This window comes from uncultured Victivallis sp. (genome assembly GCF_944391105.1).
Classification (GTDB): domain Bacteria; phylum Verrucomicrobiota; class Lentisphaeria; order Victivallales; family Victivallaceae; genus Victivallis.
Map to the genome: position 1 here is coordinate 1 of NZ_CALXSK010000035.1, position 42,057 is coordinate 42,057.

28 protein-coding genes and 2 pseudogenes are annotated in these 42,057 nt (G+C 60.5%); 9 read left to right on the plus strand and 21 right to left on the minus strand.

All coding sequences use genetic code 11. The features are described 5' to 3' along the window. Positions 1 to 3,545: pseudogene (locus Q0K10_RS10970) on the plus strand (hypothetical protein); the annotation flags it as partial. 32 nt (positions 3,546 to 3,577) lie between these two features. Here the strand turns inward: Q0K10_RS10970 and Q0K10_RS10975 are convergent. The 7 genes from Q0K10_RS10975 to Q0K10_RS11005 form a co-directional block, all read right to left on the minus strand. After that, positions 3,578 to 3,913 (minus strand): metalloregulator ArsR/SmtB family transcription factor, encoded by a 336-nt coding sequence (locus Q0K10_RS10975; RefSeq protein ID WP_294506917.1) that lies wholly within the window; start codon positions 3,911 to 3,913, stop codon positions 3,578 to 3,580. 18 nt (positions 3,914 to 3,931) lie between these two features. Then, positions 3,932 to 6,358 (minus strand): FAD-dependent oxidoreductase, encoded by a 2,427-nt coding sequence (locus tag Q0K10_RS10980; protein WP_294506919.1) that lies wholly within the window; start codon positions 6,356 to 6,358, stop codon positions 3,932 to 3,934. A 130-nt stretch (positions 6,359 to 6,488) separates the two neighbouring features. Beyond that, the gene (locus tag Q0K10_RS10985; protein WP_294506922.1) at positions 6,489 to 8,030 is read right to left on the minus strand and encodes a Mur ligase domain-containing protein; all 1,542 of its coding nucleotides are present in this window, start codon (positions 8,028 to 8,030) and stop codon (positions 6,489 to 6,491) included. After that, entirely contained in the window at positions 8,027 to 9,856 is a 1,830-nt protein-coding gene (locus tag Q0K10_RS10990; RefSeq protein ID WP_294506924.1) for a penicillin-binding protein 2, read from the minus strand. Before Q0K10_RS10990 ends, Q0K10_RS10985 begins: the two co-directional genes overlap by 4 nt. Before the next feature lie 25 nt (positions 9,857 to 9,881). Next, positions 9,882 to 10,307, minus strand: coding sequence for a hypothetical protein (locus tag Q0K10_RS10995; RefSeq protein WP_294506926.1), 426 nt, complete (start codon positions 10,305 to 10,307; stop codon positions 9,882 to 9,884). A 45-nt stretch (positions 10,308 to 10,352) separates the two neighbouring features. Then, positions 10,353 to 11,300 carry a 16S rRNA (cytosine(1402)-N(4))-methyltransferase RsmH gene (rsmH, locus tag Q0K10_RS11000; protein ID WP_294506928.1) on the minus strand — a complete coding sequence of 316 codons (948 nt, stop codon included), beginning with the start codon at positions 11,298 to 11,300 and terminating at the stop codon, positions 10,353 to 10,355. Between the two features lie 6 nt (positions 11,301 to 11,306). Continuing rightward, entirely contained in the window at positions 11,307 to 11,819 is a 513-nt protein-coding gene (locus Q0K10_RS11005; protein ID WP_294506930.1) for a hypothetical protein, read from the minus strand. Positions 11,820 to 11,977: 158 nt separating this feature from the next. On the opposite strand from Q0K10_RS11005, the gene Q0K10_RS11010 reads away from it, so the two are divergent. After that, positions 11,978 to 14,044, plus strand: a complete 2,067-nt coding sequence (locus tag Q0K10_RS11010; RefSeq protein WP_294506932.1) for a glycosyltransferase family 39 protein — start codon at positions 11,978 to 11,980, stop codon at positions 14,042 to 14,044. A 30-nt stretch (positions 14,045 to 14,074) separates the two neighbouring features. On the opposite strand, the gene Q0K10_RS11015 is transcribed toward Q0K10_RS11010, so the two are convergent. Then, on the minus strand, positions 14,075 to 15,433 hold the full coding sequence (locus Q0K10_RS11015; protein WP_294506934.1) for an FAD-dependent oxidoreductase: 1,359 nt from the start codon (positions 15,431 to 15,433) through the stop codon (positions 14,075 to 14,077). A gap of 149 nt (positions 15,434 to 15,582) precedes the next feature. Between Q0K10_RS11015 and Q0K10_RS11020 the strand changes: the two genes are divergently transcribed. Continuing rightward, positions 15,583 to 16,569: a LacI family DNA-binding transcriptional regulator gene (locus Q0K10_RS11020; RefSeq protein WP_294506936.1), complete on the plus strand. Its 987-nt coding sequence runs from the start codon at positions 15,583 to 15,585 to the stop codon at positions 16,567 to 16,569. Here Q0K10_RS11020 and Q0K10_RS11025 read toward each other — a convergent pair. The 4 genes from Q0K10_RS11025 to Q0K10_RS11040 all read right to left on the minus strand — a co-directional run bounded on the left by Q0K10_RS11025 (position 16,548) and on the right by Q0K10_RS11040 (position 22,750). Continuing rightward, positions 16,548 to 19,541, minus strand: a complete 2,994-nt coding sequence (locus tag Q0K10_RS11025) for a sugar-binding protein (RefSeq protein ID WP_294506939.1) — start codon at positions 19,539 to 19,541, stop codon at positions 16,548 to 16,550. The genes Q0K10_RS11020 and Q0K10_RS11025 overlap by 22 nt on opposite strands. 10 nt (positions 19,542 to 19,551) lie before the next feature. Then, positions 19,552 to 20,289, minus strand: a complete 738-nt coding sequence (locus Q0K10_RS11030) for a prepilin-type N-terminal cleavage/methylation domain-containing protein (protein WP_294506941.1) — start codon at positions 20,287 to 20,289, stop codon at positions 19,552 to 19,554. A gap of 93 nt (positions 20,290 to 20,382) precedes the next feature. Next, positions 20,383 to 21,441, minus strand: coding sequence for a substrate-binding domain-containing protein (locus Q0K10_RS11035; protein WP_294506943.1), 1,059 nt, complete (start codon positions 21,439 to 21,441; stop codon positions 20,383 to 20,385). A 169-nt stretch (positions 21,442 to 21,610) separates the two neighbouring features. Continuing rightward, complete coding sequence (locus Q0K10_RS11040) at positions 21,611 to 22,750, minus strand: DUF2264 domain-containing protein (protein ID WP_294506945.1); 1,140 nt, start codon at positions 22,748 to 22,750, stop codon at positions 21,611 to 21,613. 371 nt (positions 22,751 to 23,121) lie between these two features. Here Q0K10_RS11040 and Q0K10_RS11045 point away from each other — a divergent pair, with 371 nt between their 5' ends. Next, a complete protein-coding gene (locus Q0K10_RS11045; protein ID WP_294506947.1) occupies positions 23,122 to 23,982 on the plus strand; it encodes an MBL fold metallo-hydrolase in 861 nt (286 codons plus the stop codon). Here Q0K10_RS11045 and Q0K10_RS11050 read toward each other — a convergent pair. Then, positions 23,931 to 24,455 carry an O-acetyl-ADP-ribose deacetylase gene (locus tag Q0K10_RS11050; protein ID WP_294506949.1) on the minus strand — a complete coding sequence of 175 codons (525 nt, stop codon included), beginning with the start codon at positions 24,453 to 24,455 and terminating at the stop codon, positions 23,931 to 23,933. The two genes, Q0K10_RS11045 and Q0K10_RS11050, sit on opposite strands and share 52 nt — an antisense overlap. A 137-nt stretch (positions 24,456 to 24,592) precedes the next feature. Between Q0K10_RS11050 and Q0K10_RS11055 the strand changes: the two genes are divergently transcribed. Further along, positions 24,593 to 25,804 carry a sugar MFS transporter gene (locus Q0K10_RS11055; RefSeq protein ID WP_294506951.1) on the plus strand — a complete coding sequence of 404 codons (1,212 nt, stop codon included), beginning with the start codon at positions 24,593 to 24,595 and terminating at the stop codon, positions 25,802 to 25,804. 26 nt (positions 25,805 to 25,830) lie between these two features. Here Q0K10_RS11055 and Q0K10_RS11060 read toward each other — a convergent pair whose 3' ends face one another. From Q0K10_RS11060 to Q0K10_RS11075, 4 genes are all read right to left on the minus strand, one after another. Next, positions 25,831 to 29,136, minus strand: coding sequence for an endo-1,3-alpha-glucanase family glycosylhydrolase (locus Q0K10_RS11060; RefSeq protein WP_294506954.1), 3,306 nt, complete (start codon positions 29,134 to 29,136; stop codon positions 25,831 to 25,833). A gap of 20 nt (positions 29,137 to 29,156) precedes the next feature. Then, the gene (locus tag Q0K10_RS11065; protein ID WP_294506956.1) at positions 29,157 to 29,816 is read right to left on the minus strand and encodes a prepilin-type N-terminal cleavage/methylation domain-containing protein; all 660 of its coding nucleotides are present in this window, start codon (positions 29,814 to 29,816) and stop codon (positions 29,157 to 29,159) included. Positions 29,817 to 29,901: 85 nt separating this feature from the next. Then, the gene (locus Q0K10_RS11070) at positions 29,902 to 30,912 is read right to left on the minus strand and encodes a LacI family DNA-binding transcriptional regulator (protein ID WP_294506959.1); all 1,011 of its coding nucleotides are present in this window, start codon (positions 30,910 to 30,912) and stop codon (positions 29,902 to 29,904) included. Between the two features lie 152 nt (positions 30,913 to 31,064). Next, the gene (locus Q0K10_RS11075) at positions 31,065 to 32,465 is read right to left on the minus strand and encodes a glycosyltransferase (protein ID WP_294506961.1); all 1,401 of its coding nucleotides are present in this window, start codon (positions 32,463 to 32,465) and stop codon (positions 31,065 to 31,067) included. A gap of 776 nt (positions 32,466 to 33,241) precedes the next feature. Here Q0K10_RS11075 and Q0K10_RS11080 point away from each other — a divergent pair. Then, a pseudogene (locus Q0K10_RS11080) lies at positions 33,242 to 34,324 on the plus strand (phosphoethanolamine transferase); the annotation flags it as partial. A gap of 125 nt (positions 34,325 to 34,449) precedes the next feature. Here Q0K10_RS11080 and Q0K10_RS11085 read toward each other — a convergent pair. The 3 genes from Q0K10_RS11085 to Q0K10_RS11095 are packed head-to-tail and all read right to left on the minus strand — an operon-like array spanning position 34,450 to position 37,318. Then, complete coding sequence (locus Q0K10_RS11085) at positions 34,450 to 36,216, minus strand: glycoside hydrolase family 36 protein (protein WP_294506963.1); 1,767 nt, start codon at positions 36,214 to 36,216, stop codon at positions 34,450 to 34,452. 38 nt (positions 36,217 to 36,254) lie between these two features. Continuing rightward, positions 36,255 to 36,773 (minus strand): hypothetical protein, encoded by a 519-nt coding sequence (locus Q0K10_RS11090; protein ID WP_294506965.1) that lies wholly within the window; start codon positions 36,771 to 36,773, stop codon positions 36,255 to 36,257. Between the two features lie 2 nt (positions 36,774 to 36,775). Next, the gene (locus Q0K10_RS11095; protein WP_294506967.1) at positions 36,776 to 37,318 is read right to left on the minus strand and encodes a GNAT family N-acetyltransferase; all 543 of its coding nucleotides are present in this window, start codon (positions 37,316 to 37,318) and stop codon (positions 36,776 to 36,778) included. Positions 37,319 to 37,498: 180 nt separating this feature from the next. On the opposite strand from Q0K10_RS11095, the gene Q0K10_RS11100 reads away from it, so the two are divergent. Together Q0K10_RS11100 and Q0K10_RS11105 are read left to right on the plus strand one after the other, a co-directional pair. Continuing rightward, the gene (locus tag Q0K10_RS11100; protein WP_294506969.1) at positions 37,499 to 39,328 is read left to right on the plus strand and encodes an RNB domain-containing ribonuclease; all 1,830 of its coding nucleotides are present in this window, start codon (positions 37,499 to 37,501) and stop codon (positions 39,326 to 39,328) included. Between the two features lie 102 nt (positions 39,329 to 39,430). Beyond that, a complete protein-coding gene (locus Q0K10_RS11105; protein ID WP_294506972.1) occupies positions 39,431 to 40,318 on the plus strand; it encodes a hypothetical protein in 888 nt (295 codons plus the stop codon). 67 nt (positions 40,319 to 40,385) lie between these two features. On the opposite strand, the gene Q0K10_RS11110 is transcribed toward Q0K10_RS11105, so the two are convergent. Next, a complete protein-coding gene (locus Q0K10_RS11110; protein WP_294506974.1) occupies positions 40,386 to 40,895 on the minus strand; it encodes a hypothetical protein in 510 nt (169 codons plus the stop codon). Positions 40,896 to 41,081: 186 nt separating this feature from the next. Here Q0K10_RS11110 and dapA point away from each other — a divergent pair, with 186 nt between their 5' ends. Beyond that, entirely contained in the window at positions 41,082 to 41,954 is an 873-nt protein-coding gene (gene dapA / locus Q0K10_RS11115) for a 4-hydroxy-tetrahydrodipicolinate synthase (protein ID WP_294506976.1), read from the plus strand. Positions 41,955 to 42,057 lie beyond the last annotated feature (103 nt).

Genomic DNA, 42,057 nt, shown 5'->3' on the forward strand with positions numbered 1-42,057 from the left:
CCTTCCGCGACGCCGCGACCGGGGAGACGGTCCACACCGAACGCCGTCCCTTCGCTCCGACAGTCACGCTCGACTACGTCACGCCGAAGCTCTGGAGCGTCGACGAACCGAACCTCTACTACCTCGACTGCCGCCTCACGTCGAACGGGGCCGGCATCGTCGACGCGGCCACGCTGCGCTTCGGATTCCGCGAACTGACCGCCGAAAACGGCCGGTTCCTGCTGAACGGCAAACCGGTCATGGTCAACACCGACTCCTCGTGGCAGGGAATGTGGGCCCCGTTGTGGCACACGATGGAAAACATGACGCGCAAGAGCATCCGGCTGATGAAGCTCTTCGGCATCAACGCGGCCTACACGCAGCGCATGAATGCCGCCTCCTTCTACGACATCGCCGACGAGGAGGGGTTCCTCTGCATCGAGCGGATCGAGCTCACCTACGACGAGTACAACACGCACACCGCCGAAGAGTGCCTCGCCCTGTGGCGTTCGCTCGCGCGGGAGGCTGTCGACTCCGGCCGGTTCGACAATCACCCGTCGGTGGCGGCCGTTCTGATCAACATCTATTATCAGATGTCGGCAAGTGCGAACAATCCGGCCTACACCGCGATGTCGAGAAACGCGAAGGAGCATCTCTACCGCCTGCCGGACGGCACGGAGGAACTCCGCAGCGGCGGCGATCCGAATCTTCCCGGCGATCCGACGATCCGCTCGGAGAAACTCAATCTCGTCGCCGATCACGTGCACGAATATTTCCCGGACGCCGAAGTGCTGACCGGCGCCTCCGGCCATGTGAAAAATGCCTACGGAATCCACCTCTATCACACCTGGGGCGCGCCGTTCGCGGAACTGGCGGCGTTTTTCGAGCGTTACTCGAAAGAGCGCGCCGTAACGGTCTACTGTGGAGAATACGCCATTCCGTACCACGGCTCCTACGCCCATCTGAATCTGTGGGGGCAGATCCGCAACAAGCCGGAGTTCTACTACTGGCTGGAGAACGCCGCGCGCATCCTCGGGCCCGCCGCCTACCGCGAAAAAACCGTCACGGCGACATTCGCCTGGGACGGCGCCCGCAACGACCTGCTCGCCGCCGGCTCCGGACACGACGGGTTTGATCAAAACCTGGAATACGATTTCATTGCCGACTTCTACGCGAAGATTCTGGCCGAATCGGTGAACCGGACGGTCTTTTTCTGGCGGTACGACGGGCTCTCCGGCCTCGCGCCGTTCGAGTATGTTTCGGGCCGCTTTCTCACGGCGGCGCGCTCATGCCCGCCCGCCCCGCGGCTCGACGGCGACCTGACGCGGCCCGGCGTGAAACCGGAATCGCTGATCGGCTCCCATGTGCTGCCGCTCTTCGATCCGTTCGGACCGGATCTCGATTTCCGCCCGAATCTCGTTTCGACCCCGTTCCGGCAGGCGATGAAAAAAACCATCTGCAAAATCGTCGGAGCGGGCAGGGATTACTACGAGGACGACCACGCCTTCTGGAGCGGGGAGACACTCCGCAAGGGATTCGGCGTCATCCACATGGGAGAAAAAACGCTGGACGGCACGGTCGAAATTGTCCTGCTCGACGGTTCCGGCGCGGCGGCGGCGAAAACCGAATTGCCGCTGCGACTCGCCCCGTTCACCCAAAAGATCGTTCCATTCGAGCTGAAGCTGCCGAAAACGGGCGTCCGGCGGGAGTATACTTTGCATGTGCGGTTCCTTTCCGATGCGCCCGATGCGCCGGAACTCGCCGCCGCGCAGAAGATCCAGCTCTTCCCGCAGGTTCTCCCGGCCGTCCGGAAAATAGCGCTCTACGGCGGAAAGCCGGAATTCGTTTCGGCGCTGAAACAGCTCGGCTACGAGATCGTCCCGGTCAATACATTCGACCGGCTCGACCCGGCGCTGCCGCTCGTGGTCGCTCCCGGCGCAATCCGCGACCGGAAGGACCTGCCCGACTTCTCCGCGCTCGCCGACGAACGCGGAATCCGGACACTCGTGATGGAACAGCCCCGGAACGCCTCGCCGGAGCTGATGAAAATCCGCAGCCGTCAGGCGTTCATCAACGCCCCCTCACACCCCGTGCTGGAGGGATTTTCCGACGTGGATTTCTCCTACTGGCGCGGCAGTCACTCGCTGGATCCGGCCTACGGCATCGCCGAACCGGGACACGTCTGGTCGAACGCCTCCTGGACCGACTGGGGCAACCGCGGCATGGTCGCGGCCAACGTCTTCCGCCGCCCGCAGACCGGAAACCTCCTGTCGCTGCTGGTCAGCGGCTTCGACCTCTATCAGACGCCGCTGCTGGAGTACCGCGGCCCGAACGGCGGCTGGATCGGCTCTCAGCTCGAAATCGGCGAACGACTGCTGCTCGACCCGGTTGCGACCACCGTGTTCTGCCGCATGATCGACTATCTCGCCGAACGTCGCCCGGCATATGGGGAGGTCGGGTTCTCCGGAGGAGAAAAAGGCAGAGCGCTGCTCGACAAATTCGGCGTCCGCTATCGCGAAAGCGACCTCGAAAACCTCGCCTCGCTCCGGCTGCTGATCCTCTCCGACCCCGACTGGAAGGAGCTCGAAAAACGGAGTCTCCAACTCTCCGACTACGTCTACAACGGCGGGAAGATTCTCTATCTGCACACTGGCGGGAACTGGCACGGTTCGTGGCTGCCGTTCCCGATGGAAATGAAACGCTCCGCGAAGACGGAAAAAGCAGTTACGCTCACTCCCGGAAACGGAAACTGGATGGAGGGATGGAGCGAATGCGAACTCTACTGGCGCGGCAAACCCGAACTGCCGGAATTTTCCCGGTTTCCGAAGAGTGCGGACGCGACCTCCCCGGCGGTTCTGGTCCGGGTGAACCATGGCTGCGGCAGCTACTTCTTCAGTTCGCTCACGCCGGAGAGCTTCGACACGGGGAAAATGGCCGCTGCGAAATATGCCCGTCTGATCTCCGCAGTGCTGACGTCACACGGCGCGGCTCTGGCGAACAGCGCATCACCCTATCTGCCGGATCGCAGTCTCACGATTCCGCTGCGAAATCTGCGCTGGGAGTTCTCGCTCGACCCGAATGACGAGGGACTCGCCGAAAACCGGCAGTCCGGGTTCGACGGTTCCGGCAAATGGCTCAGCGGTCAGCAGACACTCGGCGGCGAATCGGTCCGGCCCGGAGTCGGTTACGAGGCGTTTCTCGAACGCGACTACGCCGGGGTGAGCTTCTACCGGCTGCGCTTCAAACTGACCGCGGAACAGGCCGCGGCGAAGAACATGCGCGCCGAACTCGGAACCATCAACAGCTCAGACCGCACTTTCCTGAACGGAAAAGAGATCGGCTCCTCCGCCGCGGGCCGCCGCGTCTACCGGATTCCGGACGGATTGCTCAAGCCGGGAGAAAACACGCTCGTCATCCGGGTCGAGAGCCGGAAGAAACCCGGCGGACTCGTCGACGCCGCAATCCAGCTCTCCAACACCGACGGCGTCACGAGCTTCTGGAAACGGCTCTACCCCGGCGGCGACCGCGACTACAACTACAATCCGGACTGGATCCGGCAATACTGAACCGGATGATTCTCTCCGGAGGCGCGTATCTTTTACGTCCGCGCTTCCGGAGAACCGGATTCGCGCAGAGAACGGTATTTGCTGCGCAGACAGTTCAAAATCGTAACCGCATTGACCGCCGCGATCCGGTAGAAGATCTGCCGGCCCTCGCGGCGGCATGCGACGATCCCGGCCAGACGCATCTTGTTCAGATGCTGCGAAACCGCGCTCTGCGGACCGGAGACTCCGGAGATGATCTCGCTGACCGTCGATTCGCCATGCAGATCGAGGTACTCGAGTATCCGCAGCCGCACCGGGTGGCCGATCAGCCGGATCACCTCCGCCATCGACTCCAGAAACTTCTCCGGAAGCAGTTCCGTCTCCGCCATCTCTCTCCCCTCCTCCGGTCAGATGAAAAGCGTGCGGCCGCTCTCGCGCGCCATCTGCGCAAAGCTGGCGACGCCGGCCACTTCGTCAACTTCGATGAGCTCCTCGCGCGCGAGCCCCATCACATCCATCGCCATCTCGCAGGCGACGAACCGCACGCCAAGCGCCCGCGCCTGCCGGATCAGTTCCGGCAGCGACGTGACGTTCCGGCTCTTCATCACATGCTTCATCATCGCCGTACCGAGCCCGGCCATGTTCATCTTCGAGAGCGCGAGCTTCTCCGCACCGCGCGGCAGCATCCATCCGAAGAGCCGCGAAACAAAACTCTTCGAAACCCGCGGACCCGGATTCCGCCGCAGCACGGCGAGCCCCCAGAACGTGAAGAAAATCCCCACCTTCATCCCGGAAGCCGCCATGCCGCACGCGATGATAAACGCCGCCATCGCCTTGTCGAAGTCGTTGCTGAAAAGAACGATCGCCACACCGTCCCCGCCGGATGCCGTCCCGGCGGGAACCGCCGCCGGCAGCGCACCGCCCTTGCGCAGAAGTGCCTCAAGATGCTCCTCCTTTCGTTCGAGCGAGAGGAGTTCATACCCTCCTGCCTTGAGCCACGCTTCGAGATCGGGCGCAAACGAGGTTGCGGCGAGAACCTTCAGCGTCGAACCGGGAGCCAGCTGCTCCATCTCGTTCTTCAGCCGCACGATCGGCCCTGGACATGCGAGAGTACGCACGTCGAGTTCTTTCGCCGCAGGCGCGGAAGGCACGGAAGGCGCGGACGGAGCGGGGGCAGCGGGAGCGGGCTTCTCCCGGCGCGGTGCGGGAAGCCCCTGATGGGTGAATTTCCAGGTCAGGTATCCGCCCGAGAGATTCCGGACGCGGAATCCGTTCTGCTTGAGAATCCGTTCCGCAAGATAACCGCGCAGCCCGACCTGACAGCTCACCACGAGCTCCCGGGAACGATCCAGCTCTCCGAGCCGCCCGCGCAGCTGTCCGAGCGGAATGTTGACCGCGCCCGGAATCGCACCGGCCTGATGCTCCGCGACTTCGCGCACATCAATGATCTGCGCCCCCTCCGGAATCGCATCGGCATACGCGAGTTCCGTCATGCCGTCAAGAACGTTCTGCGCAATCATTCCGAGGAAGTTGACCGGATCCTTCGCCGAGTTGAACGGCGGCGCATACGCCAGTTCGAGCTCCGCCAATTCCGGCGCGGTGCGGCCCGCCTGCATCGCCGTGCCGATCACGTCGATCCGCTTGTCCGCCCCCTTCGCACCGACCGCCTGCGCACCGAGAATCTTCCCGTCGACTCCAAACAGCAGCTTCATGTGCAGCTGCGCTCCGCCCGGATAGTACGAGGCGTTCGAGGCCGGATGCGTGTAGATTTTGTGATAGTCGACTCCAAGTGACTTGAGCCGTGACTCGGTCAACCCCACCGCCGCGGCGGTCAGACTCCCGACCTTGATGACCGACGCCCCCCAGCTGCCGCGGTAGACGCGCTCTTTCCCGGCAATGTTGTCGGCGGCGATCCGTCCCTGCTTGTTGGCCGGACCCGCGAGCGGAATCGCGGTCTTCCGCCCGGAAACGCAGTCGACCACCTCAACCGCGTCTCCCGCGGCGTAGATTTCCGGATCGGAGGTGCGCAAATGTTCATCCACGATAATGTGTCCGCGTGCGCCGAGTTCGAGCCCCGCCGCCGCGGCGAGTTCCGAGTTCGGCTTCACGCCGACGCTCATCACGACCAGATCAGCCGCGAGCTCCGTCCCGTCCTGAAACTGCGCAACAAGCGCTTCTCCATCCTTCCGGAACCCGGTCAGCTCCGCATTCAGCCGCACGTCGACGCCGTCGGCCGCAAGCTCCGCCCCGAGCAGCCACGCCATCTCACGGTCGATCGACGGCAGCACGTGACCCGAGTGCTGGACAATCGTCACATCCAGCCCCCGTTTCCGCAGATTCTCCGCTGTCTCCAGACCGATGAAGCCCCCGCCGACCACGAGCGCGCGGCGCGCGCCCTCCTTCACAAGTTCCCCGAGCGCATCCATATCCGGAATCGTCCAGAGCGAGTGGATGCGCGGATCGTCACTGCCCGGCAGCTCCGGCGCGGCCGGACGCGACCCCGTCGCCAGCAGCAGTTTGTCGTACGACTCCTCGTACTCCGACCCGTCCGCCCGCCGGACACGAACCACCTTCCGCGCCCGGTCGATCGCAACGGCCTCGTTCCGTACCCGCACGTCCACGTTGAACCATGCCCGGAACTTCTTCTCGGGCATCACGAAAAGCGAGTCCCGCTCCGGAATCACACCGCCCAGATGGTACGGCAGCCCGCAGTTCGCATACGAAAGATACTCCCCCCGCTCAAGCAGCACGATCTCCATGAACTCGTCCAGCCGCCGCAACCGCGCCGCCGCACTCGCCCCCGCCGCCACAGCACCGATGATGACCGTCTTCATATCCACGCCTCCTGTTGGTTGTTGTTTTTATATTATCATATCATAATATTTTAATATTTCAAGCGATAATGCGCGAAACCTGGAAAAAAATGGAGACGACGGCGGAAGCCGGGGGGGGAATTCCACCGCCTCAGGGGGCGGCAATTTCCCGGGTCAGGGATTTCGCGTAGTCGGAGAGCGAGTTGTCTCGCGCGCCCATGATGACGATCACATCTCCGGCCCCGGGCTTCAGCGTGAGAAAATCCGCGAGCGTCTCGCGGTCCGGAAAGACCATGAACCGTTCCGGCGAACGGCTTCTGCTCTTCCAGTCGGCCGCAACCTCCTGCGCGGAAGGCGAAAAACTCGACGTTCCGCCCGCGTAAAACGGCTCGAGCAGAATGAACCGGTCGCGCCTCGTCAGAAACCCGTCGAGACGCTCGAACAGCTCATCGCGCATAAAGCCGAACGGTTTGTAGCCGTGCGGCTGAAACACCGCATAAATCCGCCCCGGCGCAAGTTCCCGCATCGCGCTCAGGCAGGAGAGAATTTTCTCCGGATTGTGCGCATAATCATCGTAAACCGGCGTTCCCTTCGGGGTGATCCCCGCAAAATCGTTCCGCCGCCAGACACCGTCGAACCGTTCCAGCGACGCCAGACGCTCCTCGTCCGTGCCGACGCCGAGCAGATCGAGCATCGCGTACACCGCAAGCGCGTTCAGCGCCGTGTGGAATCCCGGCTGCGGCAGAACGAGATGCTTTTCCCCGTTGAACTCGGCGAGAAACTCCGTGCTCGCGATGCGGAAATCCTCCGACCGCAGCCCGTAAATGGAAAGCGCATTGTTCGCTCCGTACAGATCATCGACCGCACGGTCGCCCGTGGGAGCAAGTTCGGAGCGGCGGCCGTGCGTGTAGATCGCCTCCGGACGCTCAACCTTGCGGTAGTCGGTGACCGCATACCGGGAGTCCCGGCGCGGTTTCGCATCGAAAACCCTCACGTCCAGATGCGGCGGGATCTTCTCCCGAACCGCCTCATAGACACCGCGTTCCAGCACCGCCCCCCGCCGCACGCGCCCGAGAAATCCGGCGAACACCCGCGCGAGTTCCTCCCGGTCGTAGTGATCGGTTCCGATGTTCAGCACGAGCGCGTAATCGGGCGAATAGTGCAGCAGGCTCCTGTCGCTCTCGTCGGCCTCGAAAACGAAATACTCCCGGCTGCCGGAACGGTAGTTGCCGGCGAAACGCCCGGAGTGAAAACGATTCGAGAGCGCCCCGTTCAAACAGCACGGATCGAGCCCGAGGTTCGTCAACGCCTCGGCCAGATAGGCGGTAACCGTACTCTTGCCGCAACTGCCCGTAACCGCGATCGTCGTACCGAATCCGCACGTTTCAAGCATGTGTTCCAGCAGTTCCGACCGGTGCAGCCGCGGGATTCCTCCGGCCGCTGTCCAATCGGGATTGTCCTCCTCGATCGCCGTGGAGTAGACGATTGCATCGGGGCGGCCCGCCGCAATGAACGAACCGTCCTGCGGAAAAATCTCAATCTTCTGGTTGCGCAACGCGTCGATGATGCGGGCGTTTTCCGGGCGATCCGCGCCGCGGTCGCTGCCGGTTACCCGCATGCCGTGATCACGGCACATGGCGGCCAGCCCGCTCATTCCGATGCCCCCGATTCCGATGAAATGCAGATGGTTCATGGATTGCTCCGATTGTGTTGATTTTCCGGCAGCAGCGCCGGATCCGGCGGAATGTTCAAATGCCGCAGTACGCGCGTCGCCACCCGCTTGAAAGTCGGCGCCGCCACCGTGGATGCATAGTAGGCCCCATGCGGCTCGTCCACGGTCACGAGCATCACGAAAGCCGGATCGTGCGCCGGAACGAATCCGACGAAACTCGAAAAGTATTTGCCCGACGCATACCCCCGGCCCGGAATGTATTTCCGGCTCGTCCCGGTTTTTCCCGCGACCTCGTACCCGGGCAGAGCCGCCCTCGCCGCGGTTCCGCCTTTCTTTGTGACCAGCGTCATCATGTCGATCAGCTGCCGATGGCATTCAGGATGATCGAAAAGCTGAACCGGTTCCTCGAACGGAATATTCTCCACCACACCGGTCGCGGGATCCTCGACGCGGTCGACGAGCCGCAACTGCGGGAGTTTGCCGTGATTCGCAAGCGCACAGTAGGCGCGCAGCATCTGCAGCGGCGAAACCCGTACCCCGTATCCGATCGGAAACCGCGTGATCGACAGACCGTCCCACTTCGAAACGCGCGGCAGATAACCGCTGGTCTCGGTCCGGAACGGCAGGTTCGTCTTCCGGCCGAAGCCGAACATCCGCAGCGCCTGATAGACCTTCTCCTCGCCGAGCATCATCGCGACCTTCGCTGTGCCGATGTTGCTGGACTTCTGAATCACGCCGGCGACGGTCAGCTTGTCGTAGGGGTGCGAATCGCGCAGCGGTTTGCCGAGATAGATCCAGGTTCCCTTGTCGCAGTCGATCTCGGTCTCGGGCGTGACGTATCCCCAGTCGAGCGCCTTGCCGATCGTGAACGGCTTGATGATCGAACCGGGTTCGATGCCGTCCTCGGCGATCCGGGGCCGCCCCGCCTCGTTCGTGTAGGTCGAACGGTTGTTCGGGTCGAAGGTCGGGCGCTGCGCCATCGCAAGGACATTGCCGGTTTTCGGGTCGACGAGCGCGGCGTACAGCGTCTTCGGCTTCCACTCCTGAAACGTGACGTCGAGCTCCTCCTCCAGAATCGACTGGATCGGTTCGCTGATCGTAAGATAGATATTTCTTCCGTCGCGCGCCTCTTTCGAAATATGCGGTCCGTAGAGCAGCGGGCGACCGCTCCGGTCACGTTCATAGGTCTCCTGACCAAGCTGGGCGGTCATCTGTTCGTCGAAATATTTCTCAAGACCGGTCTGGGCCACATCGCTGTCGTCGACGACATTCGTGAACCCGAGCACGTTCGAAAGCAGAGACCCCTTCGGGTAGATCCGCTTGTAGGAATCCTTGAAAAAAAGACAATTGAATTTGTTGACCTTCGCAAGAGACTTGAGTCTGGCGGCCTTCTCCAGCGAGATGTCGCGGGCGATCATCGCATAGGTGTTCGGAACCGTCTTGAATTCGAACCTCTCCGGCTCCGCCCCTTCGACCGCGACGCGTTTGCGGCGAGTCGGCGCGAGCTTGCGGAAGAACGCCTCATACGAGGTCTCCGGAAACTCCAGCGAAAGCAGATACGCCAGACGCCGGCGTTCCGCAACGGTCTTCATGTGAGAGGGATCGGCCGTGACGTTCACACTCGGGATGTTGCTGACCAGCAGATTCCCGTGCACATCGAAAATCTCGCCCCGTTTGCCGGAAGTCACACGGGTCGTCGTATAGGTGTCGCGCGCCTTGTCCAGATAGTAGTCGTGCGCGACCACCTGGACAAAGTAGAGCCGGACGGCCAGAGCCAGAGCAACAGGAATCAACAGAACCGCCACAAGACGGATCCGCCAACGTATTTTGTCATTCGTGCTCTGCATACCCGCTCACCCGGCCGGCCGCAAATCAGTTGCGATGCCCGCCGCCAGAACTCCGGCGGGCGGAAGCGACCGACTCCAGCGGAACCATCTGCGCCTGCCGCGGCGTAAGCAGCGCCATGCGCCCGACCTGTCCCGGAGCCGGTTCCCGCAATCCGAGATTGAACTGCACGATCTTCCTGCGGATGTGCTCCCAGCGCGAAAGCTGTTCGCGCCGAATGCGCAGCTGGGCGATTTCACGATCGGTGCGCGCAATCTCCTGCTCGGTCTTGCGGATCGCACGATCGGTTTCCGTAATCCGCTGATTCAGATAGATGTAAATATTCAGAACCGCCGCGATGACACCGAGAAACAAGCCGAATTTCACCATCGCCGCAAGCCTGGCTCCGAGAGTGGCTCCCGCAGTCTGCGTACTCTTGCGCTGTCGCTTCAATTTTCCTGGCTGAATGTTCATGGCTACCTCCCGGCATCCTCCTTATCTGTAAAATGTTCTCTTGATTCAATCCATGATTTTTTCCGCGACCCGGAGTTTCGCCGGGGCGCTGCGCCGGTTTTTCCCGAGTTCGTCCGCTCCGGCAGTGACCGCTTTGCGCGTGACGATCTTCAGTGTCGGGACCTTGCCGCAGACGCAGACCGGCAGCCCCGGCGGACAGACACAGCTCGCCGCCTCGTCCCGGAAAAAGTTCTTCACGATCCGGTCTTCCAGCGAATGGAAGCTGATGACCGCAATCCGCCCCCCCCGGCGAAGCAGCTTCACCGCCTCCGGCAGCGCCCGCTCCAGCTCGCCGAGCTCGTCATTCACCGCAATCCGCAGCGCCTGAAACGGCAGCGTCGGCGCCGGCAGCTGCCCCGGACGGCTCTTCCCGAGCACTTCGTCGCACAGAGATGCGAAATCCGAAGTCAGCGCAAACGGCCGAATCACCCGCTGTTTCACGATCGCCGCCGCGAGTTTGCGGGATTTCGCAACCTCGCCGTACTCACGCAGAATCCGTTCAAGCTCCGCCTCCGACGCCGTGTTCAGCAGCCGGCTCGCAGTCAGAATCGAACGACGATCCATCCGCATATCGAGCGGCCCCTCGGCACGCCATGAAAATCCCCGCTCCGGATGATCAAGCTGCGGGGAGGAAACCCCGATGTCGAGCAAGACACCGTCGACTTTCTCCCAGCCCGCTTCAGCCGCCTTCACCGCAAGCTCCGAGTAGTTCCCCCGCACAAGCCGGACGCGCTCACGCGCGAAAGAAAGCCGCTCCTGCGCCTTCGCAAGAGCCGCGTCGTCGCGATCGATCCCGAGCAGTTCCAGATTCGGATACTTCTCCAGCAGCAGCGCACTGTGCCCGCCTCCGCCGACGGTCCCGTCGATCAGCCGTAAAACGCGATTCGGCGGGAAAACAAGATGCGTCAGCACCTCGCCCGCCAGAACCGGAACATGTTCAAACCCTTCGGCCATCTTTTTCTACGCTTCGTCTTTCTTCCTGATCGCCTCCGCCAGCAGCGACGCGATGCCGTCGCCCTCATCGCTCACTTTCTGGATCTCGTCCAGATACATATTCAACGTCCCTTCATCATCCGGAATGCGCCAGTGTTCCGGCGCGCAGATCCGGATATGAGTCACGGCTCCGATGAGCTTCAACTGGTTCTTCACTTCAATCTCATCGAGCATCTTCCGGTCCAGCGCAATACGACCCTGCCTGTCGCAGCGGCACTGGCGCGAACGCGAACCGAGATACGCAAGCGCCATCTGCATTTTCGGATTCGCAATCGCCAGCTTCGTCGCCTTCTTCACGAAATCCAGAAAGGTCTGAATCGGCAGCAGCACCAGCGCCTTTCCTCGCGCAGGAATCATCACCAGCTCCGTCGCGCCTTCCGGATTCCGCCAGTCGCTCGGAAACGTCACGCGGCACTGGGCGTCCAACGCATGATCGTATTCGCCCAGATACAGACCCGTAAACAATCCGCCGCCTGCCATCGTTTCCCTAAATACTCCTAATCAACCCTATTTGCTCCTATTTTACTACATTTTTTTCTTTTTTCAACCTTCGAAGTGATTATTTTTCGATTTTTTTGTCGTAAAAGACGCTGGAGACAAAGTCATTGCGATGGAAAACCGAAGGGGGGAGTGCTATTTTGGAAAAAAAGAAAGATGCGAACATGGAAGCTGCGACATCGGAAAAAGAGAGAATTCGAAAGCTGCGGAAAACCCTGAAACGCGCCGTGCCGCTCGCATTGCTCGGAATGCTGCTGGCCGGTTACACCTGGCTGCAACTCATCTACTTCGTTCCGGTGACGGGCGGGGTGGATCAGAACGGATACCATGCGTCGGGCCGACTTCTGAACCTCACCGGAGTGTCATACCGCACGACCGGCGACCCGCTCGAATATGTCGGAAGCATGTGGGTGGTCAATGAACGCGGAGAATTCTACCCGAAATACCCGCCCTTTTATCCTCTGCTTTCGGCGGGGATGAACCTGCTGCTCGGCGCGGGGGGCGGATTTTACGCAACACTCTGGGGCGCGGTGCTCGCGGTCGCCGGAATGTATGCGCTGTCGCGTTTCTGGCTGGGGAGGTATCACGCGCTGGCGGCGGCGATGCTGCTCGCGCTTTCGCCGGTCATCTTCGCACTGGGGCTGACGAAAAATTCGCACACGCCGAGCCTCGCCTTTTTCCTCTGGGGGATGGCGGCATTCATGCGCGGGGCGACCCGCCGCAAAAGCAATGCGGAACTCCTGTGGGCCCTCCTCGGCGGATTCCTCATCGGATACACGGTCGGAATCCGCTACACGGATTTTCTGCTGATCCTCATTCCGGCGGCCTACGCCCTCGTGCTGGTGCCGAAACACTGGAGATGGAAGCTGCTCGCCGCGCTTGCCGCCGGTGCGGCGACTCCATATGCGGCGCTCGCGTACTTTCACCTGCGGGCCTACGGCGCGCCGTGGCGGAGCGGATATTTTCTGACCTCGGAATCCGGCGCGTTCTCCCCGGGGTTTCTGCTGCAGAATTTCCAGATCTATCTGTCGGAATTCTTCACGCTCGTGGTCGGACCGGCGGGGGTGCTCGCGCTGATTGCGTGGCGGTTCCGGTGGAAGCAGGCGCTCTTCTGGGGAATCTGGCTGCTGCCGACCTTCGGGCTGTACCTGATGTACTACTGGGCGCCGGACGGAGAGTCGACGGGCGCGATGCGCTTTCTCGTGCCGCTCGTGCCGGCGGTGATTCTGCTCGCGATGCTGTCACTGCGGCGGCTGCTGCAGCGGATCGGCAGCCGGAAGGCGGTGATCGTCACACTCGTGCTGCTGTTCGGGATGCAGGGAGTCTGGGCGTGGACGAGGATCACGCGGTTCGGGGAGCAGCGGTACGCTTCGGACATCCAGCGGGCGTTCATCGTCGAAACCGTCAGGCACAGAGTCCCGGAACATGCGATCATCCTCTCCAACACCGCGATGCTCGACGAACTCGACTTCGAACAACGCTGGACGCTCTATCCCTCCTATCTCCTTGCCCCCCGGGAGATTGAACGCATCGTCGAAAATTCGCTCGGGGCGCAGGCCGCGGGCCTCCAGAAACTCCGCGCCGAACGGCTGAAACAGGAGGTCGGCTCTCTCAATCACGGCAAACTTTATGAATATCTGCGCAACTTTTTTGAAAAGAAGCAAAGGGAGGGAAAAACGATCTATTTCCTCGGCAGACCGCAGGAGGTCAACCGGTTCCGGCGTTCGTTCTACCGCCACTTCGAAGTGGAGGATCTCGGGATGCTGACCGGTTCGCGCCCCGCCTGGCTGCTGCGCGACGTGAAGCCGAATGCGAGCCGTTACCGCCCGCACGACGAACCTGTGCCGCTCACGGCATACGAACTTGTGAAACTCGGCCCCCGGCGGGAGAAGGTGCTGCCCGCAGCCGCAAGCGAACCGCTGCTTCTGACCGAGCGCAGCGAAATCATCAGCCGCGTCAATCCGGAAAACGATCAGGAGCTCGCACGTGAACTTGCCCGGCTCGAATCGATCCGCGACGATCTCCTCAATCTCCGCCGCTCGACGGCCGACGCCGCCGCGCGGCAGCGCGAACGCAGTCTCCGCAACCGGATCACCCGGCTCGAAAAGGAGATCGCCCGGCGGAAGCAACGGGAAAAAGCCCCCTCCCCCTCCTCCGGGAAAACCGGAAAACAAACCGCTCCGGCCGGAAACCGCCCCTCCCCGTGACGGCGGACTCCCCCGCCTCCGAATGGGAGCTCAGGGGAGTACAACATTCTCCGCGCGGAGACGGCGGCGCAGTTCCTCGACGTCGATCCGGGCGCACGGGGTCGCCGTTTCGAGCGCAAGCGCTGCGGCATTTCCCGCGGCCTGCCCCATGCCGAAGCAGGGCGGCATCACCCGGATTGCCGAAAGAACCGCCCGGTCGCACGAGACGCACCGTCCCGCAGCCAGCAGATTCTCAACCCCCGGAGCGACAAGCACCCGGTAGGGGATCGTGTAACTTTTCGTCGACGGAATATATTTTCCGATCAATCCGAAGTGGTTGTCTCGCGAATTCGACAGCATCAGGATCGCATCCGGAAACCGCTCTCCATCGATCAGCGACTGTTCCCGGAGGATGAACTCCCCCTTGATTCTCCGCGTCTCGCGCACGCCCGGCACGGCCGCGCTTGCAAGCAGTCGAACCTGTTCGCACCCCTTCACATATTTGCGCAGGAACTTCAGGATCGCCCCGATCTGTTTCCGCCCCTCCACGGCGATGCGGGTCAGGTCGGCGGAACGAGTGCCGTCGACGTCCGGGATGCGGGTGACGTTCGCACGCCAGGAGTCATCATCGGCCTTGTAGAGCCCGAGGCGGCGACGCGGAATCGGGTATTCACCGTTGGCGGCCGCCTCGGCGATCTCCTTTTCGAACCGCATGGACTCCCAGCCGAGCGCCTCTTTCCGCGCCTGCAACCGGGATTCATCGATTCCCGTCAGAGAGAAGAAGAGTCCGGCGGCCTGCATTTCCCCGGTCGTCTCGTCGCCTTTCATCATCGGGCATCCCGCGAAAGCCGCGATGTCTCCGTCGCCCGTGCAGTCAACGACCAGACGCGGATCGACCGCCGCCAGCCCCTCCTTCAGCGCAAGAATCACGCGGCGGATCCGTTCGCCGCCGGGGGAACGGATCACAGCGACCGCCTGCGCACCGTAAAGCAGTTCGACACCGCTCTCCTGACACATCTCCTCGGCAACGCGTTTGAACACCTCCGGATTGAACGGCGTCAGGTTGTGGTGACCGAATTCGTGCCACGACGAATGGGCGTCGCAGTTTTCGAGGCTCATCGGTTCGAGTGCGCCGTCCGCGGCGATGAGCCGGTCGACCAGCTCACGGAAGAATCCACGGATCAACTGTGTTTTCCCCTCCGGATCCGACGAGGTCATGAAAGGGCCGACCAACCCGCCGGTTCCGGTTCCGCCGAGGCAGAATTCGCGCTCGATGAGCAGGACCCTGCGTCCGCGCCGGGCTGCACAGCAGGCGGCCGCGATTCCGGCAGGGCCGCCGCCCGCAACAAGAACTTCCGGATCCCCGATCAACGGGATTTCGCCCGGGAAATCGAATTTGACGTTTTTCATTCTGGAGCTCCTTTCTGTAAAGTACGATGCAATATACCCCGGTTGCAGCCCGTTTCAAGAAACCCGCCCCGGCTCATTGTCGATAAAAATCGATAAGAGCCGCTGCCGGGGTTGACAAACGACCGTTCCGGAGTTATTGTTCCATCACAATGAAAAAGATCACGTCCACAATGGTCGCCCGCGAGGCGGGGGTGGCACAGAGCACGGTTTCCCTGGTGGTGAACAACCGGCCGCGCGTGTCGGAAGTGACCCGGAAACGGGTGCTCGACGCGGCGCGGCGGCTCGGTTACGTACTCGAACCTCGTTCCGGCGGAGTGCTGATCGGCGTCATCATCACAGGCTGCCGTGCGATGAACAGTTACCTTGCGATGACGATCACCGCAGTCAAGGAGGAGGTGCACCGGCGCGGCTTCCGGCTGGAGATCATCAACAGCGACGACATCGAACTGCTGAACGAGCGGGTCGTCGCCGGAGCGATCAGCCTCTCGAACGATCCGGAACTCAACGAACGCTGGAAGGAACTCAAAAATATCCCGCTGGTACGGTTCGTGAGCCGCGGCTCCCACGCGGACAACATCTATACGGTCTATCCCGACTGCCGGGCCGATCTGCGGCTGATTTTCGATTACCTGAACCGGATGGGACACCGGAGAATCGGACTGTTTCTGGAACGCACCGTCGAGCAGGAGCGGCGGTTTCTCGACCGGACCGGGGAACTGTTCCGGGAACTGCTCGAAGCAGACGGCATCGCGGCGGCGGAACGGCTGGTCTCCTTCGCGGGAAGCGGAACGCTGACGGAACGGCTGGATCGCCTTCTTCAGGAAGGCATCACGGCGCTCGTGGTGATGCCCGGCGATGTGGCGCTGCGGATTCAGGGGGAACTTGCGCGGAGGAATCTGCGTGTGCCGGAGGATCTCTCGCTCCTCTCGCGCGAATACAGCAACGTCTCGGAATTCATGACGCCGCCGACGACCACACTTCTGCCGGATTATCCGGCGATGGCGGCACACGCGCTCAATCTCATCGAGATGTTTCTGCAACGGAAACAGCCCCCCGGCGACATCGCCTGTCCCGGGAGGCTGTTGATTCGCGATTCCGTCCGCGACCTGCGGAATCAGAATTTCACGACCGGGTAACGGCTCGGGTCCTTGCTTTCTCCGATGCCGGGGGCGATCGCGATGAAGCTCTCCCGTCCGAATCCGTCGTTGTCGTTCACGAGCAGATTGAACCGGAATCCTTCGCGTCCCGCCTGATCGGTCAGACCGATGGCCTTGAACGGGATGCGCGCCTCATAGCCGGTTGTATGAGAGTTTTCGTCCCGGGAGGTTTCAAGCGTGATTTCCGCAGCCGTCCGAACCGGATCGAACCGGCGGGGAGCCTGCCAGACATGGACCTCGCCGCGCCCGGTTTCGAGCCGGGTCAGGCCGATTTCCCACCGCTCTTTCTGTCCGGGCAGGAGGAGGGCGAACTGGATGTTGTCGCCTTTCCAGACCTCCTCGCCGGAATAGGGCTGCACATGACGGTCGTCCAGAATTTCCACTTTCAGCAGCAGCGCTTCTCCATCGCGCCCCATCCAGACTTTCGCAGAAAGATCCTGCGTTCCTTTCCAGAACAAATGGGCCGTTTCCGGAGAGTTCGGAACCTGCGCATAGACCTGCCCCGCCGCGTCGAGGAGAAAATCCGGCTCCTGGTGATATCCCTGTTTCGGAATCCGGGCGACCGAATCGATCCGGTAACGGAAACTCTCGCCGTCCAGAAAGAGCGTCAGCTCCTTCTGCCGCCCCGGCGCCGAACGGAATCCGGCGTCGGTCTGAACCGGGAGGCGGACGACTTCAGTCTTTCCAGCTGCAAGTTCGAACGTTTTCCGATTCCATTCCGCGGAAATTCCATCCGGAAGCGCGAACCCCAGCTGAAACTTGCGGGGGGCACTCCCCGGGTTGAACACCGCAAACTCCAATGCGGAGCTCTCCCCCGGGACGACCTCCAGAGCGCCGACAGGATGAATCAGCGCGCCGGCAACTTTGAACGCCTCGCTCTGGCCGGAGACGCGCAACGTCGCCGGTTCCGAACCGACTTCAAACGTGACCACTGCGTTCGTCGCCGCAAGCGGTTTGCGATTGCCGTACAGGTCGATTTTTTCCGCGCGTCCGGTGACTCCGGAGATGGCCAGCGGCAGAATCCGGTCGTCGCCGGTGTCGCTCCATGCCGCCAGCAGCATGTTGCCCTCCCGGTCCCGGAACAGATATCCGTGCAGATCTTTGCCGATCCGGCATTCGCGGAGAAACGTCCCGCCCTGAAAGAGATTCGCCAGCGCGTTGTATGCCGCATAGACCGGTTTCGGGTAGAAATCATGCGTCAGCATACCGAAATTGTGCTCATTGTTGGCCGGATCGAACCCGTCGTTGCGCAAATCGTACCAGTTGTAGCCGAGCGCCCCTTTCGCCCACGAATAGATGAGCTTGCGGAACAGCGTCTGCGCCTGTATTTCCTCCCCGCAGACCATCGATGAAACAGCCGTTTCATTCGCGTACCACGGTTTGCGGTTGCCGTAAGAGGGAAGCCGCTCGATCTGATCGCGATACCCTCCGAAAAGTCCGTGACCGTGAAACGCGAAGATGTCGTACTTCCCGGAACGGATCACCGCGGGCATCATCCGGGGATTCCCGGCCCGGCCGGACTGCCCGGGCAGACAGGCGAATCCGCCGCAGAAAACCTGCAGCTCCGGAGCGACCCGTTTGATCTCATCGTAAGCCGTTTCCAGCATCCGGACATACTCGTCCTCGGGGAAGTTCGCAAACATGTACAGATCCGGTTCGTTCCAGATCTCGGCAAAGCGGATTTTGCCCCGGTAGCGGGCGGCAAAGGTTCCGACAAAGGTCCGCCAGCGGTCATAGTCGGGACGGGCGCGATGGAAGAAATCCGGGTTCAACGGTTTCCACCCTTTCGCCACCGCCCAGCCGGCGCAGTAGGAGTAGATCGGCATGAGTTCAATTCCGTACGCGCCGAAGATTTCGACCAGCCGGTCGAAAGAACCGAATTCCCAGCGTCCCTCGGCAGGCTGCACCCGATCCCAGCCGATGTCCTCACGAAGCGCCTTGACGCCGCACCATCCGGCCGCCATCGCCTCTTTCCGCTGGATTTCGGCACTCGTGTTCTGCGGATGCGAACAGACTCCGAACACGAACCCCTCCGTCCGGCCCTGAGTCGGGCCGGCGGGAATCAGATACGCGAACCGCATCTCCTTGCGGAGCGGACGCACTGCGGGATCCTTGTCATTCAGTTCGATATTCAACTTGTAAACCCCGAATGCCGTGGGGCACGGCAGGGCGAAACTCTTCTCCTCTGCCGGAGCGAGGTCAACCGTTTCGGTCGATTCTCCCAGCAATTCACCGCGCACCCCGACGAGGTTCCACTTCAGAGTGCCGGCCATCCGGCGCGGGCGCGGATTGCGGAGAGACAGAGAAAGTTTCTCTTCCTCTCCCGCTTTCAGCACGTGAATCAGAGTGCCGGAGCCGGTCCGCAGCTCCGGAGAGACCGGAGCGTTGCTGTCGAGAACGTCGCAGCGGATTCCGCCGATTCCGAACGTTCCCGTCTTCCCGGCGAAATCCCCGGTCACCCCGCGGAAACGAACCGGCATGGTCAGTTTGCCGTCCGCCTTTGCTCCGCCGCCCCAGTGGCCGGCCTCCGGCCGGGAGGCGTCGACGGCAAACGCAATCTCATGCCATTTGCCATCTCCCTGCGGAGGGGTCGCACTGAACTGGAACACCTCGTCATCGGCATCAATCAGCCGCAGGTTGAACGACCGGACGGGATGACCGGGCGGCAGAAACACCCTGCTCCGGAAAGTCGCCCTCGTGAACTCCGGGACATTCCGCGCCGGATTCGCCTGACAATCGAAATAGGCCGCCTCGGGAGCATCGGCCCGATCAACCGTGATCGGATTCCCGGAGACCGGGAAATTGCGGATCTGCGAATTGTCACGGCGGTGAAACAGCAGCAGCGCATTCTCCTTGCCCGGAGTGAAGACGTCGACACTCTGAATCGGAGCCGCTCCGAGATTCCCCAGAATCCCCGCGGCCAATACGATCATACCGGCAAACATTCTCATCCGGATATCCTCACTGCAGCAGCGAAAGATTCGACGTGACGAAGTAGGTCATCTTCATCGGGGAACTTTTCGCCTCCTCCCCCGAATAGGAAGCGACATGGCCGTCCGCGTGACCGACGTTGGCGCGGTTGTTGTGCTGCGCATACATCCCGCCGCTCTCCATCGCCTCGCGGGTCCGAAACACCGGGCAGGCATATCCCATATTCGAGCCCGTCTGCACGATGGAATCCGTAAACACGAAGAAACGGCTCGGATTCTTCATCTTCCCAGGGAGCAGATAACTGTTGGAGTGCTCCGCATCAAGCCGGAAAAAGCAATATCCCATCTCATCGGCCAGCTCTCTGGGCTCGCTCCATCCGCAATTATCGTTGAACATCGCGTAAGTGCTGAACCAGTCGCCGTTCTTCTGCGAGGAGGGGCACATCAGCACTTTCGGAGAGATGTAACCGCCCCCTTCTTTGACCGTATTGCGGCCGTCCTCCCCCCTGCCCCAGGAAAGCCGGGCCCAGAAATAACCGTACCGGGTATCCAGCGGATCATAGCTGTAACAGATCATCATTCCCTTGTTGTCATCGGCATACATCTGCTGCCCGGTCATGCTCTGCTTGAGATTGCTCACGCATTGCGCAGACTTCGCCTTTTCCCGCGCCTGATTCAGAGCCGGAAGCAACATCCCCGCCAGGATTGCGATGATCGCAATCACCACAAGAAGCTCAATCAATGTAAAACATTGCGATTTTCTCTTCATTTCAGTCCTCTCCTGTTATGTTATTGTATCCGGACCAGACCGGAACACCCTGATCCGGTTCTGAACGGCATTTTCTCCCACTTTGCCCTGCAGTTAACTCAGAGGAGGGGCGATTCGGCGAGTCGACTCGCGAATCGTCAGCTCCGCTTTCAACTGAACATGCTCAAATCTTTCGGGGTCAGGATTTTTCAAAAGGCGAACCGCCTCCTCGATCAGCCGGACATGATTGATCCCGATCGAAGTCAGTGCCGGAGCCCGATACGCCAGATTCCACGCTTCGCCCGCAACCACGACGCTGAGCTGGTCCGGAATCGTGATTCCGCACTCGTAACACGCCTGATAGACGCTGAACGCAGTGGAGTCACTCAATACGAACAGTGCGGTGAAATCAAGTTTCTTTTCAGCCCAGAGCTTTCTCAAATAGAGATAGCTTTTTTTCACCGCATCCTCTCCGGCTGAGATACCGCAATTGATCTCCTCCACCGAACAGCCTCGCAACTCCGCAAACTGACGGAAGCCCTTCGTCCGCGCCAGCAGTCCCTCGCTTACCGGCTCGGAAAACAGCACGGCCAGTTTGCGATGCCCGAGCTCGCAGAAGTGATGCGCCGCAACGGCTCCGGTATACGCCTCGTCATTCGATACCGAGTTCAGAGCCATCCCCGGCAAATGCCCCCCGAAAATCACATAGGGAATCCCAAGCGAGTTTAACGCATTCGTATCTTCGGAAACCATAAGCCTCGGTGCCGGAATCACAATGAGCCCATCCACTTTCGGCTGCTCGAGTTTATGCGGCACATGCTGCCGCCAGTCGAAATAGAGAACCTCATATTCGTAACCGAGCTGTTCCGCCGATTCCAAGAAACACATTTCAACCATATTGTAATATTCCGACGGCCAGCGCGGCACCGCCAGACAGTAAACGGGCTTCGCCCCTTTGCGATAACGGAGCACTGTCGGCGAAACCTCCATGCACCGGCGCCCGTGCTTGCACAAAAGCCCCTCCCGGGTCAACCGCCGGGTCGCATTCGCCACCGTCGCCTGACTCACCCCGAAATCATCCATGATCGACCGCACCGTCCGAAAGGAACTGCCCGGCGTACTGGCAATCAGCTGTTCTTTGAGGCTCTGATAAAGTTGTTCCGATTTGTTCATAAAAGCAGCTCCCACGATCTGCACTGGCGCATGACATCACGCTATTAATTATAGCAGATCGATATTAAAATGTCAATAGCGATACAAGAAAAAAGAATAAATATTGAAAAGCAATCATCCGGTCAATCCCCAAAGGAGGCTGCGCGACGGATGAATGCGGAAAATGCGTTCACGCCTCAAGCCGATGGTCGGCGGGGAGGTTTTCGCCGCTCCAGATCCGTTTCTGCGTCCACGGCTCTTCCGGAGCGGTCCAGAACGGGGCCTCTTTCCCGAGACCGAGCGGCAGAAACGCGGTCGAGGCCAGATAGAGACTCCCGGTCGAGATGTAGCACTCCCCCTGCCCCGGCTGACTGCCGCAGAGGCCGATCCGCAGAAACCCGTCCGGTCGGAACGCATTCTCTCCGAGTGTCTTTCCGATCACCGCTCCGAGCGCCGCGCGCGCCTGCCCGGGCGAAACCTTCTCCGGCAGCTGCTCCCGCAGCGCGAGGCACGCGAGCAGATGAAACGCGCCGCAGCGGTAGGCGATCGAACGACCCACCGCAAAGAAACTTCCATCCGGAGCGACGGAGCGCTCAAGGATTTCTCCATAGCGACGCGCCCGCGCGAGCGTCCGGGCCGCCGCCTCCGGCGCGATCAATTCCGGGAACATTCCGCACAGCTCGAGCAGCATCGGCTGAATGACGAAGCTGTTGTAGTAATCCAGCGAAAACGAGCGCCCGTCGTTGTAGAGCCCGTCCCCGACGTACCAGGCCTCGAACTGACGGTAGGCGTAGTCGATGCGCAGATTGTCGTAGGAACCGGTCAGAAGTTTCAGCGCCGCCTCGACCGTCGCGGAGAAGAGCAGCCAGTTGTTCTCCGGCGGCCGGATCTCGCGTGTGAGACGCAGCACCCGGACAAGATGATCGCGCGTACGACAGTCGAGTTTCTCGCCGAGTTCGCGCGGCGCCCTCAGCACCCCGAGCGCCAGAAACGCGGCGTCAACCAGATTCTGACAGCAGGGGCGCAGCAGTTCCTCAAAATTCCCGTAATCCGGTGATGCGGGGTCGAGTTGAGCGCTCATCAATCCGCGCGCGAGTTCCCGGGCCCGATGCTGTTCCTCCGCCTCGACCGGGTCGGCCGCCTCGCGTTCCAGCCACGGGGCGATGCCGCAGAGCAACCGTCCCGCCGCCTCGAAACAGGTGTAGGGACGCATATTCGCGTCGGGATGCCCCTCGACCGTCATGGTCTCCCGGAGTTTTCCCTGCGCCCCGGCCTCCAGCACCGGGCGCGACAACCGGAGAAGAATGGAGAGAAATTCGTTGCGCTTCATGTTTCAAAGTTCCTTGTTTTCAAGAGAAATCGATCTACTCCATCGCACGTCCGGCCGTTTTCCGGCCGGGGGTGATCCGAAGCAGGCTCGAACATTTAAATTTGCATCTCATGCCGTCAATTTCGCCGAGGCGGCGTCTCCGGCATCCATCTTTGCCGATCAGGCAGGCGTCCGCGAGGCCGAAACGGGAGCCTTCCGCAAAGGGCGCGAGTCCCTGACGCGCATCCGTAATGGGGGTAATATACGTTTGCGAAGTCGGAAATCAAGCCGGGGATGCCGGAAAACTCGATTTGATTTTCACGCTCCGCCGTGCTATATTTTTTCGGATATCAATATGATACGGAAACCCCAATTGCATCGGGAGGTGGATCATGTTCAAGTGGCTGTTGGCGGGAATCGCCGTCTTGTCTCAGGGAATCGCGGCGGATCCGGGCATCGCCCCGTTCCAGCTCGGAGAGTTTGAAGTAACTGCGATTCAGGACGCCGCTTCGACGATGCGCCGCGACCTCTTCCCCGGAGTCTCGGAAGAGGAGTTTCTCAAACTGGCCGGGGGAACGCAGGCGCCCGCATCCGTCAACGTTTATCTGCTGCGGCGCGGCGGAGAACTCATCCTGATCGACACCGGTTACGGCGGCGAACGCGGTTCTCTGCTTAACAAGCTCGAAGCGCTCAAGATTTCCCCGGATCAGATCGACGCCGTACTGCTCACGCACATGCACGGCGACCACATCGGCGGACTGCTGACCGAACAGGGCAACGCGGTCTTTCCGAAGGCGACCATACACGTCTCCGAACCGGAGCACGACTACTGGCAGAGCGGTGCGGCCGGAGCGCGCGGCGAACTCGCGCGAAAAGTGCTGAAAGTCTACATGGGCCGGATCAAACCCTTCCGGTTCGACGACGAGGTGTTTCCCGGAATCCGGGCGCTGGACGCCTCCGGTCACACGCCGGGGCACACGGTGTTTGAGACGCCGTCGCTGCTGATCGTCGGAGATCTGCTGCACGCGGCGGCGATTCAATTTCCTCACCCGAATTTTAGTGCGACCTATGATCTCGACCCGGTAAAAGCGTGCCGCTCCCGGAAGAAATTCTTTGAACAGGCCGCCTCCAGTTCGAAGCCGATCGCCGGCATGCACCTGCCGGCTCCAGGAATCGGCAGAATCGTTTCCGACGGAGACGGTTACCGCTTCGAGCCGCAAAAACCGGCCGAATCCCCCGCAGTCTCCCGGTAAATTTCGAGGTCTTCGGGCGAAAAGCAGCAGAAGATCACCGTCTCCGGCAGCGCGCCGCGCCAGCTGCGGACTGTAGCCAGTGCGATTTCAGCCGCCTCGCGTTTCGGGAAACGATAGACGCCCGTCGAAATCGCCGGGAACGCGACGGAACGGCAGGAGTTCTCCTCCGCGAGGCGCAAACTGTTGCGATAACAAGACGCGAGCAGCTCCGGTTCGCCGCGCGAGCCCCCGTTCCAGACCGGCCCCGGCGTGTGAATCACGAACCGGCACGGCAGCCGGAATCCCGGCGTGATGACTGCCTCTCCGGTCCGGCAGCCGCCGAACGGACGGCACGCCTCGACGAGTTCCGGCCCGGCGGCCCGGTGAATCGCACCGTCCACGCCGCCGCCGCCCAGCAGCGAGCAGTTCGCCGCGTTCACAATCGCATCGACCTTGAGTTTCGTGATGTCTCCCTGAATGAATTCCAACTGCATATCCGCCTCCCGCGTGTGTTCGCGTTACAATAACATCAAAATCTCCTGTACGCAAGAAATCGGCTCTTGCATTCATCAGGAAAGCGAATATATTATGGCCTCAAATCGCACTGTCATTACGGAATGAGGGCTCCGATATGCACTATTTTTTCACCACCCTTTCTCCGCAGAAACGGCGGACCGTCCTGCTAGTCATCATCTATGCCGGCTTCATCAGCCTCGGGCTGCCGGATACGATCCTCGGCGTCGCCTGGGACGCGATGCGCACGGAACTCGGCCAGCCGGTCGACCGTGCGGGGCTCATCGCGACGCTGTTGACTATCTGCTCGGCGATTTCGGCATTCTGCAGCGGGGCGATCCTGCGGCTGACCGGAACGGGGAAACTGCTTGCGATCTGCGCGTTCGTCACGGGACTTTCTCTGCTGGGTTACGCGCTCACGCCCGCCTTCTGGCTGCTGCTCGTTTTTGCAATCCCGCTCGGATTCGGCCAGGGGGCGGTCGATACTGGAATGAACTTCTATGTGGCGAAACACTACACGAGCCGCGACATGAACTGGCTCCACTGCTGCTGGGGCGTCGGCGCAACGATCGGTCCGATGTTCGCCACGGCGGTCATCGCCGCCGGCTGGAGCTGGCGCGGCGCCTATGCGGGAGTCTCGGCCGTGCAGCTCACGCTCGGCGTACTGTTTGCGCTCTCGCTGCCGCTCTGGCATGAAAATGCGGACTCCTCCGGAGAAAATGAAAGTGTGGAGACGATCAGAGGGAAAGCAAAGTGGCGCACGCTCCGTTTTCTCTGCTGTCCGGCGATGATGTTTCTCTACTGCGCGGCGGAAGTTTCGATGGGGCTCTGGAGCTACCAGTTTCTCACGACCTGCCGGGGACTCTCCGGAGAAACGGCGGGTTACGTGGTGGTCGGTTACTGGGGGATGCTCTCGGCGGGGAGGTTTCTCATCGGATTCGTGGCGAACCGTCTCGGCAACCGCCGTCAGATCCGGTACAGCATGATGCTGGCAGCCGCGGGAGCGGTTCTGATGCTGATTCCGGGATGCGTACCGCTCACGATCGCGGCGATCGGCCTTATCGGGTTTGCATTCGCCTCATTCTATCCGGCGATGATGCACGCCGCGCCGGACCGGTTCGACGATGCGACGGCGGCGACGGTGATCGGCTGTCAGGGAGGCGGAGCGATGCTCGGGACCGCACTCTGCCCGGCGGCGTTCGGCTTTCTCGCGGCGCGGACCACTTTTGGCCTGCTCCCGTGGCTGGTGATCGCCGTCGCCGCCCTGATTCTCCTGCTTCAGCTGAAGGTCGACGGGCTGCGCTGGAGACGCAGCCGGCCTGCGGTGTGATACCGGGAACCCCTGCTGCCGATTAATCAGCGCAGGCGATACTGCTTCGGCGCGCCAACCTGAATGACGGTGGCGTCATCTCGATTCGGACTGCTCGTCGAAAACGAAAGCCTCGTGTATGGAGTGTCCGGATCGTCTTCGGTTTTATAAATGACCTTGCCGTTCACCATGAAGATCACCATGCCGTCCCGTTTCGCAATGCTTAAATCAGCGGGGAGTGTGAGTTTGAAGTGTCCGCTCTTGATCTTCCACTCGGGTTCGTTCGCGGAGATCATGACCTCCTTGTCACTGCCGAAGTTGAAATTCAGTGACTTTCCCCGGCCGTTTCCGATCGAAACAAGCAATGCGTACCATGCCCGGCGCGGCTCTGCACGGTCAAACCGTTTCAGGGGAATCGAAAGGATCGTTCCCTCGTCGAGTTCAACCCCTTCTGCCGGCACAATGGCAGAATTCACGCCGGGCCCGAAAAGCAGAGTTTCTTCCCCGATCAGAACCGGAGCGGAAAGCCGTTCTCTTGAAAAAACCGGCCTGGAGTCTCCGGCCGCGCGGCGCTCGAAGTTGGCCGGAAAACTCCAGTTACCGGTCACTACGCTCGCCTCATCGGCTTCAGGGACTCCCGGCGGAAGAATGGGAGCAAACGCCTCACTGCGGCGAACTTCCGGTTCATCCTGGCTGCCGGGACCAAACGCCGCGCCGAAAATCGTCAACGCATCGAGACAGCCGGTGTAATCGTCGGAGTTCTGATCCCCCTGCCCGAGAAACCAGGTGCAATTCCCATAGCTTCGCTGCGGAGCAATTTTCTGCTCACCGACAAGTTTTCCATCGATGTAGATGCGCAACATGCTCTCATCACTCGTCACGCGCACCCGGCTCCAGTTGTTATCCGGAACCGAGGCACGACTCAAAACCGTCTCCGGCTTAAACCGGGAATTTCCATTTCTTACGGCCTCGATACGCCCGTCCGGGAGCAGATAGACGTTGACCGCACTGCTCCAGCCGTTACGGATGATAAGTCCCTGGCGCTTCGTGCGTCCCCCATCCGGCTTCATCAGAAAGTCGATCGTAACCGGGCCGATCGGATAGGTGCGCAGACGCATTTTCACGCTCTCTTTTCCGGTAAAACGCAGTGCGCTTCCTTCCCCCATCTTCCCGGGGACAAACATCGTCTCGGGGATTCGAACCGGCATATCGCCATATGCGTCGCGCCCATCGCGCTCAAAATCCCAATGGCCGCCACGGATCGACAGCGGTGAAATCATGCCCGATTTCAATTTCGGCGTGCGGAAGGCAACCGGCTCCTTCAAAAACTCCTTCCGCCCCGCCCAGCCGGTCGCATCGGAAGGGGTCTCCAGATTCTCCGCAGTCTCAACGAGTTTCACGGAAAGTGCTTTCTTTCCGGTCGCGAAAGGCCAGACCGGAAACGACCAGCCGTAACGTCCATCCGCTGTCTCGAAGAAGAGTGCGTAACGGTCATGCGGACGTGGCTCCGCCGCAAACAGAGCAAAATCAAACGCACCTTCACGCTGATTCAACGCCGGGCGATTCTGCATCGTACCGTCGACCATCTGTGCGGAAATCGTCAGTCCGCCGTAACTGACCAGCTCCCGCCGGGCGAGTTCGGATACGGGAATCACCAGCGGATCGCTCCCCGCGATCACAAATCGCAGCTTCATATCAGCCCCGCCCTGAACCGTCAGCGCGGCAGGAGTCCAATCCTGATTGTGCAGAGAAGTCAGAGATTCGGCGTTCCACTTGAAACCGCGCGAACCGTTTTCTCCAAATTTCCGTACGCCGGAAACAATCACGCCTTTTTCCGGTGTAACCGTATAATCAGGACGGCCGCTGATCTGCACATTGCCCAGAACTTTGCCGGAAATCTCCGGCAGAATCACGACAACCGGACGGTCGTTGCGCCACAGCGTGACACGCTTGAGGTTGTCATGCGCGGCATAATGTCCTTTTGCCCGCAGAACACCATTCTCATACGCGATCTGCAGCGAGCTCTCCGGAGAAATCATCTGACTGGCAGCGACCTTCACCGTCACAGCATTCTGGTGCCAGCCGGAAACCAGCAGAATGTCCGGCAGCCGCACTTTTGAGCCATTGATGGAAAATTCCGGAATCAGAACCGGATGTTCCGCCAATCCGGTCGACGGGATCAGCCATTCCACTCGATCGAAGTCGTTCCCGGCAAGCTGTTTCGCCGGAAGAGCCGCCACGGAGTTCCCGGCGGCGTCCAGCAGGCGTCCGGAAACCTCGATCCTCCCGCTTTTCAGGGTCGGCAGTGTCATGGCCTCGATCCGCAGCAGCGTCCCCGGCAGTTCCTCCCGATGATAGGCGAACACCACTTCCGGCTTGCCCGTCACGGTGTTCTCTCCCTTGAAGCAGTCGGAATACGCCTTGGTAATCAAGGGATTCCCGGGGGTGAACACCATCGGCAGAAAACTCGTCTCGTCATGGTCGTTCCAAGTGGTGAAGTGGAGAAACTGCGCCTTCGGCGTGTTTGACGCCAGGAAGGAATCGTGCGCCTGGTCGAGTCCGCGATGCACCTGATAGAAGTCGTTCCTCCCGTTCAGCCACGCGCCGTAGTAACCCGGATAGACCGTCGTCATCAACGACTTGCCGCACTCGTCGACGAGCTGCTTGTAAAGATCTACCTTGTGCTGCATGGTTGTTCCGTCGATTTCGATCAAACCGAACGAGTAGATCATATCCGCCTGCTGAACGTAGGGACGCAGATGATCCGCGTCACGTTTCTCATAGCCGATGCCGACATTGCCGATGAGAAAAATATCAAATCCCTCTTTCCTGACGCCGGAGCGAATCGCCGCGATCTCTTCCGGAGTCCAACTCAGATAGGTGTAGAAATTCACGACCGGGCGACCATTCCACTGCGGATAGTTCGGATGGTTTCCGAAGAGCTTGAGCATCCGCACGAGCTCCTTGACCTGATGGTCGACGTTGGTTTTCACATCGAGACAGATGCCGATCTGGAAATCGGTTCCCTCGGCAGCCTTAAGCATCGTATGCAGAGCATCGGCAAAAGCGGTCGGCCCTCCCCCGGCATTGGCAACCAGATCCGGGAAAAATCCATCGATGCCCTGAGCTTTCGCGATTTCAAATTCCCGCTTCCAGTCCTCCAGGTCTTTTCCGGTGGAATCCTGAAGCGGGAAATTATAATAATTCAGAGCCGTCAGGCTTGTGTTGAACGGCGTATGCCACGGCGTGTGGTGCGCCCACACCATTTTCCGGTTTGAAATCTCCCCGCCTTCAGCCGAAGCCAGAGCAGCGAGAGACAAAACCCCTATGCAAAGAACAGTACCGACTTTCATGTCAACTCCTCAGATTATGCTTAGTAGGTGCCTTCCCAGAACGCGTGCCCCTCCACCGTCTCCAAATCGGGCAGAACGGTCGGGTATGCCGCCGCATGGCCGTCCATGAAAGCGCAGTTCATCCGGTTGGAGTGATCGTAACGCCGACTTGGTGCCCAGGCACTGGCATCAAACAGAATCCTGTTCCCGTCGGTATTGACTCCAACGTTGTGCTCGCCGAAAGTAAAAACCCGGCTTGGCAGACGAAACGACGTGATCTTTACCTGATTGTCGAGAGCCCCCCATCCACTCTTGAAATAGGTCGTGACCTTGCAGTTCATCCCGTAATTTGTATACCAGATATTGTCCGAAGGTGAAAAACTCGGGCACTTCAGCAGTTTATACGGTTTGTCGGAGGGCTGCAGCGCTTCCTGAATGAAAGTACGGCTCGTCTTCGGGTTGTTCCACTGCGGATCGTTGCACGACCACTCTCCGGGCGAGGACGAGGCGGGAAAGAAATCATCGTAACGGTCGGCATATTGAAGCGCAAAACTCTGAATCTGCTTGAGATTGTTCAAGCACGCCGAAGACTTTGCCGCGTCGCGTGCTTTCTGCAGGGCCGGCAGCAGCATCGCGGCAAGAATCGCAATGATTGCAATCACAACAAGAAGTTCAATTAATGTAAAAGCATTTTTCTTCATCGTCTGACCTTTCCTGTGATGGGGGTTGAATTGGTAAGGATAAATTTGTTTGTCATGTCTATGATTCAAACTCATTCTTGTCCATTCAAAATGATTTCGGCGGGCAGACTGTGCCGCGCTTGGTGAATGCGGGAGAAACCGTGAAATTCGGATGCAGAACCTCTTTCCCGTCCAGAAGTTCGCGCACCATGCGGACGCCCGCAACCACAAGATCTTCCAGCCGGAACTCGATCGCCGTGATCGACGGGACGAACTTTTCCACCTCCCAGTCGACCGTTTCATAACAGATCACGCTGACATCTTCCGGCACCCGGACTCCCGCGCGGAACAAACCGGAAATCAGCGCCTTCGTAAACAGCCCGGAATGAACCAGCAGCGCAGTCGGACGATTCGGCACTCCCAGAAAACATGCAAGATGCTGATTCACCTCGGTCTGAAAGTCATCAGCGGGATGGTTTTCAATGTACAGCGTATCGGGCCGCAGAAGGGAAAGTTCCTTCAACGTCGCATCAAACACTTCACGATAGTGGCGAAAAGCACTCAACTCTGACGGTCCGTTCACCAACCCGATATTCTCATGCCCGAGAGAAGTCAGATAATAGATCGCCTGGCGCATTCGATCATCACTGTCAAACGTCACTGAAAATCGCCCGTTTTCCCCCAATGCCACATATGGAAGAGCCAAATCTTTTTCAATGAATCGCTTCGCCGCATTTGCCGGTGCCCCGGCAATCAGCAGCCCGCCCACCAGCCCGCTGGTCAGCATCTGCGGAAGTTCCTCCCGGTTGCGGTAACAGTCAAACCATTCGAGCTGAAAATGGATGTTGTTGCGCGTGCACTCCCGCATGAACTGAACGGTCATATCCATAAAAACGGCGTTCTCGCGAATCAGAGCCTCCTTCTCGAAAATCAGCAGACCGAGGTCGGCGACCCGTTTGCTTTTGAGCAGCCGCGCCGCCGCATTCCTGCGGTATCCCATCCGCTGCGCCAGAGAAATAATCTCGCGCTTGCGGGCATCGCTGACCCGGCCGACCCCCGATAAAACTGCGGAAACCGTCATGACCGACACTCCCGCAGCCTCCGCTATTTCCTTCATTCCAACCTTTTCTTTTCGTGTCGCAGGCATCGCGGCTTCCCTCACAGTCTAACATTAGCCTTAACGTTACAGCAAATATTATGAACGATTTTCCTGCAATTGTCAAGGGAAAAACGAAAAAAAGTGAAAAAAAATCAGAAAAAATGCGCGGTTCACGCGGCAGGACGGTTGGCCGAAGGCAGCTTCCTGCGACTGGCCGAATGTCTGCGCCGGTTGCTCCGCCCCCGCGTCATCCAGCCGGAATTCCGCACGGAAATCAGGCAGTACGGCGCCAGCCAGAAAAGAAAGAAAAGTTTGTAGAAGGCAAATGTGTAGGCGAAGACCGCCTCGCTGTTCCCGCGTCGCGTACAATACACCAGCGCCGGAATCGATGACCATGCCACAAGTCCGAGCACCATCGCCTGCAGAAACTCCACCGGGGCGGCGATCGCCGCCCCGATCGTCAGCGGCAGCAGCAGAAACGGTACAAAAATCCAGATGGTGTGCACAAGCAGATTCAGCTGGATTCCAAGCTGAAACCAGTTCAGCTTGCGAAAGGCAAACCGGTACATCGAACAGGTCTCCCGCACATCCCCCCGCCCCCAGCGCAGCAGCATGCCGCAGGTCGTGCGGTAATCGGCGGGAAGCTTCGTGTAAGCGATCGCATTGCGCTGAAAGACAATGCGCTGCTCCTCCTCCAGCAGAAACGTCGCAAGCGCCCGATCCTCGGCGATCCCGGCAGGCGCCCCGAGAAACGTCTGATCCACCCAGCGGTCGAGAACCGGCAGCAGCGCCTCACGGCGGTAAGCACTCAAAGCGCCCGGCGTGCAGAAAACCGACCCGAGCACGCTCTGCGCAGAACGCATGATCTCAAAACCGAACACAAAATTCACATCCATCATGCGAGGCAGAATACCGTCATCCAGATTCAGCGTCCGGATGTTCCCAGCCACCCCCGCGACCTTCGGGTCGCAGAACGGCGAATTCAAAATTCGCAGCGCATCCGGCGCGACCACCGAATCACTGTCCACCGTCACGATCACCTCCGCGGTCGAACGCCGGATTCCCTCGTAAAGCGCCCGCCGTTTACCGCCGTTTTTTTCAAGCCGGATCGCGGTGATCCTCCCCCCCGCACGGGAGGCCGCCAGCTGAATCCATGACCAGGTGTCATCCTCACTGCCGTCATCCAGAGCCAGAATGTTGAGCTTCTCCGCCGGATAATCGCACGCCAGCACGCTGTCGAGCGCGTTCAACACCGCCCTCCCCTCGTTGTAGGCCGGCACAATCACCGTACAGCTCGGCAACTCCGCATTCGAACACGTCCGCCGCGGCCGGTAGCAGAGGTAAGCGAGAATCAGGAGAAACGCGTAGTATCCGACGTTCACCCCGAGCAGCATCGCTCCGAACGCCGTAAAATACTGAAGCGAAAGCACCGTACTCAAATCTTCCGGCGAAAAGTGCACCAGCGTCGTGATCGATATCCCCAGCACCGCCGCCAGCGTACCATATTTGATCAGCGAAATCGTGCGCCGCTTCTTCCCCGATGGCAAAAACCGTTTTCCCCCGGTTCCCATGACTCTGTTCCCTGAAATCTCCAATGATGTTCAATGGCATATTTGAACGAATATACCACACAAAGATTGCCGCCAGATTGCCGGAACATTGCAAAAAGTTAATCTTTACATTTTTTCCGTTTTCGGACACGGAAAACCTCCTCCTTCGATTGAAAAAAAATCCGCTCCTGCTATATTGCTGTTTTCAAAATGGGGCAAATTTTGTGAAACGGTTCATCTCGAAGATATTTTCACGGCGGAAATGCGCGGTCTGCGCGGCGGCGGGAGGCGCGACGGCCGCAGGCAGTCTGTTGTATGTTTACGGCTCGCCCGGCGACTATATCGAACCGGGATCATGGTGGAAGATCGGTGCAGCGGGAGCACTTTTCTCGGCGGCTCTTTCGGCGCAGCTGCTGCTCGGGCGGCGTCCGGGACGGTTGATCTATTTTTTGTTTCCCGCGGTTCTGGCGATGGAAGAGGCTTTGAATTTCGCCCCGCCCGACCGTTTTTACGCATCGCAGCAGCTCGGCTTTTCGCTGCTTCTGGCGGGTTGGTGCTGGTATCTGGATGCGTTGGCCGGGGAGCTTCTCGCGCTCCGGTTCCGGCGCTCCGCCCTGCTGCCGACGGTGTTGATCGCCGGGGGGCTCTACCTGCTGCCGCTGACCATTCTCGCGCGTCGGCTCGTCTCGGGGCGGAAGTTCACGGCGGACTCGATCCAGGCGGTTTATCAGACGAATCTCGCCGAGGGGATTCATTACTTCTTCACGGATCCGGCCTGTCCACTGCTGCTCGTGCTCATGCTCGCGGCAGCAGCCGGGCTCATTCTGCTCAACCGCCTCGGAGAGCGCAGCCCGGCGGGGAAACGGGCCACGGTCGCCTGCGCGATCGCGCTGATCGCTGCAACGCCGGGAGTCTGGACGGAACTTACGGGGCTCGAATCGCTGAACCGGACGAAGGTTCTGTTCACCGACAGCTTCGAATACTTCGACGTGATCGAAAGCTACGCCGCCGGAAACGCCGCGAGACGCGCCGAAACCGCCGCAAATGTGTCCCCCGGCAGCGGTGACGACGGAGTCTACGTGCTGATTCTCGGAGAGTCGCACAGCCGCCACCGCTCAAGCGCCTACGGATACGAAATCGACACGACCCCGTTTCTGCGCCGTGCCGCCGAAGCGGAGGACTGCATCCTCCTGCGCAACGCCTACGCCTGTCACACCCAGACCATGCAGGTTCTGACCATGCTGCTGACCGCCCGCAACCAATACGAGAAAGCCGGAAACCGCGTTGCATTCCCCAGTCTCTTCGACGTGGCGAACCACTGCTCCTATGAAACGATCTTCCTCAGCAACCAGTATCCCGGGGGACGGTTCGATTCACCGATCGCGGCGCTCGCGTCGGGAGCAAAGCAGAGAGTCTGGCTCAACTCGATGGAGGATTTTCTGCTCTGGCGAACCCGCCCGGACGGGGCGCTGCTCGAACAACTGCCCCCCGCGCTCAACGGGAAGCGGGCGCTCGTTGTGCTGCACTTCATGGGCAGTCACGGCCCCTACGCGCAGCGCTACCCGGAACACTTCGCCGCGGCTCTCGACTGGCACGCCTACGACAAAAGCGTGCTCTACACCGATTCCCTGCTCGAAGAGCTGATCGATTCATTCCGGAAAAATCCGCGTGTCCGGGCGGCGGTCTACGTTTCGGATCACTCCGAAATTCCCGGCGTGGGCCATGCCGCCGATCTCTTTGAGCCGGAGATGGCGGCGATTCCGATGCTATGCTATCTCTCGGAAGAGCTGCGCCGGGAGCGGCCGGAACTCGAACGAACACTGCGGAAGCATGCCGCCCGCATCTTCACGAACGATCTTGTCTTTGATCTCATGCTCGATCTGATGGGAATCCGCAGCCGCTTTTCGCCGCCGGAACTGCGGATCGCCCGTCCCGAATACGCTTTGACGCCGGAAAGGGCGCTCACCTTGTGGGGGAGTTTCCCGCTGGGGGCCGCCGCTGCGGCTCAGAACCGCAGCGAAAGCAGACCCGAGCGCGGCACCCGCACCCGCACAAGTCCGGCGGAGCCCGGCATGACGCGCCCGACCGCCCGGCCGGTCACATCAAAACATTCGCCTTCGACCGGACGCGCGGCGAAATCGAGCACGAGCTCCTCGCCGTCGGAACCGTTGATCACCAGACAACGCCGTCCGGGCGGACAGTCGACCGGCACGGTCATGCCCGGATTGTAGACCGCGACGATCTGCTCCTCCTCCCCATCGGCAATGACGACCGGATAATTCAGCATCGGATGCAGCGGACGCAGTGTTCCGTGCAGGAGCGTCTCGCGATGGCGCACCCAGAAGTCGAGCCAGAAGCGGAGCATCTGACGGTGCCGTTCCGGAATGGATGCGAGCTTCACCGAAATCTGCGGCACGGAAAAGAGGATGTTCAGAAACTGCAGTGCGGCCGTCTCCGCAGTATCGGCGGCATTCCATTCGAGCATGTCCGAGTGAACGGCCGTCGCCCCGGAGCTCAATCGCAGATCGATCGTGCGAACCCGGTTCGAAATCACATCCGCCGGACAGTCTCCCGCCCGGAACATGCTGCCGTACTTGCGGATCGCCGGGCCGATGTACGCCTGACGGAATTCGACGAGGATTCCGGGCTTGATCCGGTTCAGGTGCGCCATCGCCTCCGAAAGCAGCCGGTCGGCGGCTTCGGGCAGTGACTTGATGTCGCGCCCGGCGTAATTTTCCTTCACGGCAGGATCCTCGCCGTCGAACCGGAACATGTCGATGAAATCGAGTTTGAAGCCGTCGATGTCCCACTCCCGGAGCGCCTTCTCGTAAATCGAAATCAGAAATTCGCGCACCTCCGGGAAACGCGGATCGAGCACATAGGTGTCGAGCCGGTCGACCCGGTAGAGATATTTGCCGCGGAATCGTTCCACATTCCGGCTCTTCATCCCGACGAACGGGACGGAGAACCAGACCAGATATTTCATGCCGAGCGCATGGATCTTTGCCACATGAGAGCGCATGTCGGGGAATCGGCGACGGGAAATCTCCCAGTCGCCACAGAAGGCGTAACCGCGGTTGCTGTCATCAGTCTGCCAGCCGTCGTCGACGATGATCCCCTTCAAACCATAGGAGGCCGCAAGGCGGCACTCCTCTTCGAGTTCCCGGTCGAAAAGCCGCTGATGGAAACTGTACCAGCTCGAATAGACCGGCTCGAAAGCGGCCGCAGGGACGGCGGCGGGACGGCATTCGGGGAAACTCTCGTACCAGCGGAACGTCTGGCGCAACGTCTCGGCGTAAAAGAGCGGCCTCGTATCGATCCGCAGCGTCGTCTCCCAGGAGTCCAGCGGCGCTTCTGGAATCGAAAACAGCTCGATCGAACAGGCGATTTCATTGCTTTCCTCACAAACCCCCGCTTTGATCCGAACCGTCCGCAACGCTTCGGAAAGCGCGAAAGTCAGACGGTTCTCTCCCCGGATGGAACCGAGCTGAACGACCGGAACATGATGCGTCAACGACGATTCGAGCGGCTCGCCCCAGTCCGGCGGCACATTCCGCTGAAACGTCGCACCCGTGTGCCAGCGGAACTGCATGTCGAGCTGCGACACACTCCACTCCAGCCGGATGTGCGGCGGTTCGGACGGCGCCGGGGCGCGGAAACGCAACCGGATCAGTTCCAGCCCCGGCTCCGGGGACTCCTTCTCATATTCCAGATTCCAGCTGCGGAGCTCCCCCGCAATCCGGATCTCACCAACCATGGCAGCAATTTTCATAAAAACTTCCTTCATTTACTGCAGAAACCAATGGAATCTCACAATCCTTCCGGGACGGAATCGCGCGTGCCCTTCCATTTCGAAATTTCACTCTCGAGCCGCCCGAGGCGGAAGAAAATCGAACGGATCACGTCACCCGTCACCCCGGCAGAAGAGGTCGAGCCGGAAACGGCGTTTTTTTTCTCCGCCGCACTTTTCGCCACTTCTCCGCGCAGCTCCGCCACGCTTTTCTCAAGGGCGGTGACCCGGTCGACAAGAGCGGTGAAATCGGCCGGAGCCACGGTCGGAACCACCTCGACCGCGTTGATCTCCTCCGGAGCGTGAGCGGATTCCAGCAGCCGGAACCAGAGCAGAACGTTCCCGGCGATCACGACCAGCGTCAGGATGAGAAGAATGCGGACCGCACGGTTTCCCCCTTCCGCGCGTCCGACCACGGCCGCCTCGGCGCCGTTGAACGATCGGCCGCAGGAGAGACATTCAAATATGCCGCCCCGTTCCTTCTCATCAACGGTGTAATGCCTGCGGCAGTGCGGACACTCCAGCTTCACAAGAGCCATTCTTACTTTCCTTTCCCGTGAACAATCCCCGGCAACTCCAGCACATAGAGCGCGTGAGGCATATCCATATCGTAATAGTGTTTCACATAGATCCGTTCAATCTTCATGCCGAGGGACTCCGCCACACGGCGCGACGGTGCGTTGTTGACCCGGACGCACGCAACCAGGCGGTGCGCGCCGAGCACATTGAACGCGTAATCCCGACACCCCGCCGCCGCTTCGCGCGCATAGCCATGATGCCAGAACTTCCGCTTGAAGAGATAACCGACCTCAAGTTCCCGGGTATTCCCGACGTACTGGATCGTGAGCCCGCACATGCCGAGCCACGCTCCGCTCTCCCGGCTGATCACCGCCCAGAGGCCGTGGCCGTCCTCCCGATAACGCTGAAACTGCCGTTCGAGCCACTCGTCGACCTCCGCGTCGGAAAAGGCGTGTTCATAAGCGTACATCGCCTCCGGATCCTGAAGGATCTCCGCCATGTCGGTCCGATCCTCGCGCACGATCTCGCGCAAAGTCAGCCGCGGCGTCGTCAGAATTGTTTTCATAGCTGCTCCTGAAAGTTCCACGCTTTGCGGCCTGCGTTTGTTCAAAGCTCATCCGACTTTCTGCGGTTCGTCTGTAACATAGCGCCGCTTTCCGGACAATGCAAGAAAATCCGGGCAAGGCTTGTAAAAACTTTACCCGGGGTGTATACTATATCCGCAAAAATCACCGAGGAGATCCCCATGCCCGCATACAATCCCGGCGCACTCGTGCTCTATCACGCAAAATGCGCCACCATCACCGCCGTCAACAAGGAGAAGATCGAAATCCGCATCGAAGGCGGCGACACGAAATCCGTCCGTCCGAAAGACATCGAATTTCTGCATCCGGGTCCGGTGCGTTCGCTGCCGCCGGCCGTGCTCCCGACCCCGGACGCGCAGGAGCTCGCCGCGCTCATGGAAGGCGAGACGCTCCCGTTCGGCGATTTCGCGGAGCTCGTGTACGGCACCCGCAGTCCGGAGGCGTTCTACTCGGCCTGGCTGCTGCTGCAGAGCGGAGTTTATTTCACCGGTTCGGTCGAAACGGGCGTTTCCGCCAGGGCTCCGGAGGAGATCGAATCTGCGCTCGCGGCCATCCGCGAAAAGGAGGCGAAACAGCTCCGGCGCGCGGAGCTCCTCGAACGGATCCGCAACGGAGCTCTGCTGCCGGAAGATCTCCCGGCCATGCGTGAAATCGAACAGGTCGCCCTTGGAGAAACCGCTTCGAGCCGCCTGCTCCGCGAACTGGGAATCGAGGCGGTTCCGCCGAAAGCGCACGAGCTGCTGCTCAAACTCGGCGTGTGGGATCTCTTCGTCGATCCGTGGCCCGCGCGAATGGGGGTCGAACTCGCCGCCCCGGCGATCGAACTCGGCGCCCTCCCCGCCGAATCGCGCACCGACCTCACGCATCTCGTGGCGCTCGCAATCGACGATGAAGGCAGCAGCGATCCCGACGATGCGATCAGTTACGAGGATGGGCTGCTGTGGGTTCACGTGGCCGATCCGGCCGCACTTGTCACACCCGGCTCTCCCGCCGACGACGAGGCAATGAACCGCGGCGAAAACCTCTATCTGCCGGAAAAGATCGTCCCGATGCTTCCGCCGGAGGCGACGGAGCTCTTCGGCCTCGGACTTCAGCCGGAAAGCCCGGCGCTTTCGTTTGCGATCCGCATCGCGGAGGATGGGGCGGCGACGCTCGAGAAGATGGTTCTCTCCACCGTCCGGGTCGAACGGCTGACCTACGACGGCGCGGCCGCGCGCTGGGAGGAGTCCCCGCTCCGCGAACTGCGTCCGATGCTCGACCGTTTCAAAGCCCGGCGCAAAGCCGACGGCGCACTCCTCATCGATCTGCCGGAAGTCAAGATCAAAGTCGAGAACCGGGAGGTGAAAATCACACCGGTCGGCATCACGCCGCAACGCGAACTCGTCGCCAACGCGATGCTTGCGGCCGGTTCCGCCGTCGCAAAATACGCCGTGGAACATGAGATTCCCCTCCCGTTCGCAACTCAGGTTCCGCCGGAACCGGAGGATGACTCCGCGGCGGCGGGAACGGGAGTCGCCGCGATGTTCGCACTGCGGCGCAGCTGCCCGCCGAGTGTCGTTTGCACGCTCGCCGCACCGCACGCGGGGCTGGGGCTCGACTGTTATGCGCGGGTGACGAGTCCGCTGCGCCGCTACGGCGACCTGCTCGCGCACCAGCAGCTGCGCCGCGTCATCAAGGGGGAGGAGCCGCTCACGGCGGAGTATCTTGAAGAACGGCTCACGGTCTCCGAGCGCGAGGCGCTGACCCGCCGCCGCCTTGAACGGCAGGCGAACGAATTCTGGACGCAGGTGTTTCTCGCGCAGCAGCCGGAGTATCGGACGGAAGCGATTCCGGTTCTGCGGCAGGATGAGCGGCTGACCTACCTCATTCCGGAGCTCGCTTACGAATTCAAGAACCGGTTCGGCGGCAAAATCACGCTCGGGCTCCCACTGGCGGTCCAGCTGATCCGTTCCGATCCGGCCGCGGGAAGCGCAAGTTTCCGCATTCTCTGAGGAGAGATCCGGAAATCGGCAAAATCCCGTGAATGCGATACATTTCCGGTGGAAAAATCCGCACAGCCGTGTTATGTTATACCGGAACAACAGGGAACGCAAATGAACGAAGCAGACAATGATTTCGATCTTTTCAGCTACGCCGAAGCCATGAGGGAGCAGGAGGCTGCGGCTGCCGATCCACAACAACCCGCCGCGCCGGCGGAAGAACCGGAAGATGCCGCGCCGGCGCTCACGGTGCGCGTTCCGCCGCCGAAAGCGCTGAACAGAAGTGATTTTCTCCAGCTTTGCGTGGGTTTTCTCGCTTCGCTTTCCCCGGATGCGATCGCGACCTTCGTGCCGGTGCGCCGGATCAAATACCAGGTGACGGCCGCCGGCTTCTGGCTCGGCGGCACTCCCCGGAACCGCGAGGTCGCACGAACAGCCGCGGTCGTCTTTTTCGACCAGACGGACAACTGCTTCTGCGACTGCGTCGATCAGAAGGCGCTGCTCGAAGCGATTCACAACCTGCGCGATGAAAAGGAGAAGCTCGAAGCGGAAATCCGCGCGACGGAGCCGGAACTCGCCTCGACCAACGATCTTTTCAGTGAATTCCGTTCCTGGGATTACGCCTCAAGCCGGAACTCCGCCTACCAGAAACTGCGCCGGAAACTCGAAAAACTTCAGCACACGCTGCATCAGGGCAGCCGTCTTGAGCACATCCGCCGGGCGGGAGCCGCCGACCTCTGCTATCTCGCAGTTCCGGCCGGGCTGATCGCCCCGGACGAAATCGCGGCGGGCTGGGGACTGGTCTATCTGAATGCCGACCGCAGTTTCACACTCGTCCGGGAGGCGGAACTCCAGAGTGGCGTCGACCCGCACAACCGGCAGCAGCTCGCACGCAACATCGCCGTGGCGGCGACCTCGGCGGTGCTGTTTGCCGCGGGCGTGGACCATCGCGGGGAAACCGTCAGTTACCGCAAACTGCCGCGCCGCCGCCGTCCCCAGTAAAACGCGTACAGACCAAAAGCGCCCCGTTGAAAGGGCGCTTTTTTCTCAGGAGCGGAAATTTTGTTTTTTACTCCGCCGGTTCCACGACTTCAAGCTGCGGATTTTCCCCGTTGTATTTCAGAAACTCCGCCCGCAGCACCCGGATGTAGCGCGCATTGACCGAAACCTCCTCCAGATTGCCGCGCATGCTGCTGTAATTCATGTCGACATCCTCCTGGATCTGCCGCCAGTTGCTCGCGCTGCCGTCGTAGCTGTAAGCGGTCGTGAAACGCGGTTCGACGCTGCGCGACTCCGATTTCGGAACGACCTGCTGTTCGGTGATGAGAATCGCATCCGCCCCCCGGGCACAGGCCTCGTGCTTGAGCTTGTCGAGCAGCCGGTCGCGGCTCACGTCGCGGTAGTCGCCGGAAGCGGTCGCCTCACCGAGCACGCGATAAGAGCGGCGGATCCGCGTCGCATCGGTGAACACCGAAACCTCCCCGGTCTCCGGCAGCACACTCTCCCCTTCATATTGAAAATTGACACACCCCGCCAGCAGCAGCGTCAGGGCGAACAGAAAAAGTTCCCGTTTCTTCATATCGACATCAACTCCCCGTTTTTGTTTCATTAAGTTAACCGGTGAATGCGGATTTTTCAAATCAAATCGCGAAATAAGATTGATTTTACCGGTCCGACGGGTTATCTTAAATAAGAAGAATCCATGCGGAATTCTCCGCCTGATATGGGATATGTGGACATACAACAATTTTCCGGAGCTATGAAAATGATGAAATTCGAGGGAGTTTACACCGCGCTGGTGACACCGTTCCGCAATGGAGAGGTCGACTACGAGGCGCTGAAGAAACTGGTTGAACTCCAGATCGCAGGCAACGTGAGCGGAATCGTCCCGGTCGGAACCACCGGGGAGTCCCCGACCTTGAGCCCGGAAGAACATTTGAAGGTCATCGAGACCGTCGTGCAGGTCTCCGCTGGCCGCTGTCAGGTGATTGCCGGAACCGGGGCGAACTCCACGCAGGAGGCGGTTTACCTCACCGCCGAGGCCAGGGAGATCGGCGCGGACGCCTCGCTGCAGGTGACGCCCTATTACAACAAACCGACCCAGGAGGGACTTTACCGTCACTTCTCGACGGTCGCGGACAAAGTCGGGCTGCCGATCGTGCTCTACAATGTGCCTGGACGCAGCGGAGTTCCGATCGCCGAGACGACCGTTGCACGGCTCGCGAAGAATCCGGTGATCCGTGCGGTGAAGGAGGCGGCCGGCAGCGTCGACCGTGTTTCGACGATTCTGGATCTCTGCGACATCACGGTGCTTTCGGGCGATGACTCGCTCACCTTGCCGATGATCTCGGTCGGAGCGAAAGGCATCATCAGCGTCACGTCGAACATCGTTCCCGGCGAGATGAGCGCGATGGTGAAGGCCGCGCTTGCGGGTGATTTCGCAACCGCGCTCCAATACCACCGCAAATACTATCCGTTCTTCCGCGACCAGTTCATCGAGACCAATCCGATTCCGATCAAGGCCGCCATGGCGATGGTCGGGCTCATGGCAGAAGAGTATCGGCTGCCGCTGTGCGAACTCTCGCCGGAGCACCGCGAGAAACTCGCCGCAACCATGAAACGCTGCGGCATCCTCTGAGCGGTTCGGCTGCAGCAGGAGAAATCAAAAGGGGCTGTTGCAAAACCTCATAGTTTTGCAGCCGCCCTTTTCCCATATTTATAAGACTCTCTCAGCATTTCAT

Bases quoted from the DNA above. Each gene is read 5' to 3' on its own strand.
- Q0K10_RS10975 (WP_294506917.1), bottom strand. From the start codon at position 3,913: ATGGCGGAGACGGAACTGCTTCCGGAGAAGTTTCTGGAGTCGATGGCG.
- Q0K10_RS10980 (WP_294506919.1), bottom strand. From the start codon at position 6,358: ATGAAGACGGTCATCATCGGTGCTGTGGCGGCGGGGGCGAGTGCGGCG.
- Q0K10_RS10985 (WP_294506922.1), bottom strand. From the start codon at position 8,030: ATGAACCATCTGCATTTCATCGGAATCGGGGGCATCGGAATGAGCGGG.
- Q0K10_RS10990 (WP_294506924.1), bottom strand. From the start codon at position 9,856: ATGCAGAGCACGAATGACAAAATACGTTGGCGGATCCGTCTTGTGGCG.
- Q0K10_RS10995 (WP_294506926.1), bottom strand. From the start codon at position 10,307: ATGAACATTCAGCCAGGAAAATTGAAGCGACAGCGCAAGAGTACGCAG.
- rsmH (WP_294506928.1), bottom strand. From the start codon at position 11,300: ATGGCCGAAGGGTTTGAACATGTTCCGGTTCTGGCGGGCGAGGTGCTG.
- Q0K10_RS11005 (WP_294506930.1), bottom strand. From the start codon at position 11,819: ATGGCAGGCGGCGGATTGTTTACGGGTCTGTATCTGGGCGAATACGAT.
- Q0K10_RS11015 (WP_294506934.1), bottom strand. From the start codon at position 15,433: ATGAAAAACGTCAAATTCGATTTCCCGGGCGAAATCCCGTTGATCGGG.
- Q0K10_RS11020 (WP_294506936.1), top strand. From the start codon at position 15,583: ATGAAAAAGATCACGTCCACAATGGTCGCCCGCGAGGCGGGGGTGGCA.
- Q0K10_RS11025 (WP_294506939.1), bottom strand. From the start codon at position 19,541: ATGAGAATGTTTGCCGGTATGATCGTATTGGCCGCGGGGATTCTGGGG.
- Q0K10_RS11030 (WP_294506941.1), bottom strand. From the start codon at position 20,289: ATGAAGAGAAAATCGCAATGTTTTACATTGATTGAGCTTCTTGTGGTG.
- Q0K10_RS11035 (WP_294506943.1), bottom strand. From the start codon at position 21,441: ATGAACAAATCGGAACAACTTTATCAGAGCCTCAAAGAACAGCTGATT.
- Q0K10_RS11040 (WP_294506945.1), bottom strand. From the start codon at position 22,750: ATGAAGCGCAACGAATTTCTCTCCATTCTTCTCCGGTTGTCGCGCCCG.
- Q0K10_RS11045 (WP_294506947.1), top strand. From the start codon at position 23,122: ATGTTCAAGTGGCTGTTGGCGGGAATCGCCGTCTTGTCTCAGGGAATC.
- Q0K10_RS11050 (WP_294506949.1), bottom strand. From the start codon at position 24,455: ATGCAGTTGGAATTCATTCAGGGAGACATCACGAAACTCAAGGTCGAT.
- Q0K10_RS11055 (WP_294506951.1), top strand. From the start codon at position 24,593: ATGCACTATTTTTTCACCACCCTTTCTCCGCAGAAACGGCGGACCGTC.
- Q0K10_RS11060 (WP_294506954.1), bottom strand. From the start codon at position 29,136: ATGAAAGTCGGTACTGTTCTTTGCATAGGGGTTTTGTCTCTCGCTGCT.
- Q0K10_RS11065 (WP_294506956.1), bottom strand. From the start codon at position 29,816: ATGAAGAAAAATGCTTTTACATTAATTGAACTTCTTGTTGTGATTGCA.
- Q0K10_RS11070 (WP_294506959.1), bottom strand. From the start codon at position 30,912: ATGAAGGAAATAGCGGAGGCTGCGGGAGTGTCGGTCATGACGGTTTCC.
- Q0K10_RS11075 (WP_294506961.1), bottom strand. From the start codon at position 32,465: ATGGGAACCGGGGGAAAACGGTTTTTGCCATCGGGGAAGAAGCGGCGC.
- Q0K10_RS11085 (WP_294506963.1), bottom strand. From the start codon at position 36,216: ATGAAAATTGCTGCCATGGTTGGTGAGATCCGGATTGCGGGGGAGCTC.
- Q0K10_RS11090 (WP_294506965.1), bottom strand. From the start codon at position 36,773: ATGGCTCTTGTGAAGCTGGAGTGTCCGCACTGCCGCAGGCATTACACC.
- Q0K10_RS11095 (WP_294506967.1), bottom strand. From the start codon at position 37,318: ATGAAAACAATTCTGACGACGCCGCGGCTGACTTTGCGCGAGATCGTG.
- Q0K10_RS11100 (WP_294506969.1), top strand. From the start codon at position 37,499: ATGCCCGCATACAATCCCGGCGCACTCGTGCTCTATCACGCAAAATGC.
- Q0K10_RS11105 (WP_294506972.1), top strand. From the start codon at position 39,431: ATGAACGAAGCAGACAATGATTTCGATCTTTTCAGCTACGCCGAAGCC.
- Q0K10_RS11110 (WP_294506974.1), bottom strand. From the start codon at position 40,895: ATGAAGAAACGGGAACTTTTTCTGTTCGCCCTGACGCTGCTGCTGGCG.
- dapA (WP_294506976.1), top strand. From the start codon at position 41,082: ATGATGAAATTCGAGGGAGTTTACACCGCGCTGGTGACACCGTTCCGC.